Annotated in this window: 49 protein-coding genes, 1 tRNA gene, 1 other RNA gene and 2 pseudogenes (2 of these 53 only partly in view); 16 read left to right on the top strand and 37 right to left on the bottom strand. The window is 33.6% G+C overall.

Annotated features, from left to right (window positions below):
• Positions 1–777 carry the 3' portion of a hypothetical protein gene (locus tag HS848_RS01355; protein WP_198610992.1) on the top strand. 39 nt of this gene lie to the left of the window's left edge, so the window shows 777 of its 816 coding nt (coding positions 40–816); the start codon falls outside the window, past its left edge; it ends in the stop codon at positions 775–777.
• Positions 778–938: 161 nt separating this feature from the next.
• A complete protein-coding gene (locus HS848_RS01350) occupies positions 939–1,115 on the top strand; it encodes a hypothetical protein (RefSeq protein WP_167409759.1) in 177 nt (58 codons plus the stop codon).
• Positions 1,116–1,178: 63 nt separating this feature from the next.
• Here the strand turns inward: HS848_RS01350 and HS848_RS01345 are convergent, their stop codons facing one another.
• Positions 1,179–2,363 (bottom strand): MFS transporter, encoded by a 1,185-nt coding sequence (locus tag HS848_RS01345; protein WP_232806050.1) that lies wholly within the window; start codon positions 2,361–2,363, stop codon positions 1,179–1,181.
• A gap of 127 nt (positions 2,364–2,490) precedes the next feature.
• Here HS848_RS01345 and HS848_RS01340 point away from each other — a divergent pair, with 127 nt between their 5' ends.
• Together HS848_RS01340 and HS848_RS01335 are read left to right on the top strand one after the other, a co-directional pair.
• On the top strand, positions 2,491–3,366 hold the full coding sequence (locus tag HS848_RS01340; protein WP_198610991.1) for a LysR family transcriptional regulator: 876 nt from the start codon (positions 2,491–2,493) through the stop codon (positions 3,364–3,366).
• A 404-nt stretch (positions 3,367–3,770) separates the two neighbouring features.
• The gene (locus HS848_RS01335) at positions 3,771–4,172 is read left to right on the top strand and encodes a hypothetical protein (RefSeq protein WP_198610990.1); all 402 of its coding nucleotides are present in this window, start codon (positions 3,771–3,773) and stop codon (positions 4,170–4,172) included.
• Positions 4,173–4,890: 718 nt separating this feature from the next.
• Here the strand turns inward: HS848_RS01335 and HS848_RS01330 are convergent.
• Positions 4,891–6,825 (bottom strand): CDP-glycerol glycerophosphotransferase family protein, encoded by a 1,935-nt coding sequence (locus HS848_RS01330; RefSeq protein ID WP_198610989.1) that lies wholly within the window; start codon positions 6,823–6,825, stop codon positions 4,891–4,893.
• A gap of 1,005 nt (positions 6,826–7,830) precedes the next feature.
• Between HS848_RS01330 and HS848_RS01325 the strand changes: the two are divergent.
• Positions 7,831–8,441: pseudogene (locus HS848_RS01325) on the top strand (DUF4352 domain-containing protein).
• Between the two features lie 123 nt (positions 8,442–8,564).
• On the top strand, positions 8,565–9,611 hold the full coding sequence (locus HS848_RS01320) for a tyrosine-type recombinase/integrase (protein ID WP_198610988.1): 1,047 nt from the start codon (positions 8,565–8,567) through the stop codon (positions 9,609–9,611).
• A gap of 49 nt (positions 9,612–9,660) precedes the next feature.
• Here the strand turns inward: HS848_RS01320 and ssrA are convergent.
• The 12 genes from ssrA to HS848_RS01260 form a co-directional block, all read right to left on the bottom strand.
• Positions 9,661–10,021: a transfer-messenger RNA gene (gene ssrA / locus HS848_RS01315) on the bottom strand.
• Positions 10,022–10,106: 85 nt separating this feature from the next.
• Complete coding sequence (smpB, locus tag HS848_RS01310; protein WP_103167568.1) at positions 10,107–10,577, bottom strand: SsrA-binding protein SmpB; 471 nt, start codon at positions 10,575–10,577, stop codon at positions 10,107–10,109.
• A gap of 24 nt (positions 10,578–10,601) precedes the next feature.
• Positions 10,602–12,980 carry a ribonuclease R gene (rnr, locus tag HS848_RS01305; protein WP_198610987.1) on the bottom strand — a complete coding sequence of 793 codons (2,379 nt, stop codon included), beginning with the start codon at positions 12,978–12,980 and terminating at the stop codon, positions 10,602–10,604.
• Between the two features lie 40 nt (positions 12,981–13,020).
• On the bottom strand, positions 13,021–13,761 hold the full coding sequence (locus HS848_RS01300; RefSeq protein ID WP_198610986.1) for an alpha/beta hydrolase: 741 nt from the start codon (positions 13,759–13,761) through the stop codon (positions 13,021–13,023).
• 360 nt (positions 13,762–14,121) lie between these two features.
• Positions 14,122–14,355, bottom strand: a complete 234-nt coding sequence (gene secG / locus HS848_RS01295; protein ID WP_103167571.1) for a preprotein translocase subunit SecG — start codon at positions 14,353–14,355, stop codon at positions 14,122–14,124.
• A 66-nt stretch (positions 14,356–14,421) separates the two neighbouring features.
• Positions 14,422–14,892 carry a hypothetical protein gene (locus tag HS848_RS01290; RefSeq protein WP_198610985.1) on the bottom strand — a complete coding sequence of 157 codons (471 nt, stop codon included), beginning with the start codon at positions 14,890–14,892 and terminating at the stop codon, positions 14,422–14,424.
• A gap of 286 nt (positions 14,893–15,178) precedes the next feature.
• Positions 15,179–16,483, bottom strand: a complete 1,305-nt coding sequence (gene eno, locus HS848_RS01285; protein WP_107507510.1) for a surface-displayed alpha-enolase — start codon at positions 16,481–16,483, stop codon at positions 15,179–15,181.
• 151 nt (positions 16,484–16,634) lie between these two features.
• A complete protein-coding gene (gene gpmI, locus HS848_RS01280; RefSeq protein WP_198610984.1) occupies positions 16,635–18,152 on the bottom strand; it encodes a 2,3-bisphosphoglycerate-independent phosphoglycerate mutase in 1,518 nt (505 codons plus the stop codon).
• A gap of 2 nt (positions 18,153–18,154) precedes the next feature.
• On the bottom strand, positions 18,155–18,916 hold the full coding sequence (tpiA, locus tag HS848_RS01275) for a triose-phosphate isomerase (protein ID WP_198610983.1): 762 nt from the start codon (positions 18,914–18,916) through the stop codon (positions 18,155–18,157).
• Positions 18,917–19,115: 199 nt separating this feature from the next.
• Complete coding sequence (locus HS848_RS01270; protein WP_198610982.1) at positions 19,116–20,306, bottom strand: phosphoglycerate kinase; 1,191 nt, start codon at positions 20,304–20,306, stop codon at positions 19,116–19,118.
• 162 nt (positions 20,307–20,468) lie between these two features.
• Positions 20,469–21,476, bottom strand: coding sequence for a type I glyceraldehyde-3-phosphate dehydrogenase (gene gap / locus HS848_RS01265; RefSeq protein WP_103167577.1), 1,008 nt, complete (start codon positions 21,474–21,476; stop codon positions 20,469–20,471).
• A 48-nt stretch (positions 21,477–21,524) separates the two neighbouring features.
• On the bottom strand, positions 21,525–22,541 hold the full coding sequence (locus HS848_RS01260) for a sugar-binding transcriptional regulator (protein ID WP_198610981.1): 1,017 nt from the start codon (positions 22,539–22,541) through the stop codon (positions 21,525–21,527).
• 349 nt (positions 22,542–22,890) lie between these two features.
• Between HS848_RS01260 and HS848_RS01255 the strand changes: the two genes are divergently transcribed.
• Complete coding sequence (locus HS848_RS01255; protein WP_107507505.1) at positions 22,891–23,109, top strand: hypothetical protein; 219 nt, start codon at positions 22,891–22,893, stop codon at positions 23,107–23,109.
• Between the two features lie 222 nt (positions 23,110–23,331).
• Here HS848_RS01255 and HS848_RS01250 read toward each other — a convergent pair whose 3' ends face one another.
• Positions 23,332–24,141: a DUF4887 domain-containing protein gene (locus HS848_RS01250; RefSeq protein ID WP_198610980.1), complete on the bottom strand. Its 810-nt coding sequence runs from the start codon at positions 24,139–24,141 to the stop codon at positions 23,332–23,334.
• Between the two features lie 206 nt (positions 24,142–24,347).
• Between HS848_RS01250 and HS848_RS01245 the strand changes: the two genes are divergently transcribed.
• The 3 genes from HS848_RS01245 (at position 24,348) to HS848_RS12665 (ending at position 25,935) form a co-directional block, all read left to right on the top strand.
• Positions 24,348–24,527 carry a hypothetical protein gene (locus HS848_RS01245; RefSeq protein WP_198610979.1) on the top strand — a complete coding sequence of 60 codons (180 nt, stop codon included), beginning with the start codon at positions 24,348–24,350 and terminating at the stop codon, positions 24,525–24,527.
• A gap of 302 nt (positions 24,528–24,829) precedes the next feature.
• A complete protein-coding gene (locus HS848_RS01240; protein ID WP_198610978.1) occupies positions 24,830–25,732 on the top strand; it encodes a TIGR01777 family oxidoreductase in 903 nt (300 codons plus the stop codon).
• A 17-nt stretch (positions 25,733–25,749) separates the two neighbouring features.
• The gene (locus HS848_RS12665; protein ID WP_232806048.1) at positions 25,750–25,935 is read left to right on the top strand and encodes a hypothetical protein; all 186 of its coding nucleotides are present in this window, start codon (positions 25,750–25,752) and stop codon (positions 25,933–25,935) included.
• Between the two features lie 54 nt (positions 25,936–25,989).
• Here HS848_RS12665 and clpP read toward each other — a convergent pair whose 3' ends face one another.
• Positions 25,990–26,574 (bottom strand): ATP-dependent Clp endopeptidase proteolytic subunit ClpP, encoded by a 585-nt coding sequence (gene clpP / locus HS848_RS01235; RefSeq protein WP_103167584.1) that lies wholly within the window; start codon positions 26,572–26,574, stop codon positions 25,990–25,992.
• Between the two features lie 188 nt (positions 26,575–26,762).
• Between clpP and HS848_RS01230 the strand changes: the two genes are divergently transcribed.
• Positions 26,763–26,834 (top strand) — tRNA-Arg (locus tag HS848_RS01230).
• A gap of 201 nt (positions 26,835–27,035) precedes the next feature.
• Here HS848_RS01230 and whiA read toward each other — a convergent pair.
• From whiA to fakB1, 19 genes and pseudogenes are all read right to left on the bottom strand, one after another.
• Positions 27,036–27,980: a DNA-binding protein WhiA gene (gene whiA, locus HS848_RS01225; protein ID WP_107507500.1), complete on the bottom strand. Its 945-nt coding sequence runs from the start codon at positions 27,978–27,980 to the stop codon at positions 27,036–27,038.
• Between the two features lie 135 nt (positions 27,981–28,115).
• A complete protein-coding gene (locus HS848_RS01220) occupies positions 28,116–29,102 on the bottom strand; it encodes a gluconeogenesis factor YvcK family protein (RefSeq protein WP_198610977.1) in 987 nt (328 codons plus the stop codon).
• The gene (gene rapZ, locus HS848_RS01215; protein WP_107507498.1) at positions 29,099–30,013 is read right to left on the bottom strand and encodes an RNase adapter RapZ; all 915 of its coding nucleotides are present in this window, start codon (positions 30,011–30,013) and stop codon (positions 29,099–29,101) included. The genes HS848_RS01220 and rapZ overlap by 4 nt, the downstream gene beginning before the upstream one ends.
• 244 nt (positions 30,014–30,257) lie before the next feature.
• Positions 30,258–31,199, bottom strand: coding sequence for a thioredoxin-disulfide reductase (gene trxB / locus HS848_RS01210; RefSeq protein ID WP_198610976.1), 942 nt, complete (start codon positions 31,197–31,199; stop codon positions 30,258–30,260).
• Between the two features lie 63 nt (positions 31,200–31,262).
• The gene (locus tag HS848_RS01205; protein WP_107507496.1) at positions 31,263–32,702 is read right to left on the bottom strand and encodes a tetratricopeptide repeat protein; all 1,440 of its coding nucleotides are present in this window, start codon (positions 32,700–32,702) and stop codon (positions 31,263–31,265) included.
• Positions 32,703–32,719: 17 nt separating this feature from the next.
• Positions 32,720–33,199, bottom strand: a complete 480-nt coding sequence (locus tag HS848_RS01200; RefSeq protein ID WP_198610975.1) for an acyltransferase — start codon at positions 33,197–33,199, stop codon at positions 32,720–32,722.
• Positions 33,199–34,044: a prolipoprotein diacylglyceryl transferase gene (gene lgt, locus HS848_RS01195; protein WP_198610974.1), complete on the bottom strand. Its 846-nt coding sequence runs from the start codon at positions 34,042–34,044 to the stop codon at positions 33,199–33,201. Before lgt ends, HS848_RS01200 begins: the two co-directional genes overlap by 1 nt.
• A 3-nt stretch (positions 34,045–34,047) precedes the next feature.
• Positions 34,048–34,983: an HPr(Ser) kinase/phosphatase gene (gene hprK / locus HS848_RS01190; protein WP_107507493.1), complete on the bottom strand. Its 936-nt coding sequence runs from the start codon at positions 34,981–34,983 to the stop codon at positions 34,048–34,050.
• A 281-nt stretch (positions 34,984–35,264) separates the two neighbouring features.
• Positions 35,265–38,099, bottom strand: coding sequence for an excinuclease ABC subunit UvrA (gene uvrA / locus HS848_RS01185; protein ID WP_198610973.1), 2,835 nt, complete (start codon positions 38,097–38,099; stop codon positions 35,265–35,267).
• A 6-nt stretch (positions 38,100–38,105) separates the two neighbouring features.
• Positions 38,106–40,091 carry an excinuclease ABC subunit UvrB gene (uvrB, locus tag HS848_RS01180; protein ID WP_198610972.1) on the bottom strand — a complete coding sequence of 662 codons (1,986 nt, stop codon included), beginning with the start codon at positions 40,089–40,091 and terminating at the stop codon, positions 38,106–38,108.
• 289 nt (positions 40,092–40,380) lie between these two features.
• On the bottom strand, positions 40,381–40,608 hold the full coding sequence (locus HS848_RS01175) for a CsbA family protein (RefSeq protein ID WP_107507490.1): 228 nt from the start codon (positions 40,606–40,608) through the stop codon (positions 40,381–40,383).
• 5 nt (positions 40,609–40,613) lie between these two features.
• A complete protein-coding gene (locus HS848_RS01170) occupies positions 40,614–41,255 on the bottom strand; it encodes a YfbR-like 5'-deoxynucleotidase (RefSeq protein ID WP_103165454.1) in 642 nt (213 codons plus the stop codon).
• 195 nt (positions 41,256–41,450) lie between these two features.
• Entirely contained in the window at positions 41,451–42,608 is a 1,158-nt protein-coding gene (locus HS848_RS01165; RefSeq protein ID WP_198610971.1) for a CHAP domain-containing protein, read from the bottom strand.
• 263 nt (positions 42,609–42,871) lie between these two features.
• Positions 42,872–43,988, bottom strand: a protein-coding gene (gene prfB, locus HS848_RS01160; RefSeq protein WP_198610970.1) for a peptide chain release factor 2 whose coding sequence is annotated in 2 segments (ribosomal slippage) — positions 42,872–43,915 and positions 43,917–43,988 — 1,116 coding nt in all. Because the reading frame shifts where the segments join, the coding sequence is not laid out codon by codon here.
• Between the two features lie 210 nt (positions 43,989–44,198).
• The gene (secA, locus tag HS848_RS01155) at positions 44,199–46,736 is read right to left on the bottom strand and encodes a preprotein translocase subunit SecA (protein WP_198610969.1); all 2,538 of its coding nucleotides are present in this window, start codon (positions 46,734–46,736) and stop codon (positions 44,199–44,201) included.
• A gap of 309 nt (positions 46,737–47,045) precedes the next feature.
• Positions 47,046–47,624, bottom strand: coding sequence for a ribosome hibernation-promoting factor, HPF/YfiA family (hpf, locus tag HS848_RS01150; protein WP_198610968.1), 579 nt, complete (start codon positions 47,622–47,624; stop codon positions 47,046–47,048).
• Between the two features lie 62 nt (positions 47,625–47,686).
• Positions 47,687–48,361 (bottom strand): ComF family protein, encoded by a 675-nt coding sequence (locus tag HS848_RS01145; RefSeq protein ID WP_198610967.1) that lies wholly within the window; start codon positions 48,359–48,361, stop codon positions 47,687–47,689.
• A pseudogene (locus HS848_RS01140) lies at positions 48,354–49,610 on the bottom strand (DEAD/DEAH box helicase family protein). The gene HS848_RS01145 and the pseudogene HS848_RS01140 overlap by 8 nt, the downstream one beginning before the upstream one ends.
• A 154-nt stretch (positions 49,611–49,764) precedes the next feature.
• On the bottom strand, positions 49,765–50,631 hold the full coding sequence (fakB1, locus tag HS848_RS01135) for a fatty acid kinase binding subunit FakB1 (protein WP_198610966.1): 867 nt from the start codon (positions 50,629–50,631) through the stop codon (positions 49,765–49,767).
• Positions 50,632–50,775: 144 nt separating this feature from the next.
• Between fakB1 and HS848_RS01130 the strand changes: the two genes are divergently transcribed.
• Entirely contained in the window at positions 50,776–51,417 is a 642-nt protein-coding gene (locus tag HS848_RS01130; protein ID WP_198610965.1) for a YigZ family protein, read from the top strand.
• 82 nt (positions 51,418–51,499) lie between these two features.
• Here the strand turns inward: HS848_RS01130 and HS848_RS01125 are convergent, their stop codons facing one another.
• A complete protein-coding gene (locus tag HS848_RS01125; RefSeq protein WP_107507482.1) occupies positions 51,500–52,579 on the bottom strand; it encodes a glycosyltransferase family 4 protein in 1,080 nt (359 codons plus the stop codon).
• A 392-nt stretch (positions 52,580–52,971) separates the two neighbouring features.
• On the opposite strand from HS848_RS01125, the gene gdpS reads away from it, so the two are divergent.
• The 4 genes from gdpS (at position 52,972) to pepT (ending at position 56,770) form a co-directional block, all read left to right on the top strand.
• Positions 52,972–54,042, top strand: a complete 1,071-nt coding sequence (gdpS, locus tag HS848_RS01120) for a GGDEF domain-containing protein GdpS (RefSeq protein ID WP_107507481.1) — start codon at positions 52,972–52,974, stop codon at positions 54,040–54,042.
• Positions 54,043–54,254: 212 nt separating this feature from the next.
• Positions 54,255–55,016 (top strand): threonine/serine exporter family protein, encoded by a 762-nt coding sequence (locus tag HS848_RS01115; RefSeq protein WP_107507480.1) that lies wholly within the window; start codon positions 54,255–54,257, stop codon positions 55,014–55,016.
• 15 nt (positions 55,017–55,031) lie between these two features.
• Complete coding sequence (locus HS848_RS01110) at positions 55,032–55,526, top strand: threonine/serine exporter family protein (RefSeq protein ID WP_107507479.1); 495 nt, start codon at positions 55,032–55,034, stop codon at positions 55,524–55,526.
• Positions 55,527–55,540: 14 nt separating this feature from the next.
• Entirely contained in the window at positions 55,541–56,770 is a 1,230-nt protein-coding gene (gene pepT, locus HS848_RS01105) for a peptidase T (protein WP_198610964.1), read from the top strand.
• Between the two features lie 181 nt (positions 56,771–56,951).
• Here pepT and HS848_RS01100 read toward each other — a convergent pair whose 3' ends face one another.
• Positions 56,952–57,671 carry the 3' portion of a glycerate kinase gene (locus HS848_RS01100; protein ID WP_198610963.1) on the bottom strand. It continues 393 nt past the right edge of the window, so the window shows 720 of its 1,113 coding nt (coding positions 394–1,113); the start codon falls outside the window, past its right edge; it ends in the stop codon at positions 56,952–56,954.

The raw sequence follows: 57,671 nt of genomic DNA, 5'->3' as shown, positions 1-57,671 counted from the left end.
CTGATAGCATTCATAATCATTTTATTCGCTATTGTTGCAGTTTTTAAAAATAAGAATTACTTAAAATACTTTGCAATGGCTATTACAATTATCCTATTAAGTATGCTGGCTCTAGGTATTCATAAAATGATTGAAAGCAATAACCCATCTACGAACAAAGCTGTAGAAACGAAAGATAAAAAATCACATGAGGACAAGTCATCTAAAGACAAGGATAAGGACAAAGATAAAGACAAAGACAAAAAAGATAAAGATGATTCAAAAGATGATGATAAATCCAAAGATAATGAATCATCCGAAGACAATATTAGTGTTGAAACTCAAGAAGAACAAAATAGCACACAAGATAATGGTAGTGAAGAAAATGCAACACAAGAACAACAGCCTACTCAAGAGCAACAACCAACGAATGCTCAACCTACCGATCAACAAAATGGTGGCCAAGGCCAGTCTAATGGCGATTTAAATAACCAAAATAGTAATCAAAACACTGCTGAACAAAATACTAATAACCAGAATACAAACCAATCTGATAATACTGGTCAAACTTATAATCAAACAAACGAAACTACAAATAATAATACTGGTAATAATAATAGAAATGACGATGCCTCAACAGAGAATAATACAAATACTGATGATCAATCGTCTAACTCAGAAATTCAAACATATTCAGCTAATAGCAGCGAAGACAACCAAAGTAGTGAAGATACAACTGGTTCAACTCAGGAAAGTACAACTCCTGAATCTACTCAAAATGGAAATAACGCTAACTAATTAAAGCATGAAAACAGGTAGGCTTCCCTACCTGTTTTATATGCTTTATGTCTGTTTTTTTAACTTTAATAATAACTATTGAATATTAAATAAAATGTGTCATACTTAAAATATAATTATTTGAATATTCCAATATTATTTTTTTAACAAAGGGTGACATTATGAAAAAAGTAGCTTTTATTTTACTTTCAAGTTTTCTATTATTAGGGGCGTGTAGCCACGATAAAGACTCAGTAGAGCCTGTGAAGAAAAGTACACATAAAAAGGATAATCCGAAAGCTCATAAAGATAAGGGCGAAACTGGACGTACTGAAGGTAAAAAAATAAATAACAACTAATTTTAATTAAAAAACAAGCCCATAACCATGCGATTATGGGCTTGTTTGATATATTCAACTTATTTATGCAGTGCGTACACTTTTCCCATGAATTAAATAATACACAAAGAATGTAACTACTAAAACTGCTGCCATAATAAGATACATATTACTAATACCTACTTTATGAACAAAGCTTCCTAATAGATATGGTCCAAAACCTAAACCAAGATCTAAACCAATAAAGAACGTTGAAGTTGCTCGTGCAATTTTTTCTTTAGGCACAACTTTAACAGAAACAGATTGTGATGTAGAAGTAAGGTTACCATAGCCTAAACCTAATATTGCACCGCTTAGTAATAACATCCATGATGATTGGGAGTTAGCTAAAACAACAAAGCATATGATATAAAATATGATACTAGGATAAATTACATAGTTTTCATTTTTATTGTCCATTAATCGACCACATATCGGTCTTGAGATGATTGAAATGATAGCATAGACAATAAAGAAATAACTAGAGGCAGTCACTAAATCCCTTTGTGCAGCAAATGGATTCATGAAATTTAAAATTGAAGAGTATGTTAAACCAGAAACGAAAACAACGATAGCAATTGGCATTGCTTCTTTAGCTACGAATTGAGAAATGTGGAAACCTTTCTCTTCTTTAGAAAGTTTAACTGTTTCAAATGGCACTTTCATAATTAATGCAATGATAAGTGAAATAGCACTTAAAATTAAATTAAGGCCGAAAATAACTTCAATACTAAAATCTTGTAATAAAAGTAAACCTAAGAATGGCCCAACTGCAGCTCCAAGCACCATACTTAAACTAAATAAACTAATACCTTCCCCTTTTCGTGATTGAGGAGTAATGTAACCAGCTATTGAACCGGTAGATGTTGTACAAACACCAAATGAGAACCCGTTTAAGATTCTAACTAATATTAAAAATCCTACTGAAGTTTCTACAAAATAAAAAGCACTCGTTATTGTAAATAACGTTGCCCCAATAATTAATACTGTTTTAGGCCCTAAACTGTTGACGTATTTCCCCATGATAAATCTACCAAATAGTGAACCTACGATAAATAATCCAGCTACGAGCCCCGCCGTACTTTCAGACGCGTTGAATTGCTGTTGTGTATATCCAGCTATTATAACTATTAACAAATACATATTTAAATTAACTAGAAAGTTAACTATAAAATTTAATACGAAACTATTCGTCCATATTTTTTCTTTTTCATCTATATTCGTTGCCAAATTATCACCCTTTCTTTTCTTAGAACACTATCAATTTTCTCTCTAAATTGACTAAATGTAAAATTCCTATTATCATATACGAGTTATAATAAATAAGTTATAAGCAGGTGATAATATTAATAAAGAATTGCTTTTTATAGATACGCTTATTAAAGAAGGATCCTTTTCCAAAGCTTCAAATAAATTATACGTTTCTCAACCCTACTACAGCAATTACATAAAAAATATTGAAACCTCTTTAGGCGTAACGCTTTTCAATAGAAAGAAAAAGCCACTCATCTTGACTACTGAAGGTGAAATTTATTATGAATATTTGAAAGATATTGATCTCATGTATTTGAAAATGACTCAAAAACTGACTAATATTTCGAATTACGACTCTGGCTTTTTAAGAATTGGTACTAACCCAACTTTAGCTTCACATGTTTTACATAAAGTGTTGCCAGCATTTACACAAAAATATCCTAAAATTAAAATTGATTTAATTGAGGGAGATACTAAAGATTTAGAAAATAAATTACTAGATAACAAAATTGATATTTGTTTTAACACCTTGCCTTTATGGAATTCAAGTATCGATTATGCCGAGCTTTATGCAGAAAATATATATCTAGTTATCTCATCACAAAATATATTGTATAAAGATCTCGATAATCTGACGTTAGATCAAATTATGAGTTCTATTAATCATCAAAAGTTTATTATGCTTAAAGATAGATATGGGTTACGTAAATTGTTTTACAATATCTTGAAATACTATGAAATTAGCCCGAATGTGACTATCGAGACTGTGAGTATAGACACTGCCCATAAGCTCGCATTATACAGTGGTTCATTCACTTTTATTCCAGAAACATCTGTTACAGATACAAGTAATGTTAAATATTTAAAAATGCCTGAGCAATTCAAAAATCGCGTAGTCTTAGCTTTTAAAAACAAAGACTTATTATCAAAAGCTAGCACAAATTTTGTCGATTTTTCTAAAAACCACATTTTTAATTAGTAATTTATGAGGTAAGTATCCGAGTACGCTAATTCGCCTTTTCATTTAAATTAAATACTAAAAAATAGACGTATTTGTGTTTGAAAATTGCACAAATACGTCTATTTTGTTTGTTTGATAAAAACAATTTTATTTTCAACTGTAAATATTGTGAAATACACTTTATTTTTCTCCAATAAATTATATAATAAGATTATAATTTTAAAATTTTAAAAAGTATCATGATTTCTGCTTAGTCCACAGTAGATAAAAACTATGATCTAAGAGTTAAAGTAATAGGTCTTATAAGCCTTTTTATAAGATAAGCTGTAATTTAATAAGTAAATGATGTTTACATATATTAAGATAATTCAACATCTTTTACATATGTTCAAATATAAAATTTAATAAGGAGGATATTAAGGATGAAAAAGTTGCTTTATATTTTGTTAGTAGGAGTTCTAATTTTAGTAGCGTGTGGTAAAAATTATGAAATTAGTGATGTAATAAATAAATTTAAAAGTGAAGGTTTAAGTGTAAAAAATCTAAGAACAATGAAACATGAAGATTTCGGAATGGCTCCTATGAAATCTGAAGATGCAAAAATATTTACAGTGGAAGATAACAAAAATGCTAGAATATTTAAGTTTAAAAATAAAAAAGATTTAGAAGAAATGAAGAAATATTATGATGAATTAGGAAAATCTAGTGCAGCGTTTTATTCACATGTTTATGCTAAAGATAATATGCTAATCCAGATGAATGGCGATATTGATGATAATATATTTAATAAATATAAAACGGCAATGGACAAAACCTTAAAATAATTTTCAACACTTTTATTAACATCTATATTAATCTAATAAAAAATTACAATGCTAAAGTTATTTTAGATTTGTAATTAAAAACAATGTATTTTATATCGCTTCGTATTTGTAACTAACTTTAGATGCTTTTCTTCAAGTTCATAATTGTAATAGTTCATTAAAAAAGGTAAATAAAACCGTACTTTCTTCTCTAGTCGACATTGGTAAAGAATGACGATAGAAATCTTTGAAATTACATTAGATTTCTGTCGTCATCCCCTATTTTTTATCTCTTGAATTTATTCGCCGAAATTCCTACTTTTGGAGACAGTTTGTCGGTTTTACACTGAATAAATAATCAATGCCTTAGCCTCAATAAACATTAAATATCAGGGTTTCCTATATCTTTAATTCTTATGAATATGCATAACGCGATTAAGAGTACTATTGAGAACCAATGAAAAATTAAATAACTCCCTATTAATATAGTTAAGGTAATAACTAATGTAGCTAGTATTGTAGTCATCATTGCTAAAAATAAGTTACTCTCATCGTTTCTAGAAATAGGGACATTATAAAAAAAGCCAGCAATATAGGGCGTTATTACAAACCATACAGTTTTATAAATATAAAAAGTAATAAATAAGTATATGATAGTACCTAATAATTCCATATTAGACCTCCAATATAATCAGTCTAAAACTATTGTTATCTTGATAAATGAAAACAAACTATCCCTTTAATTCAGGTTAAAATAATTAATCATCGCATCGCTTATTCTTTTACATGCTTTTCTATCAGCATATTTATATAGATGATCTAAATTATTCTTATACTTTTTAGACATTTTAGTAATTAGTAATTCTTTAATTAAATCTTGTTGGTTAGTCATTACTTCTCCCGGCAACAATTTTGTTGATTCTGACATGAAATCATCGTTTACAATAGTTTCTGGTCTAAAATACACGACTTTTTTATGCATTAATGCAAAATCTAATCCCACACTAGAATAGTCAGTAATTAAAACTTGATATTTAGCTAATAAATCTTTTACATCATGATCTTGATCTGTAAGTACTTCGACAAATTCAGAAGAAAAAAGATGACTAAATACTTGGAAGTTTCTATGTAAATAAAAAGATATTTTATATCCTTTTTCCTCAACTAATCTTTGTAATTCAGGGTTATTAATTAATTGTTGAAATTCTTTATAATAATTCGTTCCCATAAATCTTTCATCTGAATATATATTTAAACCAGTACGCCACGTTGGCATAATTAAAATTTTCTTCTGATTTTTAAGTTTTTTAATTATATTCTTTCTCTCTTTAATAACATCATCAAATCTCGGCAAGCCTGTTAAAATAATTTCATTTCGTTCAAAACCATAATCTTGATGAACTAATTCTTTTTCTCTCTCAGAAGACACGACAAATAAATCTGCCACTTTGTCTTCTCCATTTCTTCCATATAGTGTACTGACATCTTTAGAGCCAATGATACCGTGTTGTAAAAAGACTCTATTTTTCTGATTAATTATTTTTTCTGCTTTATTTGTTTGAAAAGGTAATAAATAATTGGCACTATGCGAATGACATATGACGTCAACACTATTTACAATCGCTATATTCTTTCTCGATTTGTAATAAATAATATGTTCCTCGTATCCTTTTAAATTATCTAAATCATTACTACGAGAACTTATTAAATAATAAATATTAAATTTTTGAGAAAGATGTTGCACTAACCATTTAAAATATATTAATCCATTTTCTTGAGCTTTTTCAGGATATTCCATGCAAACAATGTTTTTCTTACCATTATCATTAAGTTTTATATAATTTTGAGATATGAAATCATTGTAAGTATCTTTAGGTACTGGAATAAGGCGCATTGAGAGATTTCCATAAGTGGTTGGATAAGGTCTACAAAGTAACATAAATTCTTTATCATACGTTAACCAATTTTCATCATTAACGTTATATTTATTTTCTAAAGGAAACTTTAATCTTGTGTAATATTTAGAAATTTGCATTTCTTCTATTTGGTAATTAAAACTAATGTCGTAAATATCAGAATTATAAATGTAATCTGGGATGCGACCCATAAATAGTTCGTTCAATTCATCTAACTTGAAAATAAGGTTAGCTGTAACATTATAAATATGATTATTTTTACTAATATCTACTATCTGACCAATTGTCTTAATCTCAGTTTCTTTATTTCTAACTTTAATTTTCCCTTCAATAGAGATAGGCTTGTAAATACTACAGTGGTAATTAATTTGAATAATTAAAGTATTATTTTCTACTTTCGCTTCTTTTATGCATCCATCATTATGATAAAAATTTAATATGCTTGGCTTTTTGTTGTAGATCACGCTAAGTTTATTTTCCTTTGTTACATATATATAGTACATGGACTTGTTATGCTTAATAACCGTACTCTCAAACTTAAATATATCATCGGATAAGATTAAATCTTCCCCATTTTCATTTTTAAAAGTTAAAGGAAAATTTTTTACTTTTAATAATTCTTCTAAATCTTTGTATTTAATTACAAACTCATCTTCTTCTCGTGAAAATACTTTTTTACTATGATTGTTTTCTAATATCAATTTAGATTCTTGTAGATTTTTTATAATAAAACTGTTGTTTTCTACGTTTATTTCCATCCGCTCATCCCCTCCTTTTTGAACATGAATATAAAGTTAATTTTACATTCATTTTAATGTCGGACTATATTCTATAAAAATAATTATACGTCACAGAATTAATTTTTAGTATATTTTATATTATCACAACTCATTTATGATATATTACAACATTAGCAATGATTTTCTTATACTTAATTTTACGACTAATCGATATAAATTTTTAAAACTACATTTCACGACAAATAATTAAAACCGCCCGTGTAAACGGGCGATTTGCTTTGGAGCTACAAGTCTTTCTTACTTGCTAGCCTATAAGAGCGTTTCCAATCAGCTAACTACACTGCTTTTCTTGCTCTCCTAAAGAGCACTCTTTCATTCTTTTCTTAATTTCTTCTTCTATAAATAGATTCAGATATTTTTTCGTTGGATTTTGATCTACAACGAGGTCCTCTTATAATTAATTAAGAATGCAATTTTCAATATTCTTTTTATTTGTACCACTATACCTACGTAAAACCTTTGCATCAAAACTTTCTGTTTCCATATCTGTATTTTAAATTAGCATCTCTTTGTGTTGATTATATTGGTTGATTGACCGATATTTATTTTAGCATGTAAAGTTGCATCTTTTATGACAACAATAGAACCTTTTCTGAATCATACGTATAGCGTATGGTTTTCCTTATATAAAAACAGACGTATTTGTGTTTTTTAAACTGCACAAATACGTCTATTTAGTTTGTTTGATAAAACAATTTTATTTCTCACTGTAAATATTGTAAAATACACTTTATTTTTCTTCGAAAAATTATATAATAAGATTATAATTTTAAAAAGTATCATGAATTAGCTTAGTTCATAGTATATAAAAACTATAACCCAAGAGTTAAAGTATTAGGTCTTATAAACCTTTTTATAAGATAAACTGTAATTTAATAAGTAAATGATATTTACATATAATAAGATAATTTAACGTCTTTTACATATGTTCAAATATAAAATTTAATTAGGAGGATATTTAGGATGAATGACAATAACCACGAACAACAACGTAGACAGTGGGAACAATTCCAAGAATATCAAAAGCAACAAGAAAAAGGAAAAAACAAAAAAAGAAAGGATGGCTCTTTGGTTGCGGTGGGTGTTTAGTTTTATTAATTTTAATTATAATTGGTGTAACAGCATGTACTGGCGCCTTTGTGAATGAAGTTGACAAAGAAGTAAACGAAAAAGGCACATTAGATAAAGACAAAAAGACTAAAATCAAAAAAGTTGGTGAAACTACTGAAATAGATGGAGTATCTTTTACATTAGATAATGCTGTTTACACTGAAGAGAGAAATGAATTTTCAGAGGTTGAGGCTGATAGAGTATTAAAAGTAGATATGACAATAAAAAACAATTCTAAAGAAGATATACCGGTAGGTGGAGATGTAAAAGTTTATGTAGATGGCAAGCAAGCTAAATCTTACCCTGTTGATAATCAATTAATGGATTCATTATCTCCTAACAGAGAAATTAGCGGTTCTGAAGGTTTTGCCATCAATGGTAACCCGAAAAAAATTGAATTAGAGTTCCAACCTCTAACATCATTTTCTAACAAACGTTATATTTATGATATTAAACCAAATTAATTAAGAGCATTCATTTGCCTTATATTAATTCAAAATTTTTAGTTTACAATAAAATTTTAATTATTTCTAGGGTAGCGTGTCTACCCTTATTATTTTTTACTTTTTTTAAGTAGGAATCAGTAAATGACCTCATTTTCAGTCACAAAACGTAAAAACAAACCTTCATCATCATGGCACCACGACGTTAAGCATCCCTATTTTAAGTCGGGTAAAAAGTGTAAGTCAGGATTTAAAACGAAAGCAGAAGCTATCAATGCAGCTCAACAACTAATTAGAGACTTAGATGATAATAAATTAGAAGATAACAAAACGTTTTATGATTATTACCAAGAATGGCTAGTGCTAAAAAACAAAAAGGAATTATCACCACAACAATACTATTGGTATGAACGTTCATTGAGACTATTTGAAAAATATTTTGGTGATAAGATGTTATTAAAAAACATTAAACGATCTGATTATCAAAGATTTTTAAATGACTACGGAAACGGGCATGCAAATGAAACGGTACGTAAAGTAAATGGTTGTTTAGGCCCTTGTATACGTGATGCAGTTTATGACGGTTACATAAAAAAAGACCCTACCTACAAAATTGAGATTAACGGAACAGTTGAGGCGAAAGACGAAGATTTTAAATATATGAGCATTAAAAACTATTTAGATATGTTGAATTATTTTAAATCAAGAAATGAAGAAAGCTATATCTTTTTATACTTATTAGCTATCACTGGCGCTAGATACAGTGACTTAATCCAAATGACTTACAAAGATTTAAATAAAAGTGATGGTGTTGTGCATTTGCCGGGTATTAAAACTAAAAACAGTAAACGAGATGTGGAAGTTAGTTCAAAAGACATTTTGTTAATCAATTCTAAACTAGCAAATTTACCACGCAGAATTGATGGTAAATTATTTAGTGTAAGTCATAATGCTGTTAAAAAGTCTTTTAATTATACTAAAAAACAAATTGGTTTAGATAATGACAATATCATGCCCTATTCACTTCGACATACGAATACATCTTATTTATTTTCTAAAGGTATACCAATCGAATATATAAGTAAACGTTTAGGTCATGCTAGCATATCTATCACCTTAGACACATATTCCCATTTGCTTGAAGAGCATAAAAAAGAGCAAGGTCAACGTGTCAGAGAATTATTTTCTTGACACATATTTGACACTTGCTAGCTTGAATCCTTGCAATATAAGGCTTTATGTATGGAGACGGCGGGATTCGAACCCGCGTCCAGAGGTCCTGATACACATCTTTCTACGTGTGTAGTCTATTGTTGAATTTCGCATAATAGTAAGCAACAGACAACCAGTATTATGCTAGTTTGATTGAGTTTCATCTAAACAGACTTCAAACGGCAGTGTTTAGCATATCCTACTAAGGTTGAATCGCGTTAACAGCACATAGGAGATGCTGTTAGGCGATGCAGAGTGCTATTACGCAGCTACTGCGAAATTATTGTTTGTTTTGTCAGTTATATTTACTGAATGTGTTGATGACGGAGACAACCCTCCGACACGCTTAATGAGCTCGGGGGACCCCTGTCGAATCCAAAAACGTCCCCTCAATACTATTTTCAACTGACATATAACTTTAACCACAATACTATTTATTTTATCAAAGAGAGCCCGATTAAGCAACAACTGTGCTTAATAACGGGCTTTAACTGCACGATCCACTTCGCGTTTGATTGCTTTATCTTTTAAAGCTTGACGCTTATCATGTAGTTTTTTACCACGAGCTACGCCTAATAATACTTTACATTGCCCATGTTTTAAATACAGTTTCAATGGAATAATTGAATATCCCATTTCTCTAGTACGTTCACCTAATTTAATAATTTCTTTTTTATGAAGTAATAATTTACGTGAACGTAAAGGGTCATGATTGAAGCGATTGCCCTCTTCATAAGGGGCAATATGCATATTATTAATATACATTTCGCCTCGTTTAACTTGGGCGAAACTATCTTTCAAATTGGCACTACCACGTCGAATTGACTTAATTTCAGTACCTTTTAATGCGATCCCCGCTTCAATCGTGTCTTCTATATTAAAATCATGTCTGGCTTTACGGTTTTCAGCTAATGTACCTGGTGATTTTGTTTTTTTCTTAGCCATGAATGTTAGTCACCTCTTTGCTGATTATTTTTTCTTGCGACGTGATTTTTTCTTCACACTTTTATCTTTATAAAATGGTTTGTGTTTAGTATTATCTTTTTGATCACGATTTCGCTGATTTTTACCTTTACGTTGTTTACGCTTTTTCTTCTTATCTTTTTGATTATCATCTTTTGATTTATCTAAAGATTTACCACGCGTTTTAGCTTGAATTGTTTTTCCTCTTGCTGGTCGTTGGCTTCTTTCATTTTTAGGTGTAGGCATACCAACGATTTGGAAATCAATCATACGTTCATCAACGTCTACATGTGTCACTTTTACAGTAACTGTATCTCCAATACGGAACACTTTAGCCTGACGCTCACCAATTAATACCATTTGACGTTCATCGAAATTATAATAATCGTCAGTCATATTGGAAATGTGCACCATACCTTCAATCGTGTTAGGTAATTCAATAAACATACCAAAGTTAGCTACAGAACTTACTATACCTTCAAATTCATCACCAATGTGTTGAATCATGTATTCAGCTTTTTTCAGTTCATCTGTATCACGTTCTGCTTCAATTGCACGACGCTCACGTTGTGATGTGTGTTCAGCTAATTCAGGTAGTTTGTCTTCCCACTTGTGCAATTCTTTATTATCCATTGAATTTTCAATGAGATATTTGCGAATTAAACGATGCACAGTTAAATCGGGATAACGTCGAATTGGAGACGTAAAGTGCGTATAATATTCAGCTGATAAGCCGAAGTGACCTAAATTAGTGTCATCATAATGTGCTTGTTGCATTGAACGTAACATCATTGTCGAGATAACCATTTGCTCTGAGCGTCCTTCAACTTCTTCTTGAATAGATTGTAACGTTGAAGGGTGGATATCTTCTCCAGTGCCTTTAACCATTATGCCAAAGTTAGTAATAAACTCGAAGAATTGTTTCAATCGATCAGACTTAGGCTGCTCGTGAACACGATAGATAAATGGTACTTCTAATTTATTAAAATGCTCAGCTACTGTTTCGTTAGCAGCCAACATAAATGATTCAATTAGACGTTCACCTTCACCACGTTCACGTATAACTACGTCGGTAGGTAAACCTTCATTATTGACTAATACTTTAGCTTCACTGATATCGAAGTCTATTTCACCACGACGTCTACGCATATGAATTAAACGTTCAGATAGTTCTTGAGCTAAATCAAGCATAGGTGTAATCTCTTGATACTGCTTACGAACTTCCGGATTTTTATCAGTAATAATTTGATTAACTGCATCATACGTCATTCTATAATTAGAGTGGATGACACTATCAAATATTTCATGTTTCACGACTTCGCCACGTTCATTGATTTCCATACGACAACTTAATGTTAAGCGGTCTACTTCCGGATTTAATGAACAAATACCGTTACTTAAACGGTGTGGAATCATTGGAATTACTCGGTCCACAAGATAGACACTTGTCGCTCTATCGTAAGCTTCTTTATCTAAATTTGAGTCTTCTTTGACGTAGTAACTTACGTCAGCGATACTAACCGTTAATTCTGTATGACCGTTTTGAAGTTTTTTCACGCTGATGGCATCATCTAAGTCTTTTGCATCTGCGCCATCAATTGTGATTGTTAGTTCATCACGTAAATCCGTACGTCCTTTAATTTCATCAGGTTTAATCTCTTCGGGTACGGCTTCAGCTTCTTTTAAGACATTATCAGGGAATTCAATTTCAATTCCGTGTTGATAAATAATTGATAAAATATCTACGCCTGGGTCATTTTTATGACCTAATATAGCTGAAACTTGTCCTTCAGGGTTATCTGTACCGTCTGCGTATTTAGTGATTTGTACAAGCACTTTATGACCGTCTACGGCACCAAGACTTTGACCTTTAGGGATGAAAATGTCTTGCATAATACGTTTATCATCTGGAATCACGAATCCGAAATGTCTTGCTTCACTAAACGTACCTACTACTTGTGTGACTGAATGTTTTTCAATAGATTTTACTTCACCTTCAGTTTTACCTTTATGTTCCCCTTTGGATTTTTGAACTTCTACAATTACTGTATCGCCATCTAAAGCACGATTAATTTTTGTAGGTGGAATAAAGATATCGTCCATATCTTGATTTTCTGGTCGTAAGAACGCAAAGCCTTTTTTATTTTGACTTAACGTCCCTTTTATTAAATTAGAACCTGTACTTTTACTTGATTGTTTACGTTGGTATCTATCTGTTTTAGTTCGTTCGACTAAACCTGCTTGTTCTAGTTCTACTAGCACCTTTATTAAATCTCTAAATGAGTCAGCACTGTTAAGACCTAAAGCATCTTGAAAATCTGACACCGACATTGGGCTATAATCAGGTTGTTTTACGATTTCTTCAATGGATTGCTTTAAATTCATCATGCCCCTCCTTTCTTCTTTCATTTCTAATTTTTATTTATTATTCAGACCAATCTAAAGTTTCTAAGAAATTGTAGACGTCTTCGAATACTTGTTCTTTTTCTTTATCGATTGTAATGACATGTCCTGAATTTGCATACCATTTAATATCTTTATCATCTGAATCAACATTGTCATATATATAATTTGCTGATTGAGGATTAATCATTTCATCATTTTCAGCTTGTACTACTAATATTGGATCTAACACTTCATCAATTTCATTTCTTACATTATTTAGTGTTTCACTTAAATCTTTTAAAGTTTCAGTTGGATGGAAGTTTTCCATTTCTCTATCAATCGTCGCTTGGTCCTTACCTTCATACTTTTTGAAATTACGTGCGTATTCTAAAAAGCCTTCATATATCGAACCCTGTGTTTTACCTTCAGCGGGTGCACACATAGTTACAATACCCTTTACAGGTCGATTTAAGCTCAATTTTAGGGCAAAGACGCCACCAAGTGACAGACCTGCTACAGCGATATCTTCATAGCCTTTCTCAACTAAATAGTCATAACCGTCAAGTACATCTTTAAACCACACATGAGGACTTGATTCTAATATTTCTTCGGGTGGTGCTGCATGTCCTTCATATTGTGGGGCGTAAGATGTATAGCCCTTTTTCTGTATGAAACGACCTAATTGTCTTACATCTGATGAGTTACCAGTGAACCCGTGTAAGAGTAAAACAGCTCGTTTACCTTCTTCAAAAAAGAAAGGTTGTGGTAATTTAATTTGCATTTTGAAATCCCTCTCCATCGTAGTATCTATCGTATCTTGTAAATTTAAATATTTTATCTTAAAAACGTTAACGCTACATATTATTATGCAGTGCTAGTTTAACGTCTATATATGTGGTATTTCTCTTTTATTAAAAGCTTTAAAATATATGAGACTGAAACATTAGTATTAAATGCATCAGTTTTAAGTTTGAGCAGTGGTTGACTGAAATAAAGATGCGCTAAATCGCCACTACCTTCATTTCTAATCAACCTTGCTGGGACGAGACTGCAAAATCTTCAAAACTATATTAGACTTCTGTCCCGTTCCTATTCTTTATTTATTATAAATAAAAAAGTCCGACATTGACATCGTCGGACCTTATAAACCAAAGTAACTTATACCAATCATTATTAAGAAGAAAATGATTGCTAAAATAATTGTTAATCTATGCAAGAATAAATCGACGCCACGTTGTTTTTGTTTACCAAATAACTGTTCTGCGCCACCACTAATAGCACCTGAAAGTCCATTACTTTTACCTTCTTGGAGTAAAACAACAGCGATTAATGCAATACAATCAATAATTAATAGTACTATGAAAAGTGTATGCATGAAAATTGTCCTCCATTCATTATATACGTTGGAATTATATCACATATGTTGTTAGCTTATCAATGTCTATCGATTGAATGTACTTTTGCGCATTAATGATATCACTAACATATAAATTGCTAATAATGCTGATCCAATGATAACAATGAATACAGGTACAACAAATAATGGTGATTTAGCACTAATAATCGCATTATTCACTATTGCAATGTTTACTAATGTAAATAGCACGTTAGAAACATATACAGCAAACATGAACCACCATAAGTATTTGTGACGGTTCCATAATGCAATAACGCCTGCTAAATAAGCCAGAATATACATTACACCAGTATACCTAAAGCTATTCAAGATATTATCTACAGCACTATCACTTGCTTTTTGGCCTGCCTGTGATAGTAGCGTTTTTGCGGTTTGTGTGTCTAGCGCAATAAAATTATGAATGATTAGTAAGATACAAAATATTAAAGAGCCATAGCCAATTAATTTACCAGCGTTACGTTCCCTTTGACTTGGCTGATTAGGTACATTCTCCATGTTTAAATCTCCTTCTTTCAATTACACGCTTATTATATCAGTTTGCTTAGGTAAGTTAAATAAGTTCCTATGCTGTGTCTATTGATTCATTCTACCGTCTGCTTTCATACTAAAGTATTGGTAGCTTCATGGTGGGGTTAGAATTGATTTGGAAAATGTCACTATGTAAGATGTGTGGTCTCCATTTTCCCAAAAAATAAAAAATGCCTGCCACAGTCTCAACTCTGTGACAGGCTAATAGCGTGAACTTTATTTAATTTAAAACTGTATTTTATTTAGCAGAATCTTATTTATCTAAATTGTAGAAAGATTTAATGCCGTCAAATTTAGCAGTTTCGTATAATTCATCTTCGATACGTAATAATTGGTTGTATTTAGCAATACGGTCAGTTCTTGATAATGAACCTGTTTTAATTTGGCCAGCGTTTGTAGCTACTGCGATGTCTGAGATTGTTGTATCTTCAGTTTCACCTGAACGGTGAGAAACTACTGCAGTGTAGCCTGCTTTTTGAGCCATTTCGATTGCATCGAATGTTTCAGTTAATGTACCGATTTGGTTAACTTTGATTAGGATTGAGTTACCAACACCTTCTTCAATACCTCTTGCAAGAATTTTAGTGTTAGTTACGAATAAATCGTCACCTACTAATTGAACTTTATCGCCGATACGGTCAGTTAATTGTTTCCAACCGTCCCAGTCGTTTTCGTCCATACCATCTTCAATTGTGATGATTGGGTATTTACCAATTAATTCTTCTAGGTAGTCAACTTGTTCAGCTGCGCTACGTTTAGCACCGTGTTCACCTTCGAATTTAGTGTAGTCGTATACACCGTTTTCGTAGAATTCAGAAGATGCACAGTCAAATCCTAAGAATACATCTTCGCCTGGTTTGTAACCAGCTTTTTCGATAGCTTTGATGATAGTTTCTACCGCATCTTCAGTACCTTCGAATTTAGGTGCGAAACCACCTTCGTCACCTACTGCAGTTTCTAAACCGCGTTCGCTTAGGATTGATTTTAAGTTATGGAAGATTTCAGCACCCCAACGTAATGCTTCTTTGAATGATTCAGCACCAGTTGGTAAGATCATGAACTCTTGGAATGCGATTGGTGCATCTGAGTGAGAACCACCGTTAACGATGTTCATCATAGGTACTGGTAATTGTTTACCATTGAATCCACCTAGGTATTTGTATAATGGTTGGCCTAATAAGTCTGCAGCAGCGCGTGCAACAGCAATTGATACGCCTAAGATAGCGTTGGCACCTAATTTACCTTTGTTAGAAGTACCGTCTAATTGAATCATCATTCTATCAATTGATACTTGATCTAATACTGAAAATTCACCTTCAACGATTTCTGGTGCAATAATTTCATTAACATTTTCAACGGCTTTAGTTACACCTTTACCGCTGTAACGTGATTTGTCTCCATCACGTAATTCAACTGCTTCATGTTCACCAGTAGAAGCTCCTGAAGGTACTAATGCGCGACCGAAAGCTCCACTTTCAGTTAACACTTCAACTTCAACTGTTGGGTTACCACGTGAGTCTAAGACTTCGCGAGCATAAACATCTGTAATAATTGGCATGTTAATAATCTCCTTTAAATTTAGATTCTATAGTTATTATAGCTTGATTTAAGCATTTAATAAAATATTTGTATTAAGTTAAGTTGATTCTATGTTGAGGCCATGAAATCAAGCCTCACATTAGAATCATTTTTAACTTTTTCCAACAAAATTAGTGTTTAATTAATGATTCTCCAGTCATTTCGTCTGGTTGTTTTACATTTAATAAATCAAGTAATGTTGGCGCTAAATCACCAAGTCGGCCAGTTTCACGTAAAGTGACGCCTTCTTTAGTAACGATAACTGGAACTGGGTTAGTTGTATGCGTAGTCATTGGTTGATCATCATCTGTTAACACTTGGTCAGAGTTACCGTGGTCAGCTGTGATGATAGCATAACCATTCATGTCTAAGATTTTGTCTACGACTTCACCTAAACATTCATCTACTGCTTCAATTGCTTTAATAGTTGGTTCTAGCATACCACTGTGACCTACCATATCAGGGTTAGCAAAGTTTAAGATAACTAAATCTAAATCACCTTGATCTAACTCTTCTAATAGCGCATCTTTCACTTCATACGCACTCATTTCAGGTTTTAAATCATATGTCGCTACTTTAGGTGAATCGATTAAACGACGACGTTCACCTTCGAATTTATCGTTACGACCACCACTCATGAAATAAGTAACGTGTGGATATTTTTCAGTTTCTGCAATACGCAATTGTTTCAAGTTATTATCTTGCGCAACTTCACCAATTGTATTGTTTAAGTCAACTTTTTCAAAGACAACTTCTGCATCAACATTGTCATTATATTTAGTAAATGTAGCGTAGAATAAGTTGCTTACTCTTTCTACTTTAAAGCCATCAAAGGCATTGTTTGTAAATATTTCAGAAAGTTGAGCGGCTCTGTCAGGACGGAAGTTGAAGAAGATAACTGCATCGTTATCATTTACTCCGTTATTTTGACCTTCAACAATAAATGGTTCAACAAATTCATCTGTTAAGTCGTTAGCATAGTTTGCTTCAACGCCTTCTTTAGCAGATGCGTATGAAGGACCATTGAAATTACGAATTGCGTTGTAAGCTTTTTCTTCACGTTCCCAACGTTTATCGCGGTCCATTGCATAATAACGACCTGAGATAGATGCGAATTGGCCTACACCTAGTTCTTTGAATTTAGCTTCTGTTTCTTCGATATATTTAAGTGCTGATTTTTGATCAACGTCACGTCCATCTAAAAATGCATGCACATAAACATTCTCTACACCTTGTTGTTTAGCAAGTTCTAATAATGCGAATAGGTGTTTATAATGACTGTGTACGCCACCATCTGATAATAAACCAAAGACATGTAAAGCAGAGTTATTATCTTTTACATGTTGTGTGGCTTTACCTAAGACATCATTTTCAAAGAAATCGCCATCTTCAATAGATTTATTGATACGCGTTAAACTTTGGTAAACGATTCGGCCTGCACCGATATTCATATGACCAACTTCTGAGTTACCCATTTGACCTTCAGGTAGACCAACATCTAAACCACTAGCTTCAATTTGAGTTGTAGGATATTTGTTGTAATAACGATCGAAGTTAGGTTTATTCGCTTGTTTTACCGCGTTACCATGTTCGCTTTCACGGTTAGCAAAACCGTCTAAAATAATTAATGCTGTTGGTTGTTTAGCCATAATTATTTAGCACCTTCTAACAATTGTACGAAATCATCAACTTTTAATGATGCGCCTCCAACTAATGCACCATCAATATCTGATTGCGCCATATATTCTTTAACGTTATTAGGTTTAACGCTACCACCGTATTGAATACGTGTTGCATCTGCAACTTCTTGACTTGAAAATTCTGCTACTGTTTTACGTACTTGTGCGCACATTTCATTCGCATCTTCAGAAGTAGCTGATTTACCAGTACCGATTGCCCAGATTGGTTCATAAGCAATAACAACTTCTTTAAGTTGTTCTTCTGATAAACCTTCTAATGCTTTTTTAACTTGGTTACTAACGACTTCATTTGCTTTGCCGTTTTCTCTTTCTTCGTCAGTTTCACCAACACAAATAATTGGTGTCATGCCATGATTAAATACTGCGTGTGCTTTTTTGTTCACATCTTCATCAGTTTCATGGAATAATTCACGACGTTCTGAGTGTCCAATAACAACATATTTAACACCTAAATCAGCTAATGCTACTGGAGAAGTTTCTCCTGTAAAGGCACCATTATCTTCAAAATAAGTGTTTTGAGCACCAATTTTTAATCCTTTTGCTTTGCCATCATTCACTAGAGAAATTAATGCGTCTAATTGAATTGTTGGCGCACAAATTACTGATTCAACTTCTTTTTCATCAGGTAATGTTGGTAAATTATTTACGAAGTCTTTAGCTTCTTGAACTGTTTTATTCATTTTCCAGTTACCAGCTATGATTGGTTTTCTCATTTGTTACACTCCTATTTTTAATATTTTTAACTATTTTTAGTGTTAAATACTTCAAACTGTAGCAAGCTACTACTCATCATTTGTGGCGAATAGTACCTTGTTACAGTATATTTCTTAAAGTTTGTTTAACTATCTTGCTTGTTTATTACATTTTCCCGTGAAAATGCAGACGGAAACGTCCATATTTTCAAAGTGAAAATTATTTATCATTAATAGCTTTAATACCAGGTAATTCAATTCCTTCAAGGTATTCTAATGACGCACCGCCACCAGTTGAGATGTGTGTAAAGTCATCTTCGAAACCTAATGAAATTGCAGCTGCTGCTGAGTCGCCACCACCAATAATAGTAGTCGCATCTTTAAGGTTCGCAATGGCTTTACATACGCCAATTGTACCTTGAGCAAAGTTACTGAATTCAAATACACCCATAGGTCCGTTCCAAACAACAGTGTGAGCATCTTCTAATTCTTTAGAGAATAATTCAACTGTTTTAGGACCAACATCCATAGCTTCTTGATCAGCTGGAATATCATCAATTGAAACTTCAGTAATTTTAGCATCATTAGAGAATTCTTTAGCTACTTTAGCATCTACTGGTAGAACGATTTGATCGCCGTTACTTTCTAATAATTCTTTCGCAAAGTCGATTTTATCTTCTTCTAAAAGTGATAAACCGATTTCTTTACCTTGTGCTTTTAAGAAAGTATACGCCATACCGCCACCGATAAGGATTTTATCAGCAATGTTTACTAGATTTTTGATTACGCCAATTTTATCTGAAACTTTAGCGCCACCTAAAATAGCAACAACTGGTTTTTGTGGGTCATTAACAACGCCACCGATGAATTTAATTTCTTTTTCCATTAAATAGCCAGCAGCTGTTTCTAAGTGAGTAGAAATTCCTACGTTTGAAGCATGTTCACGATGAGCTGTACCGAAAGCATCGTTAACGAATACGTCGCCTAATGATGCCCAATATTTACCTAATTCTGGGTCATTTTTAGATTCTTTTTTACCATCTAAATCTTCAAAGCGTGTATTTTCAACTAATAATACATCGCCTTCGTTTAGATTTTTAATGGCAGACTCTAATTTTTCTCCACGTGTTTCAGGAACGAAAGTAACCTCTTTACCTAATTTTTCAGATAAAGCATCAGCAACAGGTTTTAAAGTTAAACCTTCTTTATCGCTTTCTTGTTTAACTTTTCCCAAGTGAGAAAATAATACCAATTTACCACCTTGTTCAAGAATATACTTAATAGTAGGTAAAGCTTGAACAATACGGTTGTCATTTGTAATTTGACCATCTTTTAAAGGTACATTGAAATCAGCACGTTCAAGAACAACTTTTCCTTTTAAATCTAAATCAGAAACAATTTTTTTTGCCATTATAATTTCCTCCTCTAATAGGAATGATAAGTATAAAAATAAGCGGAGAAACGTTAGTGCTCCCCGCTTACTCATAAGCTACCTTATTTTAATGATTTGTACAAGCGTACGAGCCCTTGTACAAACGTACCGAGCACAAGTTTATTTAACTAGGCTTCTGAATTATTTAGATAATTCTGCTAAATATTCTAAAGTACGTACTAATTGAGCAGTGTAAGACATTTCATTGTCATACCAAGCTGCTACTTTAACTAATTGACGGTCGCCTACTGACATTACACGAGTTTGTGTAGCATCGAATAATGAACCGTAAGTCATACCAACTACGTCTGAAGATACGATTTCGTCTTCAGTGTAACCGAATGATTCGTTTGAAGCATTTTTCATTGCATTGTTAACGTCTTCAACTGAAACGTCTTTTTCTAATACAACTGTTACTTCAGTTAATGAACCAGTTGCTACTGGTACACGTTGTGCACCACCGTCTAATTTACCATCGATTTCAGGGATAACTTTACCGATAGCTTTAGCAGCACCTGTTGAGTTAGGTACGATGTTTTGAGCTGCTGCACGCGCACGACGTTTGTCGCCTTTTTTATGAGGACCGTCTTGAGTCATTTGGTCACCAGTGTAAGCGTGAATAGTAGTCATTAAACCTTCAACGATACCGAATTCATCACTTAATACTTTAGCAACTGGTGCTAATGAGTTAGTAGTACATGAAGCACCTGAAACAACTGTTTCTGAACCATCTAAGTCACTGTGGTTAGTGTTGTATACGATTGTTTTAACGTCACCTTTAGCTGGAGCAGAGATTAATACTTTTTTAGCTCCTGCATTAATGTGTGCTTCTGCTTTTTCTTTATCTGTATAGAAACCAGTACATTCTAATACTACGTCGATATCTAAATCGCCCCAAGGTAATTTGCTTGCGTCTGGTTCTTCATATGATTTAACTTCTTTACCATTTACGCGGAAACCACCATCAACGACTTCAACTTCACCAGTGAAGCGTCCTTGCATAGTGTCATATTTTAATAAATGAGCTAACATTTCGTCGTCAGTTAAGTCGTTTACTGCAACTACTTCAATACCTTCTACGTCTTGAATTCTTCTAAATGCTAAACGACCAATTCTACCAAAACCATTAATTGCTACTTTTACTGCCATTATAATGGCCTCCTTTAAAATGATATTTAAAAAGCTATTAACTTTTTATTACTTATTTAATATTGTTTTTGCTGCTGCTTCATCGGTAATTAATACCATATTTTTAGGGGCAATTTTTAGATAAGCTTTTATTGCTTCTCCTTTAGATTGTCCACCTGCAACAGCGAATATAAACTTCTTAGTTTCTAAATCCTCAAGTTGTAAACCGATTGTCTTAACTTTGTAGACTACGTTACCTTGAGCATCAAAATAGTAACCGAAAGCTTCTGCTACGGCTTGGTGATGTTGAAGTTTCTCAAACACCTCATCAGACGATTGTCTACGACGTGCCATCTTCAGCGCATCACCGATACCGTGAATCGTTATATTTGCTTGTTTAATTTTATCTAATGTATGTGCCACGGAAGGTTCCATCAACAATGTATTATATGTTGATTCACTTACATTATCTGGTACATATAGCGTTGTATAATAACCACCAGTTTGTTGAGCCATGCTAGCCGATATTGTGTTTGCTTGATGCACAACGTTCTCGCCCAAGCCACCTCGTGCCGGAACAAAGAACACATTGAAAGGTAATAAATGCATTGCTCGGCTAACGTTAGCCATTGTCGAGCCACCTGTAACAGATACAATTGCATCTTCATAGAGAATACTTTCGAGCAATTGCCCAGCTTGTCTCCCCATTTCGGATTTAACATTTTCTTGAATATCTGCGTCACCAGGTATGACATGAACTTCTTTAATATTAAATGCGGTTTTAATTTCTTCAGAAAGTTGATTATCATCGGTATACATATTGAAGTACTCGTTAAGTTGGCTTAAAACTTCAGTACCTGTTTCAGTAATCTCCATACCCGTTGATTTAACTTGTATAAGATCCTGCTTTTTCAATATGTCCGTTTCAGATCTTAAAATCCGCTCTGTAATATCCATGTGTTCACTTAAACTTCTTCTACCTACTGGCTGGTTATTTGAGATAGTAGTTAAGATAGAAAAGCGTCGATACATTTTCTCTATTAAATCTGGTATCAGCTTTTGTTGAATTTTAATCAAGTCTTTCACTACTACCTTCCTCCTTTATATCTAAAAGGTAACCAATAGTTTAAAACTTGGCTTGAGTTGGTTTGACTTAAAACGTCCCAGATGGGACAAAATCTAACCTCTTTACACTTGCAATAGTACTATTGTGTTAATGAAAATGCAAGAGAAAAACTCTAATATTTAAAATTATCTGTAAATTTTTTCTTTTACATTATAATTCACCTATTATAAGATTGCCTACCAGTGTTAAAAGATTCTTATTTTAGAACTTTACCCCTAAAATTAATATGATATGCTTTTTATTAAAATTTTAAGTTTTTTCTAATCTGGGCATACAATTAAATACTAATACTATTGGGAGGTTGAGGAGATGGCTCGTGAAGATAGTAAAGAGGTCGAAGTAATCGATCCTTCCGATCAAAGATATAAAGATGACCGCTATTTTAATCATCATGAAGAATCAAGAAATGGAAATTATTCTATGAGATATCAATATGGTTGTGGTTGCCCATTTGGTTGCTTCTCTTCTATATTTATTTCAATTTTACTTTCTATCATCTTAACTTTTTTACTTAACTGGATATTCTAATGAATAAATATAAACGGGAGAGGGACAGAAATCTAGGGAGCGGGACAGAAATCTAATGTAATTTCAAAGATTTCGTCGTCCCGCCCCGGCAAGGTTGACTAGAAATAAAGAAAGTGAGGTTCGAACGCATCTTCATTTCAGACAACTACTGCCATAACTAAAGGCTGAACCATTTTTTATATTAATGGCTCAGCCTCTTTAATTTTATATTCTTTCATTTCCTTATTGATTAGAACTGTTGTTATTTTGTGATTGTGTTGAACTATTGTTTGAAGCTTTATTTTGTGATGACTGTTGGGTTGATGATGCTGTAGATCTTTGTTGAGACTGTTGGGTTTGTTGAGTTTGTTGTGTGTTCTTTTGTTGAGTAGATTGAGTACTTTGTGATGACTGTCTTTCATTAGAACTACTACTGTTATTATTGTTATTAGTAGCTTTAGGTGTTTCTTTTGAGTTATTACTTTGATTACTTTGCGAACCTTGAGAGCTTTGATTTCCTTTGTTATTGCTATTATTTTCATCTTTTTCTTCTGTCGCTTGTTCTTGAGTTTGTTTTTCACTTGTTTTAGCTTCTTTTGTTGTTTTTTCTTGAGTAGTAGCCTTTTCTTCAGTTGATGGTTGTTTTGTACGTTGAGGTTCTTGTGATGATTGTTTAGTAGCTTTTTCTTGAGTTGATGGTGTTCGCTGTTGCGTTTGACGTTGTTCTGTTTGAGGTGTTTGTTGTCTTGTCACGTTTTCTTGAGTGGCAGCACTTTCCTCACTATTTTCCTTAGTTTTATCTTCTTTTGTTTTTTTGTCTTCTTTATCTTTATCTTTCTTTTCGCTATCTTTTTTATCTTTATGTTCTTCAGTCGTTTGTTTATTTAACCGTTCGCTTGATCTATTAGAATGATCTACAAATGAAAAGATTGCAAAAGCTAATCCTACAAGTAGAAGAAGTACAATTATTGTACTAACAATTTTAGACATACCGCTCATTTTTTTCTTATCTTGATCTTCATAGTCTTCTCTATTTCTATTATTTTTAGACATAAGCTACCTCGCTTTTAGATATTCATTTTTATGGTCCCCTGAATGTAGCATACTATTTTACAGTAAATCTCTTAAAATTAATATTAAAAAGTTTAGGGCGTAAGATGAAATTACTATATAATCACTTATATATGATAACATCATAAGTAATTACAAACACTAATTATCTTAATATATTTTATCCTAATTTTGAGAGTGTGATATAGATGCCAAAAGATATCTCAGAAAAAATAACTGAAGATGAAAAAATACCGCAAAGTAAATTAAGAGAAATGATGTTATATAATGATAATAACGATGATCAAAATACTTCTAAATTTGATTTAACGTTAATTTTAGCAATTTTCATTCCTACAATCATATTATTCTTAATCTACTTCATTTAGTACTATAATAGATATGTAAAAAGCCCATACGATGCTCGCATGGGCTACTAATAAAGGGAGTCAAAATTGACCTTCGTTTACGTATTTTATGGGGTATACTCATGTTAGTTAAATGTTGTTAAAAACAACTATAGCGAAGGTACATCCCTATTATAACTTAACACTCATAAATTTAAATCCGGTTTACAGCTTAGGAATTGACATATTATTGACTAAACGTTGTACATTTTTTGAACAACAAAAACTAGTCTAAACTATAGCACAATATTTCTTTAATTTACTAAATACAAAGAGGTGTAAAGATGAAAAAATATTTAATTACTGGTGGAACAGGCATGGTAGGTAGCCATTTAGTAAATGAAATAAAAAAACAAGATGCGCATATCACTATTTTAACGCGTAGTGATAAACAAAGTGATGAACCAAAAGTTTCTTATATAAATTGGTCAAAAGATGGTTGGGAAGATCAAGTACCTAATGATATAAATATCGTCATTAATTTAGCAGGTGCAACATTAAATAAACGTTGGACACCTTCATACAAGCAACTAATTATGAAGAGTCGTATTGAGTCAACACAGGCTTTAGTCAACTTATTTGCCGAACGTCAACATAAACCTGATGTCCTATTTAATGCAAGTGCCATGGGTTATTACCCTCCTAGCCTTCATCATACCTATACCGAAAAATACCAAACACTTCCATTTGATTTCTTATCAGACGTAGTATATCAATGGGAACGTTTTGCTAAAGGCTTTGAAGATTTTGGAACGCGTGTGATTCTAGGAAGATTTAGTGTGATTTTATCTGATGACGGTGGCGCGCTACAAACTATGAAATTGCCTTATAAATTCTTTGTAGGCGGTAAGTTAGGTTCTGGTTCTCAATGGTATTCTTGGATTCATATAGATGACCTTGTACAAGCCATATTATTCACAATTGATAACCAAGCAGCACGTGGACCTTTCAATATGGCTTCTCCTTTACCTGAACGTCAAAATCTATTTGGTTACACTCTTGCTCGCGTAATGCATAAACCTCATGAAACATGGGCGCCATCACTTGCAATGAGAGCCGTTCTAGGAGAAATGTCTACCGTTGTGCTAGATACTCAAAAAGTACTACCTAACAAACTCGATGCATTAGGCTATAAATTTAAATATCCTAATTTAAAACTGGCTCTCGAAGATTTAATTAAAGATTAATACTAGAGGTTCTAATTATGAACGATTCCAAATTAACTTATATATTACTCATTATTGCAAGCTTATGTCTTATCCTGAATGGTATTTTTGCTTTTGAAAATAATGTAGTAATCAAAATGATGTCTATTACTTTTATTATTGTAGGCATTCTATTACTTGCTATTTCGATACAATTATTTTTAAAACACACTTCGAAAAAATAATAAAAAATAAGAGGGAACACATTGATTGCGTTCCCTCTTTTCAATCTTTAATGATTAATCTTCTGGTTGCATAACTCCGTCGATTAAACCGTATTCTTTAGCTTCGTCAGCTGTTAAGAAATTATCACGGTCTGTGTCTTGTTGGATTTTTTCAATGCTTTGACCAGTACGTTCTGCTAAAATTCTATTTAATTTTTCACGTGTTTTTAGAATATGATTAGCAGCAATTTCGATTTCAGTAGCTTGACCTTGAGCACCACCTAATGGTTGGTGAATCATTACTTCAGCATTTGGTAATGCATAACGTTTACCTTTTGCACCAGCAGCTAATAAGAATGAACCCATTGATGCAGCCATACCGATACAAATAGTTTGTACATCAGGTTTAATGTGTTGAATCGTATCATAGATTGCAAAACCAGCTGTGACACTACCACCTGGAGAATTAATATATAGGTAAATATCTTTTTCAGAATCTTGAGCTTGTAAGAATAATAATTGTGATACAATTGAGTTTGCTACGTTATCATCAATAGCTGAACCTAACATGATGATACGGTCTTTTAATAATCTAGAATAAATATCATATGCGCGTTCACCGCGGTTTGTTGTTTCAATAACTGTAGGAATTAAATTCATTTATATTTCCTCCTCATAATTAACTGTTACATTGTATTTTACATCAAAAGTCAAAAATGGTCAAAAATTTAACTTATCCTTTTTCTCGGACATTTGACTCAAATTAAAAATATTTTGTACACTATAAACATACATATAAATTGTACTTTTAAATGAATAAATAGTACAGAAATACGTTTTCAAATTAGCTCCTCGTAGTGTAATGGATAGCACGTAAGATTCCGGTTCTTAAGATAGAGGTTCGATTCCTCTCGAGGGGGTTATTATATACTAATTAAATACATTGTTAAAATCAAAAGCCCATAACAACGGGCTTTTTCTATATCTGCTATTAATAACACGCCATCTAAAACTCATTTTCAGGGACTTAAAAAGTCGCTAGCTACAAACTAACATTATAATAACAAACACCCAAAACATTGGATTGATACACAACCAAATTTTAGGTGTTTGTAGTTTATCTATAATTCTATTTTCTCGCCACTACGCAATTTATCAGCAAGTTCATTTAGCTTTCTCAAGCGATGATTAACGCCCGATTTCGAGATGGCGCCCGTTGATAACATTTCACCGAGTTCTTTTAAAGAAATCTCTTGATGTTCGACGCGTAATTTAGCAATCTCTCTCAAACGATCTGGTAAGTTATCTAAACCAATTTCTTGATCAATCAATTGGATACTTTGAACTTGTTTCATCGCAGCACTGACTGTCTTATTTAAATTAGCCGTCTCACAATTGACCAAGCGATTAACCGAGTTTCTCATATCTCTAACGATACGTACGTCCTCAAATTTTAATAAGGCTTGATAGCCACCTATTAAACTTAAAAATTCAGAGATTTTTTCCGCTTCTTTTAAATAAGCAATACTGCCTTTTTTACGTTCCAAATGTTTAGCATTTAAGCCATAGCTATTCATTAATTTAGTTAAACCCTCTGAGTGATTCTCATATTGTGAGAAAATTTCTAAATGGTACGATGACGTTTCTGGATTATTAACTGAACCACCAGCTAAGAAAGCCCCACGTAGATAGCTTCTACGCATTTCATCGTCCGTAATCATACTGGCATCAATGTCGTGTACAAAAATTCCATTTTTCAAAATACCAAGTTGATCAAGTATTTCCTTAGCGCGAACTTTAGTTCGACAAATATAAATATTGTTTTTCTTCAGTTTCATTTTTTTACGCACTAATATTTCTACTTCGACATTAAATACACGTTTAATTAATGAATAAATTCGTCTTGCCGTTGTCGCATTCTCAGTTTGAACGTTAATTACAAATTGCTGATTAGATAGGCTGAGTGCACCGTTCATGCGTATTAATGCGCTAAGCTCTGCTTTAGCGTTACTTTCATCTACTTCGATACGCGTTAATTCATTTTTCATCTCTGACGCAAAACTCATCACACATTCCTCCCTCTCTAATCATTGTTATAAATACATGTAATTAACATCTCTAATACATTAATTTATGTTAATTCAGTTTTAATAGACATATGCTTAATATCTTATCATAATTTACCACGTCATAAGAAATATTTATTTCTTAGGTTGAAATTGAATTGTACTTGTTAATTCAAGTGCTAAATCATAAATTAATTGTGCTAGAACTTTCGTGTTGTGACGGACTAAATGTTCCTCAGATACTTCCACCAAATTGTTAGAAGTAATAATTTTAATATTATTATCGGTTAATTCATCTACGTTCATTTCAACAGGTTTCGCATGACGTTCTTCATAACGTTTTAGGACTTCATCATCATATTTATCGTCACTGCAAATTACGAAATCAACAAAGTCCTTTCCTGCATGGTCATGAAGAGCTTGAATATGATCTAACACATCATAGTCTGCTGTCTCACCTGGTTGAGTCATTATATTAGATATATATAATTTAGGTGCTTGAGAATTTAAAATTGCATCAGACATCTCTTTTACACATAAATTAGAAATGACACTCGTATATAAAGAGCCAGGTCCTAATACAATTAAATCAGCTTCTTCTAACGCATCAATTGCTTCTTCCATTGGTTCAACATTTGGGGGCTCTAAATATACACGCTCGATTTTTTTATTTTTCTTAGGTATTTTAGATTCGCCGCTCACAATTTCGCCGTCTTCTAATACGGCATTAAGCATTACATTGGTATTTGTTGAAGGTATCACTTTACCTTTAATATTTAATATTTTACTTAACTCTTTCACTGCATGACCGAAGTCATCTTTAATGTTAGTTAAGGCTGCTAATAATAAATTACCTAGTGAATGCCCTTCAATTTGGTGCTCTTCAAAACGATATTGGAATAATTCTTCTAAAATAGGTTCAGCATCGCTTAAAGCAGCAATTACATTTCTTATATCTCCAGGAGCAGGTATATCCATTTCACTACGGATTTTACCAGTACTTCCCCCGTCGTCTGCTACTGTCACAATTGCTGTTATATCTATAGGGTATTCTCTTAAACCCCTAGCTAATACTGATAGGCCGGTTCCTCCGCCTATGAGCACAATTTTTAATTGTTTCATTTTTTCACGCCACTTTCGATATGCGCATCTCTATGATGGACATAAACATTATAGTCAAAAATTTCTTCTAACTCTTCGCCAATTCGTTTGGCTAAGGCTACTGAACGGTGTTGACCACCGGTACAGCCTATCGCAATGACTAATTGTGATTTACCCTCTTTTTTATAACCTGGTATCATAAAGTTTAATAAATCCATTAATTTTTCAAAAAATATCTCTGTCTCTCGCCATTTCATTACATAATTATAAACCGCTTCATCTTCCCCCGTCATCGGTCGCAAGTCTTCTACATAATAAGGATTAGGAAGAAATCTAACATCAAACACTAGGTCGGCGTCCATTTGAATGCCATGTTTGAATCCAAAACTTGTAACATTAATGCTAAATGATTTGAAGTTTTCATCTTCAAATTTTTTCTTAATTTTCTCTTTTAAATCTTTTACCTTTATATTTGTTGTATCGATAATATAGTTTGCGATAGTGCGGATATTTGAAAGCAATTGTCTTTCTTCAACGATAGAATCGATAAGTGACTGTTGTCCATTTTCATTCAATGGATGCGCACGTCGTGTTTCTTTGTATCTAGAGATTAATTTTTCCGTATCAGCTTCTAAAAACATCACATCTACAATGACGTCATTACGGCTTTTTATTGCATCAATTTCATCGACTAAAGATTTAAATAACTCTTTACCGCGTAAATCTATGGCAATTGCAACTTTTTGAAGAGAAGGATTCCCTTGTTCCATTAATTCAACAAATTTAGGGAGCAATATAGGTGGTAAGTTATCCACGCAAAAGAAACCGATATCTTCTAAACATTGTATAACGACTGATTTTCCTGCTCCGGACAAGCCAGTTACTACTAATAATTCACTTTTACTCATTTCGTTTTCAGTTTGATTTATCATTATGCCACCGCCTAGTTAGTCTTAAAATTATTATCGTATATGTATCTCTCTTTATTTACTTTCATAATATCATATGTTCAAATCAACGTAATTAGTTACTCTTCGTATTTATTTATTTTCATGAAAAAAGCTAGAATAAATGAGATTGAGACATTTACCATTTATACTCTAGAAAACTAATTAATAGCCTCCCAAAAGCAAGGTTTCTTCGTCCTAACCTCTTTATTCTAGCTCGTATGACGTCTTATGCGTCTTGTTTATCTTTTAATTCTTCAATATAGTCGATAGCACTTTGCGCAGCTATACTACCATCACCTGTAGCAGTTACGATTTGACGTAAGCCTTTGTCTCTTACATCGCCAGCTGCAAAAATACCAGGTACTGATGTACTCATATTATCTTCTGTAAGAATATAACCTGTATCGTTTGTAATACCTAGATTAGTAAATGGTGCAGTTAATGGTTTCATACCAATATAAATAAATACACCATCAGCATCTAACGTTTGTTCTGATGCATCTTTAGTTGATACTAAAGTAACTGAACCTACTTTACCATCTTTATCATTGATTGATTTTAAAGTATGGCTCCAAATGAAATCAATTTTATCGTTTTTGAAGGCACGATCTTGTAAGATTTTTTGAGCTCTTAATTCGTCTCTTCTGTGTACGATAGTTACTTTTTCTGCGAATTTAGTAAGGAATGCACCTTCCTCTACTGCAGAGTCGCCACCGCCGATAACAAAGATATTTTTATTTTTGAAGAAGGCACCATCACATACTGCACAATAACTTACGCCTCGTCCACCAAGTTCTTGTTCGCCAGGGACACCAATTTTTTTATATTCAGCGCCAGTTGAAATAATCACAGCACTTGCTGTTACTTCTTTATTTCCTAGGTTAATTACTTTATAGTCGCCTTTATCTTCGATTGACTTAATATCACCATATTGATACTCAGCGCCGAATTTTTTAGCGTGTTCAAACATTTTTGTAGATAAATCTGGACCAGTAATCATTTCAAATCCAGGGAAGTTTTCAACTTCTTCAGTATTAGCCATTTGGCCACCAGGCATGCCTCGTTCAATCATAACAGTGCTTAAATTTGCACGTGATGCATAAACTGCTGCAGTCATACCGGCTGGCCCTGCTCCGATAATCGCAACATCATAATCTATTTCAGTCATTTTTATGCCTCCTACGTTTTTATTATCATGGGCATTATATATTATTCTTAAACATACTTAAATTTATATGCTCAATAGTTGGTCAATCGCATTATCTAATTTGTAACGCGAAACATTAAACAATTCCATAATCTTTTTCTTAGTGATATGACTATTATAGTATCGATGGTACAGGTACGTATGCGCTGCTACATATCTTTCAACTTCATTTAAATCTATGTCATTAGCAATCAACGCTTCCCCTTTATCAATCCAACTAACGAACAACTCTGTATCTTGTGGTAAGTCTTCCGCTTCATATAATTTAACTAAGCCTCGATGAATAAAATCAAGCTTATTCAAATGTAAACCTTGTACTAAATAAGTTAAATATAGTTTTTCATAATCATTCATATTTTCTAATATGGACCATATTTCTTCAGTCATTAAAATTTCCTTGCCATTCAACTGATTTAATAAAAAGACTCCGTACAATCTATAATGGTTATCGTCATCTTGTAAGAGGGGGAGTATTCTTTGATTAAATGTTGCTTTACTTTCTTCTAAAATCCATGGTGCATAGCCAACATCCACTTTAGAAATTTGTAATAATTTATCCCAGAATACTTTACTTTGTTCTTTATTTCCAAGGTAATAATAGTTAAAACTTAGCGCGTTGAACATTTGAAGGGATGCAAATTTACCTTTTTTATATAAGGGTAATAAGATTTGTTGCGACGCTTCATATTGTTTCAAATAACTTAGTACGATACCTAACTTGAAACTTTCATCATCATTCATAGGTACAACTTTGCTTAATATTTTTAAATATTTATGGTACTTTTCAGTTTCGTTCGTATTATATAGCAATAACGTATAATGACATAATGCATGAACGTCAGAGTTGTCTTCTGCTAATAATTCTTCAAACATTTCTTTCGCAATCGAATATTCGCTTAAATATAAATAGCACATTGCTAATAAATTGCGAATAACACGATGTTTTTGAATCGTTTCATCTTGGTTCAGAATGTAAGTACGCGCGTCTTTTAAACGCCCTTGAGAAAATAAATATTGGAACAGAAGTTGGATACTGAAAAGTTGGGCTTCTAATTCAATCTTTTCTTCACTCATATACGAAACTTCGAAGGTTTTTTCAAGTTCTTCTCTAAATTCTTTATCCCCTGTTAAAATCACATAATTAATACCAAACAAGAATGCCTTGTTTGGCTCATTAAGATCGATGTTCAATTCGCTTAATTGGTAAAAGCTTTCTTCTACGTTGTCTTCATTAATAATGCTTTCGTAGAACACTTTTTCAGCTTGTCTACCTAAATTAAGTTTATTTAAACAGTAGGTATATTTTAGTTTTATATCAAAATCATCTGGTGACAAATCAAGCACTTTTCTATAATATTCAGCTGCTTTACTGAAATCTTCTTGTCTATACTTTTGATCTGCCATTTTACGATAGAAATCTTCGTCAAATTTCATTGAAATAATTTTATCGCTATTTTGTGCCATGCTTTGTCACCTCTTTTCTATTTATAATGAATGTGCATTGGATTTCCGTATGCAATCGCGTGGTCTGGAATATCTTTAGAAACTACAGTGCCTGCTTTCACAACGACACTGCTACCTATTTTTATTCCTGGCAAGATAGTCGTATTCGCCCCAATTAAGGTTTGATCTCCTATACTTACTTTACCATTGCGATACTCATCGACTAATACTTCGTGAGTTAATATTGTAGTATTATAACCAATCACGCAATTATTGCCAATTGAAATTAACTGAGGATGAAAAATATCGGGCATAACTTTATAGGCCATCGCCGTGTGCTTGCCAATTTTCATTTTCAAAAGGTTGATATACACCCAACGTTTGAAACGTAGAGACGGTAAGAAACGACAAATTTCTATAATTAGCGTATTCTTTAAGACTTTTGAAAATCGCACAAAGTGATAAATACGCCATAGAGGATTAATTGACTGATTCCCTACTTTAGATAAACGTCTCATTATTTCGCGTTCCCTTTTGAAGTTGACCATGACAACGGTCCCGCTGTCTTATAAATTGGAGGTTGATATTTCATGCGACGATAAACCATTAAAACAAGTCCGATTATAATTAAAATAACTGAGACTAATTGGGCAACGCGAATATTACTTGTCAACATTAGACTATCTGTTCGTAACCCTTCAATAAAGAAACGTCCTACTGAATACCAGATAAGGTAAAGTGTGAAAGTTTCACCTACTCGAAGGTGTTTTCTCACAGTAATTAAAATAATAAAACCTAAAATATCCCATACAGATTCGTATAGAAATGTAGGGTGATAATAGACCCCTTCAATATACATATTATTGATAATAAAATCTGGGATATGTAAGTTTTCTAAGAAAGATCTTGAAACTGGGCCACCGTGTGCTTCATGATTCATAAAATTACCCCAACGTCCAATACCTTGAGCTAATATAATACTCGGCGCAACGATGTCTCCAATTTGAAACGGATTTAGATTTTTAATTTTACATACAATAATGCCAGTTATAAATCCACCTATTAAACCACCGTGAATCGCTATACCACCATGCCATATTTTCGGTATTTCACCTGGATTCTCCATATAATATGGCCACTGGAAAATAACAAAATAAATACGTGCCATAAGAAAGCCAAAGAGGGCACTATAAAAAATAATATCGACGAGTGTGTCTTTATGTAAACCTACGTATTTTAAACTTTCTTGAGCGATAAAATAACCGATAAGAATTCCTACGGCAATGATAATCCCGTACCATTTTATTGATAAGGGACCTAAATTAAATGCGGTAGGATCAATATAATTTAAATTAAATACCATTCATTAGTTCTCCTTGCTTTGATGACCTTTTCTTAAAATTTCTTCATTTAGGCGTTGATTAAATTCTTCAGCAGTATTAATACCCATGATATTTAAACGGTAATTCATAGCTGCGACTTCGATGATAACTGCTACATTTCGTCCTGGACGTACTGGAATTGTTTTTTTAGTAATTTCCGTATCAAGTATTTGTAATGTTTCTTCATGAAGTCCAACACGGTCATATAGTTTGTTTTTGTCCCAATTTTCCAAATTAATATTTAAACGAATTTGCTTCTGAGTTAAAATTGAGCCCGCGCCAAATAGCGTCATCACATTGATAATACCTAAACCGCGAATTTCAAGTAAATGTTCGATAAGTTTAGGTGGAGTTCCTATAAGCTCATCTTTCGTAATTTGACGGATTTCAACATTGTCATCGGCTACGAGACGATGCCCGCGTTTCACTAATTCAAGTGCTGTTTCACTCTTACCAATCCCAGAGTCGCCAGTAATTAATACCCCTACGCCGTACACATCGACTAATACACCATGTAGAGAGGTCGTTTTAGCTAATTCATGCTCTAAGAATGTTGTTAGACGACTCATTAAGCTTGTTGTCGCATCTTTAGAGACGATAAGTGGTGTATCCATTTCTTGAGCAGCATCGATTAATTCTTGCGGTGGCTCTAATCCTCTTGTCACAATAATAGCAGGTGTTTCTGGACGACACAGTTTGCGCATGCGTCCATGTCGTTCTTCGTCAGGTAATAAATTGTAAAACGATAGTTCTGTAGTACCTAATAATTGTATACGGTCTGCAGCATAGTGAGAGAAGTACCCCGCCATTTCCAAACCAGGTCTAGATATATCGGTATTTTTAATAGATTTATGTAGTCCATTTTTACCGGTAAATAATTCTAGATTTAATAAATTAACTAATTTCTCAGTCGTTAACATGAGTTCACCTCAACATTTTCCCTTGAATTCATTCATCTATTATCATATCAAAAATAAACTCATAATTTATATAAAAAAGGTGAATTCATTTTTAATTTGTTTCTTCACCTCTTTGCACACATGAAAAATCGTCTTTTATTTATAACGATTTGCCTTCTCATAAGGCGTTTAAATTAAAAACAGTCTGAAACACTAAATCGTTTCAGACTGCTTAAACAAGATGATTTCATATTTAATGTGCTCGTTCTCTGTAAGTGAGCTATTCATGCATCATAATTCAATTATTCAACCTTGTCATGTTCTAATACTGTTTTTAAATAGTTACCAGTATATGATTCTTCTACTTTTGCAATTTCTTCAGGCGTACCAGTAGCCACGATTGTACCGCCACCTTCGCCACCTTCAGGACCTAAATCGATGATATGGTCAGCTGTCTTAATGACATCTAAATTATGCTCGATAATAACTACTGTATCACCATTTTCAACTAGTCGATTAAGCACTTTTAATAAACGACTTATGTCATCAACATGTAAACCAGTAGTAGGCTCATCTAGAATATAAATTGAACGGCCAGTAGAACGTTTGTGCAATTCTGAGGCTAGTTTAACACGTTGAGCCTCACCACCAGATAATGTAGTGGCTTGTTGTCCTAAAGTAATATAACCTAACCCCACATCTACAAGTGTTTGTAATTTGCGGTGAATTTTAGGAATATTTTCAAAGAAATAAGCCGCTTCTTCAACTGTCATATCTAAAACTTCGGCAATATTTTTACCTTTATATGTCACTTCTAACGTTTCGCGATTATAACGTTTCCCATCACATACTTCACAAGGCACATAAACGTCTGGTAAGAAATGCATTTCAATTTTAATAATGCCGTCGCCTTTACACGCTTCACAACGTCCACCTTTAACATTAAAGCTAAAACGCCCTTTTTGATAGCCACGAATTTTAGCTTCGTTGGTTTGGGCAAAAACATCTCGAATATTATCAAAAACACCTGTATACGTTGCTGGATTTGAACGTGGTGTTCTTCCGATTGGAGATTGATCAATATCGATTATTTTTTCTAATTGGTCAATACCTTCAATACTGTCATAACTACCAGGTTTAACTTTAGATTTATTAATTTTTTGAGCTAGTGATTTATATAATACTTCATTCACTAGAGAACTTTTACCTGAACCAGACACGCCTGTAACAACTGACATCACAGATAATGGTATATCCACGTCTACATCTTTTAAGTTATTACTACGTGCGCCTTTAATACTAATCTTGCGGTCAGTCACTTCACGACGATGTTCAGGAACATCGATACGTTTTTTACCGCTTAAATATTGACCAGTAAGTGAGCTTTTATCTTTCATCACTTTTGTCGGAGTTCCTGCTGATACAATTTCTCCCCCATGGTCCCCTGCGCCGGGACCTATATCTACAAGATAATCGGCCGCTCTCATCGTGTCATCATCATGTTCTACTACAATCAAGGTATTACCAAGATCTCTCATTTCTTTAAGGGTACTAATTAATCGGTCATTATCACGTTGATGCAATCCAATTGATGGTTCATCTAATACGTATAAGACACCTGTTAGACGAGAACCAATTTGTGTCGCAAGACGAATACGTTGAGCTTCACCGCCAGATAGCGTACCTGAAGCACGATTAAGTGTTAAATATTCTAATCCAACGTTATTTAAGAAAGATAAGCGTGAACAAATTTCTTTTAAAATTTGGTTCGCAATCGTCTTATCTTGTTCTGATAATTCGATGCTTTCATAGTACTTCAAGGCGTTACCGATAGAGTATTCAACGACTTCACCGATATTGTAGCCACCCACATATACAGATAACGCTTCTTTACTTAAGCGTTTACCGTGACAGGTTTCACATGGAAGTTCTGTCATATATTTACTCATTACTTCACGTGTATATTCTGAAGGTGATTCATGATAACGGCGGTCAATGTTAGGTAGCACGCCTTCGAATTTCATTTTTCTACGGCGTGTGTCCCCATTGCGACTATGGAATGAGAATTCTATTTCTTTATCACCAGAGCCGTTCATTAAGATATCTTTTTGTCTATCAGTTAATTTTTTATATGGTATGTCCATATTGATTTTATATACTTCGCATACGCGTTTTAATAAAGTTGGGTAAAAATCTGAACTAGTAGGCTCCCATGGTTCGATGGCACCTTCATTTAAAGTTTTATTTTGGTCTGGAATAACTAAATCAAGGTCGACCGTCAATCGTTGTCCTAAACCATCACATGTAGGACATGCGCCAAAAGGACTGTTAAAACTAAACATTCTTGGTTCTAATTCTCCAATTGAAAAACCACAAATCGGACAAGCATGGTTTTCTGAGAATTTAAGATCTTCGCCCCCGATAACATCAACAGTGATATTACCTTCAGCTAATTCAAGACCTGTTTCAATTGAATCGGCTAATCGAGTTTCGATACCAGATTTCACTACTAGGCGATCAATAACCACTTCGATAGTATGATTTTTATTTTTATCCAAATCTGGTACTTCGTTAACATCAACGATTTCTCCATCAACTCTTAAACGTACGTAACCTTTTTTACTAATATCTTCAATTAATTTCTCATGACTACCTTTTCTATGGGAAATAACTGGTGCTAAAATTTGGATTTTTGTACGTTCTTCTAATTCTAAAATACGATCAACCATTTGTTGAACTGTTTGTGATTCGATTTCAATACCGTGATTTGGACAGTAAGCTTTGCCAATACGCGCATAAAGTAAGCGAATATAGTCATAAATTTCTGTAACAGTTGCCACTGTAGAACGTGGATTTTTACTTGTTGTTTTTTGATCAATAGAAATTGCAGGAGATAAACCTTCAATCGTATCTACATCAGGTTTATCCATTTGTCCTAAAAATTGACGCGCATAAGCACTTAATGATTCTACATAACGACGTTGTCCTTCAGCATAAATCGTATCAAATGCTAAAGAAGATTTCCCTGAACCGGATAAACCCGTCATTACAATTAATTTATTTTTAGGGAGTTCAATATCTACGTCTTTTAAATTATGCGCTCTTGCACCTTTTACTACGATACTTGGTCCTTTCATTCAGCTTCACCCTTCTGCTTTTAATTCAAATAACATATCTCGTAATTCTGTAGCTCGTTCGAAGTCTAAATCTTTCGCTGCTTGTTTCATTTCTTTTTCTATATTTTCAATAGTTTTTTGACGTTCTTTTTTCGTCATTTTCTTAGGTACTTCAGTACGTTGTTTTTCATTTGTTTCGTCATTTTCAACTGTAGCACTGATCACATCGTGAATTTTCTTGTTAATTGTTTTTGGCGTGATGCCATATTTTTCATTATGAGCCATTTGAATTTCACGACGTCTTTGCGTTTCATCTATCGCGTATTGCATAGAATCTGTGATTTTATCTGCATACATAATTACTTCGCCTTTATCGTTACGTGCAGCACGACCAATTGTTTGAATAAGTGAACGGTTTGAACGCAAGAAACCTTCTTTATCCGCATCTAATATAACGACCAATGACACCTCAGGTATATCAATACCCTCTCTAAGTAGGTTAATACCTACTATTGCATCATATGTACCCATACGTAAGTCACGAATAATTTCTATACGCTCTAACGTTTTAATCTCAGAATGGAGGTAATTGACTTTAATGCCAGCCTCTTTCATATAAGTCGTTAAATCTTCACTCATTTTTTTAGTCAACGTGGTTACAAGTACACGTTCATTTTTATCGATTCTATCTTGAATTTCACTTAACAAGTCATCAATTTGATTTTTCGTTGGTCGGACATCAATCTTAGGATCTAATAATCCTGTAGGACGAATGATTTGTTCAACCATTTCATCAGTATGTTCAAGTTCGTATGGGCCTGGCGTTGCTGATACATAAACAAGTTGTTTCGTCTTTTGTTCAAACTCTTCAAATTTAAGCGGACGGTTATCCATCGCACTTGGCAGACGGAACCCATGGTCTACTAATACCTGTTTACGGGCTTGGTCGCCATTAAACATCCCTCTAATTTGCGGTAATGTTACGTGTGATTCATCTATCATTACTAACCAGTCATCGCCAAAGTAATCTAATAGCGTATACGGTGTTGAACCAGGTGGTCTTAAAGTTAAGTGGACAGAATAGTTCTCAATTCCTGAACAGAATCCCATTTCACGCATCATTTCTAAATCATAATTAGTACGTTGTTCTAGTCGTTGTGCTTCTAGTAATTTATTCTCATCTCTTAACTCTTTAAGACGTTCTTCTAATTCTTTTTCAATTCTTTCAATAGCGACTTTCATTTTCTCTTCTCGAGTTACGAAGTGAGATGCAGGGAAAATCGCAAAATGTTCACGTTCTCGGATAACTTCTCCAGTAAGATAATTGACTTCTCTAATACGGTCAATTTCATCACCGAAAAATTCTACACGAATGCACATTTCTTCACGTGAAGCTGGGAATATTTCTACCACATCTCCACGTACTCTAAATGTCCCACGTTGGAAATCAATATCATTTCTTGAGTATTGTACGTCGACTAATTTTCTAAGGAGCTCACTACGATCCATTTCCATACCAGCACGTACGCTCACTACTAAATCCTTATATTCTTCTGGATTACCTAAACCATAAATACAACTTACACTGGCAATAATAATGACATCGTCACGTTCAAATAACGCACTTGTAGCTGAATGTCGTAATTGGTCGATTTCATCATTAATAGAAGCATCTTTCTCAATAAAAGTATCCGTTGAAGGAACATAAGCTTCTGGTTGATAGTAATCATAGTAACTTACGAAATATTCAACTCTGTTCTCAGGAAAGAATTCTTTAAACTCGCTATATAATTGGCCTGCCAATGTTTTATTATGGGCAATAATCAATGTAGGTTTACCGACTTCTTTAATAACGTTACTCATGGTAAATGTTTTACCTGTACCTGTAGCGCCTAATAGTGTTTGATGACGTTTACCTTCTTTTACGCCTTCAACTATCTTTTCAATCGCTTGAGGTTGGTCCCCTTCTGGATCAAACTCAGAATTCAATTTAAATGGGTAGTGTTCTACCATTCTGACAAGCGCCTCCTCAATGTTAACTTTCTTACTTTATTTCCTATTATTTGAAAAGTATTCTTACTTACAAATATTTTAGCAAAAATCCAAATAAAAATACAAACGTTTGTTCGCTTACGTTTGTATTTTATGCCTATAATTATTTGGTTGTCTGTACGTTTTATTTAACTTAAATTTCAATATATAGATAGCCTTAGGTTATAGCTATATCTGTTTCACTCTTTCATGTGTATTTACACTATAAATCAACTAATGAAGTAGTTCAATTGTTCTGTTTCTAACCTTATTAATCTTCTTGCTTATGAAATTTAAGACTATCAACAATGACATAACCTGCTAACAATGACACTACATCGATAAAGATAATCCATTCATTATGAAAAAAACCTTTATATACTGATGTAGCAATTAAAATTAGTGTTGCTATGACGCCTACCCATTTGCTTCTTGTGATTACACTAAATAAAACAACTAATACACAGGGAAAAAATGCGGCTAAAGCGTACCAGATCATCTGTTTCACCCATTTCTTCGATTTAATATAGCCATCGTAGTTTCACGTAATTCTGCTCTTGGAATAAAGTTCTCAGTTAACATTTCAGGTATAACATAATCGATAAATTCTTGTACCGAACTTAAATGATCAAATTGCATAATTGTTTCTAAACTATGTTCGTATATTTCAAAAAATAGCGATTCTGGGTTACGTTTTTGAATCTCACCGAACGTTTCATATAATAAGTCGATTTTATCTGCTACAGATAAAATTTGTCCTTCTAACGAATCGTCTTTTCCTTCTTGAAGACGTTTGCGATAAGTATCTTGGTAGGGTTCAGGTATCTCTTCATTTATAAACGTGTCCACCATTTCTTCTTCCACTTGAGAAAACAACATTTTTAACTCAGTTCTAGCATACTTTACTGGCGTTTTAATATCACCAGTAAACACCTCTGCAAAGTCATGGTTCAGTGCTTTTTCATATAAACTTTTCCAATCAATTGTATTACCATTATGCTCTTCAACTGTCGCTAAATACTGTGCTATTTTTGTGACCTTGAAAGAATGCGCAGCTACATTATGTTCAAAATATTTAAATTTACCTGGTAACCGAATTAATTTTTCCAAATCTGAAAGTCTTTTAAAATATTGATGAACACCCATATTGCCATACCTCCATACTTTATTAACTAAAAATTATACTTTTATTTATTATATCAATCAACAGTATCATGAAAAATATCAATTTTAGTAATTATTTAGACACAATATCCATTGATATACAAAAAATGGTAATTTCTATCTTCTTTCAATAGAAATTACCATTTCATTTAATACATATCTTAAGCTCTATTTCTCCTAGTGAATAAAATTATAGCCAGATGTATTTCTAATTGTTCTATTCGTTACATGATTAAAATGACCGTTCCAGTTCATTTCTGACACGTATACAGAACCATCACGATTAACACGTTCTACTACGCCCACGTGACCATAATAACCAGCGTTCGTTTGGAATACAGCGCCGACTTCAGCGCGATGATCGACTGCCAATCCAGCGTGTCTAGCTGAGTGAGCCCAGTTATTCGCGTTACCCCAATAACTGCCTACCGAACGTCCTAGTTGTTGACGACGGTTAAATGCATAGTATGTACAATTTCCATAGTAGTATTGGTTACCTTGATTCTTAATTGATCTATAATTGTAAGAACGTGATACCGGTGTACTGCGATGTGCTGTATAATGTTTCGAAATTGTGCGCGTTGAATGGCTCACTGGTGCACTACTTGACGCAACATGCGTCACCTTACTTGTAGATGCATGATGTGCATGACTCACTGCTAACGTGCTTGGTGCACTTGACGCTTTTGGTGCATTTAATGTACTCGGTACTTTTGTTGCACTTGAGGCAACTGATGCATGAGTTACATTTTGTTTATTAGAGCTGTTATCTACTGGCGCAGGTGCTTCAGTCACATCTACTTTATGAGCATCGCTTGTAGCAAGCTGAGCAACTTCACTATGTTCGTCTACATCAGTCACCGTATGTTTCGCTACAGTTTCAACATCTACAGACTTTTCATCTTGATTATCAGTAGTTGAAACAGTAGATGTTGCGACATAATTTACTAAGTTACTGTCTAAACTAGCAGCACCCTTTTCACTTACTGCAATTAAATCTCCAGGATGAATTAATAATGTTAAGCCTGGATTTAAGGCATATAACTGATTTAAAGTAAGGTGATGTGCTGATGCAATTTTATTCAACGTATCACCAGGTTTAACTTCAATAATATCGTTATCTGGTAAGACGACTTGTGTGCCTGATTGGATTTGATTAGTAGTTATATTGTTTAATGAACGAATTTCACTAGTTGTTGTAGCGAATTGATGAGCAAGTTCTTGTACTGAAATTGTATCTTTCACAACGTGTGTTTGTTGTGCATGTGCTAATCCATTAAATCCGGCAAATGCTGCAATAGAAGCCAATGTTACAGTTAAAGTTTTATTTCTCATGCTGTCATTCCTTTGTTGATTGATATACTTGTTTTTTATACTGTATCACAACTCATATCATAAAAGTGCTTTGTTAAAGCCTTGTAATATAAAGGTTAAATAACTCGCATGAATGATTTATTATTCGCCCTTTTAGTAACAATAAACTTTGTGCTTTACATTGAAATTTAAATCATTACATAATTACAAAGTAATTAAACGCATCCTTTTCAAGGCAATATCAACCGTCAGTCACTTAGATTATTGTCCTTCCAACTAGTAAATTATACTTCACTATTGTCCATGGTATGTCTTAAATAAGCTTCAATAAATGGTCCAACATCTCCGTCCATTACTGCATCAACCTTAGCCGTTTCTTCATTGGTACGATGATCTTTAACCATTGAATAGGGATGGAAGACATAAGAGCGAATTTGACTACCCCAACCAATTTCTTTTTGCTCTCCACGAATTTCAGCCATTTCACGCGCTTGTTCTTCTAATTTTAATTGATACAATTTCGCCTTTAACATTTTCATTGCCGCTTCACGGTTCTTAATTTGGGAACGTTCATTTTGGTTATTTACCACTATACCTGAAGGATGGTGCGTAATACGAATAGCTGATTCAGTTTTATTAATATGCTGACCGCCTGCACCTGATGCTCTGAATGTATCGACAGTAATATCGTCTGGATTAATCTCAATTTCAATTTCATCATTATTAAATTCTGGAATGACATCACAAGAGGCAAATGACGTATGGCGTCGTCCTGAAGAATCAAATGGTGATATTCTAACTAAACGATGCACACCTTTCTCAGCTTTCAAGTAGCCATAGGCATTATGTCCTTTAATTAACAATGTCACACTCTTCACCCCAGCTTCATCACCAGGTAAATAGTCCACCGTTTCAACTTTGAAACCTTTTTGTTCACCGTAACGCTGATACATACGTAATAGCATACTCGCCCAGTCTTGTGATTCTGTACCACCAGCCCCTGGGTGTAATTCAAGAATCGCATTATTCGCATCGTGAGGCCCATCTAATAATAGTTGCAACTCAAATTGGTCGACTTTAGCCTTGAAAGCATCAATATTAGCTTCCAAATCAGCTTTCATATCTTCATCAAATTCTTCTTGCAACAACTCCCATGTCGCCATCATATCTTCGACTTCATGTTCTAAATCTCGGTAACCATTCACGACTGACTTTAGCGCGTTATTCTTATCAATAACCTCTTGCGCCTTATTCTGGTCGTCCCAGAAATTTGGTTCCGTCATCATTTCTTCATATTCCTGAATGTTTGTCTCTTTATTTTCTAAGTCAAAGAGACCCCCTAATTTGTGCTAGATTATTATTATATTCGTCAATATTACGTTTAATTTCCGATAATTCCATCGTTTATCTCTCCTATTCATTCGCTATACATGTCTTTATAATACACGATAATTTTATGACTTGTCATTTTGTTTGGAAAAGGCCGACCACTTAAGACTATCATTTGTTAAGTTAAGCCCTATCGTAGGTAGTAGATCTTTCCATGAAATACAGTAAAAGCAGGAGTGTGACTATACTTCACATCTCCCGCTTAGTTTGATTGTCTATCTACTATTCATCTTTACCATGACAATTTTTATATTTCTTACCACTGCCACATGGACATGGGTCATTACGACCTATTTTGTCCCCTTTAACAACCGGTTGTTTTTTCACTTTTTCTTTACCGTCTTCAGCAGAGACATGTTGTGCCTTACCAAAGTCAGTTGTTTTTTCACGTTCAATATCGTCATCTACTTGAATGACTGATTTAAGAATGAATTTAGACGTATCTTCTTCGATGTTTTGCATCATCATATCAAATAATTCATGTCCTTCATTTTGATAATCACGAAGCGGATTTTGTTGCGCATATGAACGTAAATGAATACCTTGACGTAACTGATCCATTGTATCGATATGGTCCGTCCAATGTGTATCGATTGAGCGTAAAAGAATCATACGTTCAAACTCAGGCATTTGATCGCCAATTTTTTCTTTTTGACTTGCATATACTTTTTCAATTTTAGCCCAAATTACCTCAAAGATATCTTCAGAATCTTTACCTTTAATATCTTCTTCTGTTAAATCGCCCTCTTGTAAGAAGACATCATTAACGTAGTTGATAAACGGCGCATAATCCGGATTATCGTCTTCTTCATTGATATGATAATTAACGCCACGTTGTAATGTAGAACGTAACATCGCATTAACCAATTGAGAGCTATCTTCTGAATCAATAATATTATTACGTTCATTATAGATAATTTCACGTTGTTTACGTAATACTTCATCATATTCCAAGATACGTTTACGTGCATCGAAGTTGTTACCTTCAACACGTTTTTGTGCTGATTCAACCGCACGAGATACCATTTTAGATTCGATAGGTGTTGAATCATCCATACCTAAACGGTTCATCATATTTTGAAGTCTTTCTGAACCGAAACGTACCATCAATTCGTCTTGAAGTGATAAGTAGAAACGACTGTCACCTCTATCACCTTGACGACCAGAACGACCACGTAACTGATCATCGATACGTCGTGATTCGTGACGTTCTGTACCGATAACAGCAAGGCCGCCGATTTCTTCTACGCCATCGCCTAGTTTAATATCGGTACCACGACCAGCCATGTTTGTAGCGATAGTTACAGCGCCTTTTTGACCTGCATTTGCTACAATCTCAGCTTCACGTTCATGGTTTTTAGCATTTAATACATCGTGTCGAATACCACGTTTTTTAAGTAAATTAGAGATGTATTCACTTGTTTCTACAGCTACAGTACCTAATAGTACAGGTTGACCTTGTTTATGTTTTTCAACAACATCTTCAACAACTGCATCAAATTTACCTTTTTGGCTAATGTAGATTAAGTCTGATTTATCAACACGTTGTACCGGTTTATTCGTTGGAATTTGCGTTACTGTCATATTATAAATATTACGGAATTCTTCTTCTTCCGTTTTAGCAGTACCAGTCATACCCGCTAATTTATTGTACATACGGAAATAGTTTTGGAACGTAATAGAAGCCATTGTTTTAGATTCGTTTTGAATTTTTACGCCTTCTTTAGCTTCAATAGCTTGGTGTAAACCTTCAGAGAAACGACGTCCTGGCATTGTACGTCCAGTGAATTGGTCAACGATTAATACTTCGCCGTCTACAACCATGTAATCGACATCGCGTTGCAATGTGACATGTGCTTTTAAAGCAGTGTTAATATGGCTGATGACTTCAACGTTTTGTACGTCATATAAATTTTCAATTTTGAACATGCGTTCAGCTTTGTCAGCACCTTGTTCAGTTAAATGTACGGCTTTGGTTTTTTCATCATAATTATAATCGTCTTCTGCTTTAAGCATTTTCGCAAATACATTTGCTTGAGTATATAGTGATGTTGATTTTTCAGCTTCTCCTGAAATAATCAACGGCGTTCTTGCTTCATCAATTAAGATTGAGTCAACTTCGTCGATGATCGCAAAATGTAAAGGTCTCATAACACGTTCTTCTGCATAGTTCACCATGTTATCTCTTAAATAGTCGAAACCTAATTCATTATTTGTACTATAAGTGATATCTTGGGCATAAGCTTCACGTTTTTCATCTGTTGATTTACTGTTTAAGTTTAGACCAACTGTTAAACCTAGAAACTCGTATAATTCTGCCATTTCTTCACTTTGAGAACTAGAAAGATATTCATTGACTGTGATAACGTGGACCCCACGTCCAGCTAATGCATTTAGATAGGTAGGCATTGTAGCTGTTAATGTTTTACCTTCGCCTGTTCTCATTTCGGCAATATCACCTTTATGGATAGCGATACCGCCCATAACTTGTACTCTATATGGTGTCATATTAAACACACGTTTTGACCCTTCACGTACTAAGGCATACGCTTGAGGTAAAATTTTATCTAAGTAATCATTTTGTTTTTTTACATCTTCAATTTCTTGAACTTCTTGTTGAAATTGTTTTGTTTTATTTTTTATTTCTTCATCAGTTAAGATAGCCATATCTTCCTCTAACGCGAGTACTTCATCGGCTATTTTACCTAGACGTTTTGTTTCTTTTTTATTGCCGTCAACAATTTTCGATAAAAATCCCATTACGTCCGCTCCTTTAGCTTAAAAACTGTTTGGCTTACAACAATTTATCATATCATTTATACTTTAGAATTTATACTCAAAAACTCATATAAACACTATTTTTAATTGCGCGCAACTATTATTACTTACTTTGTCTCCCTAAATCACTTTCATTATCTATACGTTTTAATCATAAACTTCTAATTACCTCATTACATTAGCATAGCATCATATAAGCGTCCACGAATTACTATAACGAAATAGTTAGAACGACTAAGAGCGCCCATGTTATATGGACGCCCTAAGTAATTAATCAATATTATAAAACGACTATTCTGTTGTTTCAATTAATCCGTATTTTCCATCTTTACGTTTATAAACAATGCTTGTTCCATCAGTGTCACGATCTGTAAAGATGTAAAAATCATGTCCTAATAAATCCATTTGTAAGACTGCTTCTTCTGAATCCATTGGTTTTAAATTAAATTGTTTAGAACGGATAATTTCAATTTCACTATCAGTCTCTTGATTATCTTCAGTTTGCGCAGTTGGTTCTATAGGAGTCACTTCTGCCTCAGAAACAAAGGCTTCTTGTTCGCTTTGACCTTTGTGTTTACGGTTAACACGCGTTTTATATTTACGGACTTGACGTTCTAATTTGCTAGTAACTAAGTCAATTGCCGCATATAAGTCGTCATGGCGTTCTTCCGCTCTTAAAGTAACATTTTTTAAGGGAATTGTTACTTCAATTTTAGTTGTAGAATTTTGGTATGTTTTTACTTTTACGTGCGCTACTGCGTTTGGCACGTCGTTAAAGTAACGTTCAAGCTTACCAATTTTTTCCTCAATATAGTTGCGGATGGCATCTGAAATAGTGAGGTTATCTCCATGAATTTCAAATCTGATCATAGCTATCTCTCCTTTAACCTCTTGTATTGTTAATTCTTAATTTTATAATACCATGTTTTCGCTTATCTTGAAAACGTAAACACTTTGAATTTTCTGATACTTTTCTCGTATAGTTTTTCCCCTGCATGATGGACGGTCAAACCGGTTGTATATATGTCATCCACTAGCAATATCTCTTTACCAGCTAGCTCTATATCTTCTTTTATAAAGAAGGGATTAGTTGCTTTCGCTCTAGCTAATTTTCCGAGGCTAGATTGTTTAGGACGCAATGAAGCACCTAAGACATTATGATACTTCACTCCCATTTTATCTAAGACGGTTGACACAGGATTAAATGTCCTTTCCTTATCTCGTTCATAAGGCGATGGAATAGGTATGATTAAATCATAAGTTGTCTCAGGTAACCGAAGCATAGTGGCTAGCAGATCTGCCAAATAGTAATCTCGCATAAATTTATAATTATGAATGGTGTCTTTCATTATTCCATTATATTGGTAATCACAGTAAAGTTGTGTCATTAAAGTAAATGTTTGTGCTAAAAACTGACAGTCTAAGCAGGTGCCTTCTGTGGTGGTATGATAATTCAAACACCTTGAACATCGATATTCATCCATCACTAACTCGCTTTGCTTCCACAGTGACAGGCAAGTGTCGCACAATCGAGGACTCGGTCTGTAAAAATTCAATAGAGATAAAGCTTCATGAATAGGTTTTAAACATTGAAGACATTTAGTCATCTAACCACCCACGTTTGATACCTAGTCGATTCATATAAACGATATCTCTTTTTGCTAAAATCATCGCTAGACTTACACCCTCATGTAAGAATAATACCAAGCCTGTAGGGGCTTCCTTCTTGCGACCTACTCTTCCGGCAATTTGGATTAAGGCGGCCTTTTCAAAAGAATCAGCATTAAGCACAATGACATCTAAGCATGCCATAGTAAACCCTCGTTCTAAAATAGTTGTTGTGAATACAATGCGATGTTCTCCTTTGCGTAGCGCCTCAACTTTATCGAAACGTAAGGCATCTTCACTAGACACACATATTAAATCTGGAAAGAAATAATGATAGTGTTTAAAGGCCATTTCCATTATTTCTATATTATTAAAAAAGACTAACGTAAAGCGTTGAGCTTCTAATTGTTGATAAAGTATAGATTTAAGTTTGTGTTGAACGCGATTAGCCTTCAACTTAAAATAAGAAAACTTAGGGATAGGTAAAGTGTGGCGATGAAAGCGAGCAGGAAGTTGGATAATCTGATTGTTAGATAGTTGTTTAGTTAAGCGTTGAGTTGGTGTAGCCGTCATAAAGATATAACTATGTTGGGGTTTCGAAGCAAGATTGATTGCATTAAATAATTGGGGATCCCTTGATAAGGGGAAAGCATCGACCTCGTCTATAAAAACAACATCGAAATGAGCTTTGAAACGATAAAGTTAAGGAATAGTGGCAAGCACAAAATGACCATTATACCGTTGATGACTAGATTGGTATAAGATATCGATGTCTTCACACGTAAATGCTTGCTCTACCCGTTTACTCGTTTCGATGACTACGTCTACCCTTGGGGAAACAATCGCAATATTATAGCCTAATCGACGGGCTATTCGAATACCCTCAAACATCATTTCTGTTTTTCCAGCACCGGTAACTGCATATAATAATAAGTCTTTTTGTTCTCTTATTGCTTGTACTACCTTGGCAGAAGCATACGTTTGTTGCTCAGATAACTCAAATGGCAATTTATATTCTCCAGAAGACGTTTTGCTCACACTCTTCGTTATCTTATACTCTGTAATATTATCTATACGGCCTAATTGAATACATCGTCGACAATATATAATCGTTTGCTTTAAAAATGAACTTTCATACTGGCACCAATAGGCTGGATTTTCATTACCACATTGAAGACAGCGATAGCCATGAGAAGTGGTTAAAATACCTGGGGATACTGAGAGGATGGGTTCGTCACTTAATATCATAGAAGGGAAAACTAACTTTCCATAATGTTTTATTTTGTACCACGCCCTTTTCAAATTATTAATAAAGTTGGAGCGAGATTGCAAAATCTATGACATGACATTAGATTTCAATCTCGCTCCCAACAAGTTTTAACTCATATATAAAATTAATGCATTAATTAATGACGATTTTTTTAGGGAAATAACCTAGGCCTAAGCCTCCAGAACCTAAATGAGAGGCTACAACAGGGCCAAACTCAGAATATTGAATATTCACATCAGGATACGTTTCTTTTAAATGGTTGTAAAAGGCTTTACCTTCTTCAATCTTATCACCATTTATTACGAAGACGGTTACTTCATCTAACCCTCTAATTTTCTCAAAAATATTTTGCTCTAAAGCGTTAAATGCACGTTTTTTTGTTCTCACTTTTTCAAATGGATAGATTCGACCATCTTCTTCAAAGCGAAGGACTGGTTTCATTTTCAATAATGTACCTACCCAGGCTTGTGCGCCCGTAATACGTCCACTTTTTTGTAGATTCTTCAAATCGTCTACAAATAAATATGCACCAGTATTTTCTCTAATTTCTAACAATTCCTCGATAATTACGTTAGGAGTAAATCCTTTTTCGACAAGCTCTAAAGCATATAATACATAACTACCTTCAATCATTGCAGCTAAATTACTATCGAATGTATAGACGTTGACGCCCTCAACCATTTCGCCTGCTTGTGTAGCTGATTGATAACTACCACTTATGCCGCTTGATAGGTTAATTACAATAATATCTGTATAGCCTTTATCTCTAAGTTGTTCGTAATTTTGAAGCCATTCACCAATTGCTGGTTGACTTGTCGTTGGGAATGTTTTTGATGAGGCCATTTTTTGGTAAAAGTGTTCCATTGGGATATTATCGTTCTCGGTAAACGTTTTACCATCATCAAACGCTACACTTAATGGTGCGATAGGTATCTGGTGTTTCTCAATCATCTCTTTTGGTAGATACCCAGTGGAATCTGCCATTACTGCGATTTTCATAGTAGTCCTCCTCAATTATACACATCACCATTATAAATTATTTTAATTAAAAAAGAAATTCATAATCATATATTTAATCATTCAAAAATAAGCGTGTATAATAAAGGTCAAATAACTTTTATAGATATTCGAGGTGACTACTCATTGAGCGATCCTATCGTTACAATTAAACAAGAACATACTATTGAAAATGTAATCAGTAAATCCCGCTTCATTGCACATATTAAACCTGTGTTTTCAGAAGATGAAGCTAAACAATTTATTAATCAAATCAAACAACAACATAATGAAGCGACACATAATTGTTCAGCCTATACGATTGGCGATCAAATGAACATTCAAAAAGCTAACGACGATGGTGAACCAAGTGGTACGGCGGGCGTGCCTATGCTTGAAATTCTAAAAAAATTAGATGTGCATAATGTATGCGTAGTTGTAACACGTTATTTTGGTGGTATTAAATTAGGTGGCGGCGGTCTAATTCGTGCTTATAGTGGCGCTGTTAGGGATGTGATTTATGCAATTGGACGCGTAGAACTACGCGATGCCATTCCTACTACAGTGACGATTGGTTATGATTTAACTGGAAAATTAGAATACGAATTAGCATCAACTTCTTATTTTTTAAGAGATACGACTTACACTGACAAAGTAAGTTATCAAATTGACGTGGTACAAACCGACTATGAAGAATTTATCGAATTTTTAAATCGCATTACTGCCGGAAATTACGAATTACATGAAAGCGATATTAAAAAACTACCGTTTGATATTCCTACAAATTAAATCCGTTTTAATATAAATAACCTTGTGTATGTTTAACTATCTCAATGAATAGATAAAGCTACACAAGGTTATTTACTTTCTTTTATGATTTTTTATTATAATTTTCGCGTGGATGGGTTGAGTCATTTTTCTTAGTAATTAAATTAAGAATAGGACGATAGCTATCATCAATCAATCCAGTAAATTCCACGATAAGTTCTATTGTTATCACAATAAGGATAAACATAAGCAAGACACCTAATGGTTGAGATAAATACAAGATTATACTTGATAAACTAAACATAATTGCGATTGAGTATATCAATAGTACTGTTTGTCGGTGACTATACCCTAGCGCTAACAATCTATGATGTAGATGTGATTTATCTGCTTGCATAATGTGTTGCTTATTTTTCATACGTCTAATCATCGCAAATAACGTATCTATAAATGGCACGGCAAGGATGACGATTGGGAAGAACAAGGAAATAAATGTAATGTTCTTAAAGCCTAATAAGGATAAAAATCCTATTATAAAACCAATCATCAATGCCCCGCTATCACCCAAGAATATTTTTGCAGGATGAAAATTGAAACATAAAAATCCTAGTAGTGAGCCGATTAACACACTACAAATCATGATAATAAAAACATTGGCCTGTAAAATTGCAATAAATGCGATTGTGATGAGTCCAATAGCTGACACACCAGAAGCTAAGCCGTCTAGCCCATCAATCAAATTAATCGCGTTTGTAATGGCCACGATCCAAATAATTGTAATTGGTATACTAAATATTCCGAAATGGATGGTCGGTCCCATTGGAAAAGATATAAAATCTATCGTTATATCATAAAAAACAACGATTGAAGCGGCTACAATTTGGCCTAATAACTTTAAAATTGGTTTCAAATCGTAAATGTCATCAATCAAACCTACTAAATACATTACAATGGCGCCGATAACTAGAGGTCGGACTTCTCTTTCTATTGGATGACCAAGCCATATTCCAATAAGAAACGAAAGTAAAATGACGGTGCCTCCTAGCACTGAAACGGGCTTTGTATGTATTTTTCTATAATTAGGTCGATCTACTAAATCTAGTTTAATAGAGACCTTAATTACAACAGGTGTTATTATTAAACTGATTACCAAAGTTACAGCAATGAGTAGTAGAGTATACATCAGTTCACCTTCATTAAATCCCTCTTATTTTTTCACATTTGCTTTTTTAATCTTTTATATTATTTAAACAGTTGTTTTTTCTTTTGACCATTGGACTATAGTACCAAGTGCTCATAAAAAACATTTAGCATTGAGTGTGATTCCTTATCTTATTTCTTTTTTATTCTAGAATAGTTTACATCGTTTTGAGTAAAACTGCACTTAAATCTAGTAATTGTAAATATTTCGTAAAGACAAGTTTATTTTTTCTATCATATCATTTCATTATTCTTTTGAATATGAAAGTCCATTTATCTATTAAAATTCTCCTTATTAAAAGATACAACTTAATGACAAATGGTAAGTTTTCACTTACAATAACTAATGGTTAAATTAAAGGAGTCGATTCCAATATGATTGAAGCAATTATTTATAATATTGCGGTCATGGTTGCAGGTATTTACTTATTTCATAGGTTACAATACTCTGAAAACAAGATAATGATTTTTTCTAAAGGATACGTTACAGTTTTAATGACTTTAGTAGCTTTATTATTAGCTGCTTATCCTATCCCCTTTTATGATAAGTACCTGATTCACCTAACTTTTGTTCCACTATTATTCTTGGGACGTTACACGAATATGGGGTATACTTTAATTGCAGCAATTATCGTCGCATTAGTCGATGTGTTTACATTTGGAAACTCAATTTTATACGGCGTAGTGCTCATAGTCATTGGTGTGATTGTTAGTATGGTAGGACCTTTCTTAAAGCAGAACGATATTATGTCTCTAGTTATTTTAAATCTTATCAGTGTAATTATTCTGTTTATTTTATCTATCTTCAGTCCACTTTATGATTTATTTGAAGTTGCTGTATTAGTTCCAATTTCATTCGTCTTAACCATTACTTCAGCGATTACATTCGTAGATATGTGGCATTTCTTCTCTCTTGTTACACGTTATGAAAATGAGGACCAATACGATTACCTCACTGGATTAGGAAACGTTAAAGAGTTTGATAGACATTTAAATCATATCTCACAAATTGCTGAAGAAAATAAAGAAAGCCTAGCCTTGCTTTTGATTGATATTGATGGTTTTAAAGATGTAAACGATACTTACTCACACAAATCTGGAGACGCTGTACTAAAACAAATGTCTCAATTACTAAAAAATTATGTTCCTAAACAATTCGAGATTTTCCGTAATGGAGGCGAAGAATTTTCAGTCGTTATCCGTGATTATTCATTAGATCAAAGTGTTAAATTGGCTGAAAATATTAGAACTGGGGTCGAAAAATCATCTTTCCACTTACCTAATAAAGAAGTTATTAAACTCTCTGTATCTATCGGAGTTGGGTATTTAACACAAGATGATCATAAATCTCAACGTAAAGTCTTTAAAGATGCGGATGATATGGTTCATGTGGCTAAGAATGAAGGTCGAAATCAAGTCATGTTCAACCCAATTATCAAGATATAAATTAAATTTCAACTGTCAATTTGTTATACTAAAGATTAATTTTACTTAGTGAATTTAAGGTATAACATATTGACAGTTTTATTCATTTTAAGAACTGTTTAAGATATTGTATGAATGCATAACGTACTATTGCAAGTTGAGTGTTCAAGTTGTACACTTCAAATTGTCTAATAAATAAAAATTCTTTATTCAATTATTCGGGGGTGCCGTTTATGTCAGATTCAATCACTATTATCGACGAAAATAAAGTGATTGATGTTGTTTTAATAGCTGGAAGAATTTTACTAGAAGCTGGCGCAGAAACATATCGTGTTGAAGATACCATGAATCGTATTGCCTATAGCTATGGGCTTCATGATACATATAGTTTTGTAACTTCAACGGCCATTATTTTCTCACTAAATGATCGTACGAGTACAAGACTTATTAGAATTCGTGAACGTACTACAGATTTAGAAAAAATTGCGCTTACTAATAGTCTTTCACGTAAAATTGCTAAAAATGAACTCACTATAGATGAAGCGAAATCAGAATTGATTCATTTACGACGTGCTTCATTGCAGTATTCATTTTTATTAAACTTTTTTGCTGCTGCCATTGCCTGTGGATTCTTCCTATTTATGTTTGGAGGCGTAGCTTCCGATTGCTGGATTGCAATCATCGCTGGAGGCGCCGCGTTTCTAACATTTAGCTTAGTACAACGTTTTATTCAAATTAAATTCTTTTCTGAGTTTGTTGCATCCGCCGTCGTCATCACGATAGCTTCAACTTTTACTCAACTAGGAATTGCTACTAATCAGAATATTATTACCATTTCAAGTGTAATGCCACTTGTACCAGGTATTTTAATTTGTAACGCTATTCGAGATTTAATGGCTGGAGAACTGTTAGCGGGCATGTCACGTGGTGTTGAAGCCGCACTTACATCATTCGCTATCGGTGCTGGCGTAGCCATTGTACTACTCATTATTTAAGAAAGGCTGTGCCAAATGTTATTTTATTTATTTCATTTTATAATTAGTTTCATTTCTACAGTACTTTTCTCAATTATATTTAATGCTCCAAAGAGACTCTTAGCTGCCTGTGGCTTTGTTGGTGCCGTAGCTTGGACAATCTATCAATTTACTGTAGATATGGATTTAGGAAAAGTAGGCGCCGCATTTTTAGGTAGTTTCATACTTGGATTACTAAGTCACGTGATGAGCCGTCGTTATAAACGACCCGTGATTATTTTCATCGTGCCAGGTATCATTCCTTTAGTGCCTGGTGGTACTGCTTATGAAGCAACACGCTTTTTAGTGTCGAATGATTATACTCAAGCAGTTAATACATTTTTAGAAGTAACACTTATTTCTGGATCAATTGCGTTTGGTATTTTAGTAGCAGAAATCCTCTACTACATTTATACGCGTATCAAACAATATTATGATAAAATCAAAGGTAAAACATATAGAAAATCATATAATATGAATAATAGAGTTTAAGGGGATGTCTAGCCATGAAAGAACAAATTATAGACAGATTATCACGTTATGTGAAAATTGATACACAATCTAATCCTGAGTCAGAAACTACACCTTCTACTGAGAAACAATGGGATTTATTGCGTTTATTACAACAAGAACTTACAGAATTAGGATTAGATACTGAGCTTGATGACAATGGCTACTTATTTGCTACAGTAGAAAGTAATATCGATGTTGAAGTGCCAACTGTCGGTTTCTTAGCTCATGTGGACACATCACCTGATTTTAACGCGACAAATGTTAACCCTCAAATTGTTGAAAATTATGATGGTAAACCTATTAAATTAGGTGATACTGGTCGCGTCTTAAGCCAAGAAACTTTTCCAGAATTAAAAAAATTAAAAGGTCATACGTTAATGATTACTGACGGTACATCATTACTAGGTGCAGATGATAAAGCTGGTGTCGTAGAGATTATGGAAGCTGTGCAATACTTAAAAGCACATCCAGAAATCAAACATGGTCGCATTCGTATCGCCTTCACACCGGATGAAGAAATTGGACGCGGACCACACAAATTTGACGTAGAACGCTTTGATGCTGACTTCGCTTATACAATGGATGGTAGTGAATTCGGTGAGTTACAATATGAAAGTTTTAACGCTGCAGAAGCTAAGATTTCTACTCATGGTGTTAACGTGCACCCTGGTTCAGCTAAAAACATTATGGTTAATGCACTTTCTTTAGCCCATCAATTTCATAGTTTATTACCTGCTAGTGAAGTTCCAGAGCGTACTGAAGGTTATGAAGGGTTCTATCATTTAATGAAATTTGAAGGTAATGTTGAAAAAGCAACGTTACAATATATTATTCGTGATCATGATAGACAAGAATTTGAGTTACGTAAGAAGAAATTACTAGAAATTCGTGATGATATTAATACACATTATGAAGATTTCCCAGTAAAAGTAGATATCGAAGATCAATATTATAATATGGCTGAAAAGATTGAGCCACATCCATATATTATCGATATTCCTAAAAAAGTGTTTGCTGACTTAGGTATTGAGCCAAATACTGATCCAATTCGTGGCGGTACAGACGGTTCACAACTTTCATTTAAAGGTCTACCAACACCTAATATCTTTACTGGTTGCGGTAATTTCCATGGACCGTTTGAATATGCGTCAATTGATGTGATGGAAAAGGCAGTCCAAGTTATTATTGGCATTGCTCAAGAAGTAACACATCATCAAAAGTAAACAAGAGTGACAACAAAAATCCGATATAATTTCAAGATTAACTAGTACACTCATTCTTGAAAATAAAAATTAAATAGTATAAAAACAGGCTTGAAAGTGGTTGATTTCTAAACGAATCAATCACCTTCAAGCCTATAATTATGGGTTAATATCTCACTGTCTCATTATTAAATTTTAATCTTTATAATGTTGTTTTTAACAATTTAAGTGCTTGCACTGTAAAATGTCTAATTTGGATACCCATTTTAAAATCAGGATATGTGGCAGGCATTTCAGTAAATGTATTGAACATTGCAGTAACGTTATAATTATCAAAAACATCAAATTTGTCTGCAGTAGCACAAATAGCGATTGAAGGCTTATTGTGTTTAGCAGTTAACTCTGCAATAGTTAAAGTGGTCGTTTCAAGTAAGTTATCTTCTTCTTTTAACCCTTCACCGAAAATAATCAAATCTGCTTGAGATATTAAATCATCTAAATGTGTAATTTGATTGACCATTTCGTGACTAGTTAGTATTTCTGCTCCATATAGACCTTTTAATAGCGCAGCAATACCACCGCCAGCTCCGCCACGTTCAATAGGCCCTAAAGCAACTTGTAGTTCGTTTTTTACAATTTCACTAAAATACCATACTAAATTGTCTAATTCTGCGGCTTTATCTCGACTAATATGGTGTTCTTCATATGTTTTCATAATTTCACTATTTTTACCGTACAGTTTACTTGAAAAGTCTGACATAACTTGAATATTAGCGTCTTTAAAACTTTGCGGAATGTTTGATAAATCTATATGTCTAATGTATTTAATAATTTTAGAACCTTCACGCGCATCTAATATATTGCCTTCATCATCATAAAATTGAGCGCCTAACGCTTGTAACATGCCACTACCACCGTCAAA

Origin of the sequence: Staphylococcus caledonicus (genome assembly GCF_016238465.1) — a bacterium.
Taxonomy (GTDB): domain Bacteria; phylum Bacillota; class Bacilli; order Staphylococcales; family Staphylococcaceae; genus Staphylococcus; species Staphylococcus caledonicus.
Note: the sequence above shows the minus strand (reverse complement) of the source record. Positions and strands in the feature narration are given on the sequence as shown.

What these genes read in the sequence shown, in the direction of transcription:
- HS848_RS01350 (WP_167409759.1), top strand. Translation starts at nt 939, where the DNA reads ATGAAAAAAGTAGCTTTTATTTTACTTTCAAGTTTTCTATTATTAGGG.
- HS848_RS01335 (WP_198610990.1), top strand. Translation starts at nt 3,771, where the DNA reads ATGAAAAAGTTGCTTTATATTTTGTTAGTAGGAGTTCTAATTTTAGTA.
- HS848_RS01330 (WP_198610989.1), bottom strand. Translation starts at nt 6,825, where the DNA reads ATGGAAATAAACGTAGAAAACAACAGTTTTATTATAAAAAATCTACAA.
- HS848_RS01320 (WP_198610988.1), top strand. Translation starts at nt 8,565, where the DNA reads ATGACCTCATTTTCAGTCACAAAACGTAAAAACAAACCTTCATCATCA.
- smpB (WP_103167568.1), bottom strand. Translation starts at nt 10,577, where the DNA reads ATGGCTAAGAAAAAAACAAAATCACCAGGTACATTAGCTGAAAACCGT.
- rnr (WP_198610987.1), bottom strand. Translation starts at nt 12,980, where the DNA reads ATGAATTTAAAGCAATCCATTGAAGAAATCGTAAAACAACCTGATTAT.
- HS848_RS01300 (WP_198610986.1), bottom strand. Translation starts at nt 13,761, where the DNA reads ATGCAAATTAAATTACCACAACCTTTCTTTTTTGAAGAAGGTAAACGA.
- secG (WP_103167571.1), bottom strand. Translation starts at nt 14,355, where the DNA reads ATGCATACACTTTTCATAGTACTATTAATTATTGATTGTATTGCATTA.
- HS848_RS01290 (WP_198610985.1), bottom strand. Translation starts at nt 14,892, where the DNA reads ATGGAGAATGTACCTAATCAGCCAAGTCAAAGGGAACGTAACGCTGGT.
- eno (WP_107507510.1), bottom strand. Translation starts at nt 16,483, where the DNA reads ATGCCAATTATTACAGATGTTTATGCTCGCGAAGTCTTAGACTCACGT.
- gpmI (WP_198610984.1), bottom strand. Translation starts at nt 18,152, where the DNA reads ATGGCTAAACAACCAACAGCATTAATTATTTTAGACGGTTTTGCTAAC.
- tpiA (WP_198610983.1), bottom strand. Translation starts at nt 18,916, where the DNA reads ATGAGAAAACCAATCATAGCTGGTAACTGGAAAATGAATAAAACAGTT.
- HS848_RS01270 (WP_198610982.1), bottom strand. Translation starts at nt 20,306, where the DNA reads ATGGCAAAAAAAATTGTTTCTGATTTAGATTTAAAAGGAAAAGTTGTT.
- gap (WP_103167577.1), bottom strand. Translation starts at nt 21,476, where the DNA reads ATGGCAGTAAAAGTAGCAATTAATGGTTTTGGTAGAATTGGTCGTTTA.
- HS848_RS01255 (WP_107507505.1), top strand. Translation starts at nt 22,891, where the DNA reads ATGGCTCGTGAAGATAGTAAAGAGGTCGAAGTAATCGATCCTTCCGAT.
- HS848_RS01250 (WP_198610980.1), bottom strand. Translation starts at nt 24,141, where the DNA reads ATGTCTAAAAATAATAGAAATAGAGAAGACTATGAAGATCAAGATAAG.
- HS848_RS01245 (WP_198610979.1), top strand. Translation starts at nt 24,348, where the DNA reads ATGCCAAAAGATATCTCAGAAAAAATAACTGAAGATGAAAAAATACCG.
- HS848_RS01240 (WP_198610978.1), top strand. Translation starts at nt 24,830, where the DNA reads ATGAAAAAATATTTAATTACTGGTGGAACAGGCATGGTAGGTAGCCAT.
- HS848_RS12665 (WP_232806048.1), top strand. Translation starts at nt 25,750, where the DNA reads ATGAACGATTCCAAATTAACTTATATATTACTCATTATTGCAAGCTTA.
- clpP (WP_103167584.1), bottom strand. Translation starts at nt 26,574, where the DNA reads ATGAATTTAATTCCTACAGTTATTGAAACAACAAACCGCGGTGAACGC.
- whiA (WP_107507500.1), bottom strand. Translation starts at nt 27,980, where the DNA reads ATGAGTTTTGCGTCAGAGATGAAAAATGAATTAACGCGTATCGAAGTA.
- HS848_RS01220 (WP_198610977.1), bottom strand. Translation starts at nt 29,102, where the DNA reads ATGAAACAATTAAAAATTGTGCTCATAGGCGGAGGAACCGGCCTATCA.
- rapZ (WP_107507498.1), bottom strand. Translation starts at nt 30,013, where the DNA reads ATGATAAATCAAACTGAAAACGAAATGAGTAAAAGTGAATTATTAGTA.
- trxB (WP_198610976.1), bottom strand. Translation starts at nt 31,199, where the DNA reads ATGACTGAAATAGATTATGATGTTGCGATTATCGGAGCAGGGCCAGCC.
- HS848_RS01205 (WP_107507496.1), bottom strand. Translation starts at nt 32,702, where the DNA reads ATGGCACAAAATAGCGATAAAATTATTTCAATGAAATTTGACGAAGAT.
- HS848_RS01200 (WP_198610975.1), bottom strand. Translation starts at nt 33,199, where the DNA reads ATGAGACGTTTATCTAAAGTAGGGAATCAGTCAATTAATCCTCTATGG.
- lgt (WP_198610974.1), bottom strand. Translation starts at nt 34,044, where the DNA reads ATGGTATTTAATTTAAATTATATTGATCCTACCGCATTTAATTTAGGT.
- hprK (WP_107507493.1), bottom strand. Translation starts at nt 34,983, where the DNA reads ATGTTAACGACTGAGAAATTAGTTAATTTATTAAATCTAGAATTATTT.
- uvrA (WP_198610973.1), bottom strand. Translation starts at nt 38,099, where the DNA reads ATGAAAGGACCAAGTATCGTAGTAAAAGGTGCAAGAGCGCATAATTTA.
- uvrB (WP_198610972.1), bottom strand. Translation starts at nt 40,091, where the DNA reads ATGGTAGAACACTACCCATTTAAATTGAATTCTGAGTTTGATCCAGAA.
- HS848_RS01175 (WP_107507490.1), bottom strand. Translation starts at nt 40,608, where the DNA reads ATGATCTGGTACGCTTTAGCCGCATTTTTTCCCTGTGTATTAGTTGTT.
- HS848_RS01170 (WP_103165454.1), bottom strand. Translation starts at nt 41,255, where the DNA reads ATGGGTGTTCATCAATATTTTAAAAGACTTTCAGATTTGGAAAAATTA.
- HS848_RS01165 (WP_198610971.1), bottom strand. Translation starts at nt 42,608, where the DNA reads ATGAGAAATAAAACTTTAACTGTAACATTGGCTTCTATTGCAGCATTT.
- secA (WP_198610969.1), bottom strand. Translation starts at nt 46,736, where the DNA reads ATGGGATTTTTATCGAAAATTGTTGACGGCAATAAAAAAGAAACAAAA.
- hpf (WP_198610968.1), bottom strand. Translation starts at nt 47,624, where the DNA reads ATGATCAGATTTGAAATTCATGGAGATAACCTCACTATTTCAGATGCC.
- HS848_RS01145 (WP_198610967.1), bottom strand. Translation starts at nt 48,361, where the DNA reads ATGACTAAATGTCTTCAATGTTTAAAACCTATTCATGAAGCTTTATCT.
- fakB1 (WP_198610966.1), bottom strand. Translation starts at nt 50,631, where the DNA reads ATGAAAATCGCAGTAATGGCAGATTCCACTGGGTATCTACCAAAAGAG.
- HS848_RS01125 (WP_107507482.1), bottom strand. Translation starts at nt 52,579, where the DNA reads ATGTATACTCTACTACTCATTGCTGTAACTTTGGTAATCAGTTTAATA.
- gdpS (WP_107507481.1), top strand. Translation starts at nt 52,972, where the DNA reads ATGATTGAAGCAATTATTTATAATATTGCGGTCATGGTTGCAGGTATT.
- HS848_RS01115 (WP_107507480.1), top strand. Translation starts at nt 54,255, where the DNA reads ATGTCAGATTCAATCACTATTATCGACGAAAATAAAGTGATTGATGTT.
- HS848_RS01110 (WP_107507479.1), top strand. Translation starts at nt 55,032, where the DNA reads ATGTTATTTTATTTATTTCATTTTATAATTAGTTTCATTTCTACAGTA.
- pepT (WP_198610964.1), top strand. Translation starts at nt 55,541, where the DNA reads ATGAAAGAACAAATTATAGACAGATTATCACGTTATGTGAAAATTGAT.